We start from the raw sequence: 55572 nt of genomic DNA, 5'->3' as shown, positions 1-55572 counted from the left end.
CCAGCCGCGACAAAATCCACAGCAACTTTGACTCCGTACAAGAGCAGACCGGACTGTTTGCCGGTAAAGGCGGCTATGAAGTCAAAGTAGGTGAACACACCCAGCTTGACGGCGCAGTCATTGCCAGTACCGCAGACAAAGACAAAAACACCCTCGATACCGGCACTCTCGGCTTTGGCGATATCAAAAACAAAGCGGATTTTAAAACCGAACACCATAGCGTGAGTATCAGTACTGGCGGCTCAGTAGGCGGCATGTTACTCAGTAATATGGCGGCCAATACCCTGGGCGGCGCTAACCGGGAAGGCCACGCCCAAAGCACCACTCACGCCGCGGTCAGTGACGGCGCCCTGATTATCCGGGATAAAGACAGCCAGCAACAGGATATCACCACCCTCAGCCGGGATACCGACCATGCCAACAATGCTCTCAGTCCTATCTTTGACAAAGAGAAAGAGCAGCAACGGCTGAAACAGGCCCAACTGATTGGCGAAATCAGTGCGCAGGTGATTGACATCGCCAGTACTGAAGGAGCAATTATCGCCACCAAAGCGGCCCACGCCAAACTGGAAAACATCAGTGACCCGGATAGAGAAGCGGCCCAAAAGAAACTGGAAAACGCAGGCAAAACCAACATTACGCCTGAGCAAATTAAAGACCAGATTTACAAAACCGCCTATAACCAGGCATTGAATGAGTCTGGCCTTGGCACCGGAGGGAAATACCACACCGCTTTACAGGCGGCTACCGCAGCCATTCAGGGACTCGCGGGCGGAAATATTGGTCAGGCACTGGCAGGCGGCGCTTCCCCTTACCTGGCTGGGGTGATTAAAGACCTGACTACCGACCCGAAAACCCATCAAGTCGATGTCGTCACCAATACTCTGGCCCATGCCATTCTGGGGGCAGTGGCCGCCGAAGTCAGTGGTAACAATGCGCTGGCGGGCGCGGCCGGAGCAGCTTCCGGTGAACTGGCTGCGCGAGAACTGATGAAGCATATTCATGGTGAAAATGCTAAAGTCAGTGACTTAAGTGAAGAGGAAAAACAGACCATCAGCACCCTCTCCACCCTGGCGGCAGGGCTGGCAGGCGGCATTGCCGGTGACTCCACCGGAAGCGCCGTCACCGGGGCCCAGACCGGGAAGAATGCGGTGGAGAATAATTTCCTGACAGCCAAAGATGTCCACGAACTGAAAGAAGAACTGCTGGAAGCGGAGAAGACTGGCGCAAACAAGCAGGTGATTTACGACAAGTTTAAGGAGCGTAGCGAGAAAAACCGTCAGGAAGGTGTCTCGGATGACTGCTCCCATAACCCGGGCTGTGTGGTGTCCGTCTGGGAAATGATGAACTCGGGAACAGACGCCGCCAGTGGCCTGAACCGGACTTCGTTCTTCTCCAGCCTTAGCAATGAGGAGATGACACAGTTAAACCGCTTTGTGCAGGCGGAAAATGCGGAAAGCGCCCAGGCGATTTACCAGTCGCTGCCAGATGTGGTAAAGAAGGTTGTTGAAGGCAAGGAGTTCGCAGAACAGTTTGGTATAATACCAAAAGTGGGCAGCAGCGGGATGATTGGGCTGGGGATAGCCGGGAAAAAGCCTCAGTCACAAGGTACCCCAGAATCTGCTACTAAACCGGTGAATCATTCGGGCACTGAAACCGCGCAAACACCGCATAACCAGATTGGAAATGCAGAGGCAAAAAGGACTAACTCATCTGCAAATCAGCAAGGTAATGCAGGAAATAGCGAGTCAAAAACACCTAATACCCAAAATGTAAAACATGCGAATAAGACTTTTGAAATTAAGTCACTTCCTGATATGCACGGTAAAGAGCATATTACTGCCGTAAAAGGTGATGCCAGCATCCCTGTTAGCAAAATTGAATCATGGCTGCGAGGTAAAGCTGCTGGAGATTTAGAAGCTCTGAAAGCTCGTGAAATGGTCTTGATAAATGAGAAAAGAGATAACCAAAGAGCTTTTGCTAAAGACCCCACTAAGGCAGACGAATTGAAGAAAATTCAAAAGCATATAGAAGGCATTGGTCGTTCTCGTACGATGGCTAAAGATTTAGAGATAATAGGTATTCATGACACGAAAGAAAATAATACATTGATAATGAATAAATTGCTCGATTCAGCGAAAACGGCCACACCAGAAAATCGTTGGACTTCTATCGTATTGAAAAGCAGAAATGGCAATGATGAATCTGTTCGCATAAAAGCAGTATGGACAATTCTACCTGATGGATCAAAACGTCTTTCTACAGTGACAACCGGAAGATTTAAGGAACCAAAGTGATGAAAAAAGATGCAAATAAATTAAAAAAACAATTAGATAGCTATATAGAGAATGGTTATCTTGATATTCATTCTTTTGATAATCCTGAAGATGAGGCGTCTGAGGCACTTATCAATTTATTCGCTGTTGATGAGGCATTATGTGAACAATATTGTAAGCTTATTTTAGAATCTCCAGGGGTAGGTGATGCTTTCCTTGATTCGGGATGTCTTTTACATTTATTTGATTTAAACAAAGAATATGGCCTTAATTATGTTCGAAAAAATGTCTTAAGTATGGCTGCCCCTGTATTAGGAGCAGCCATGATTGGACTATTTGAATATAGCAATACACCATTCAGAGATCATTTTTCAGCGGAACTTATTACTAATGTTAAGAAACGCTATGATGAATTGGTATCTGAAGATGATTTTACTAAGGAATTATTGGATAGTCGTTATTCATTGTTTGAAAAGGAATTTTTAATATCGAAAGAACCGATTTGAAATTAATTCTAGTTCAAATATAAATGTTAATTACAGATCCCAGCCTGAATGAACTACCCCCGAAAGTTGGACACCCAACAAGTTAGGGGGGGAGTTCTGCATGAAGAATTACAGCAAGTGTTTGCTCACATTTAAGTGGGTACCGCTTCATCAGACCTAGTAGAACACAGCAAACAGACCAGTAAAGGCTTACTCTCCAAATCCTCCGTCGAAACCCACGATGAGGTGCATGAACGTCAGGCACAGAGCACCACGCTCAGCGGTAACAGCGTGCCCCTACAAACCGGGACATTGACAGTAACGTGGCGACACTCAAGATGTTAATCTGACCGCGGGCAATCAGCTCACCATTACCACTGCTGATAAAGCTCGTCATGAAACACACTTTAACACCCCAGCCAACGGCAATCACGCACAAGGAGGGTTGTCAGGTTAACACCGAGATAATACGGTTAAAAATCAGGGGAATATCATTATGAAGTGACGCACTCCCCAACAGACGATATACACGTTTTACTTTGTTTTTAACCTGAGTCCGCCCCGGCAAAAATCGCCCGCTCCTAGCCGATGTCAGTGATGCCCCTCTGGTCAACATGGATGTGGCTTGACGAACAGGCATAGCGGTTATCTCGCTGAAATTATTTGAGCTATCAGTAGATCACATCACGTTATGCCTGCCCCATTTTTTTCTGGGTATTCCTCAACGCACGGCGGCGGGGAGATTAAGTTTTATTTGTTTATTCTATGGAATGTATCCGTTCCTGAGTTTATTGATGCCCATTGGTCTTTAATATCATCAGGTCTACTGGTCATCATCCATAAGGTAGTAATTTTTTCTGGAAAACTATTTTTAGCCGTTGTTGGCTGCGTTGTTACAATGAAAGGTGAATTTATATCAATTTGACCTACCCATGAAGTTATCGCAGCATATTCATCCCAATTCACAAGAAAGACAATGAGGTTTCCACATATGTTCCCTGTGATACTTCCTGTCGTTGAACCTCCTCCGGCGCTTACAGCGCTAATATATTTACCTGTAAAAAATACGCTTTTATTTGGTTGTATAATTTCTATTGTAGAACCAAGTTCGTTAGCCCATTTTCCTGATATGTCCACATTGTTATTATCTATGTTATCTAAGCCGATCATTCCCTTTGTCGCGACAGATTTTCTAATTATTTCTTCAAGTAACATAGGTCCTCTCCACTAAGTATGATTGAACTTTTTTTGGTGTCTTAATGACAATTATAAGTATAATTCATATCTTTTATCTTTCGTGTTGTTTTGTTGAAGAAAATTAATTTGCTGATATATATGGTTTTATAATCTAATGACACGCTGATAAATATATATTATGTAGAGTAATTTATTATATAAATAATGGCGGAATGGTTTTATTTAATTAGAAAATTATTTTTTCCATAGTCGGAATGAAACATTGATTTTTTTAGCGATTAAATATGTTTCACCACATAAAAAATAATAAAAAATCACTCTTTTTAATCTAAAAATAGTTTTATGAATTTATTACCTTAGTTTATTTTTTTAATATTTTTGAATATAATGTGCGTTAATTGATTTTAATCCTAGATCACATTAAAGACATAAAAAGCAGCATAGTTTAAATCAAATCGTAGGCTAGACTGATTAAAACAATGTAAAGCCGTTTAATCCAGCGTATTTTACAGTTTTACATAATAAATGAAAAATAATAACACCGCAATTAACTAAACTTGTATTCTGTTAAATCATTCACTTGAACTTTTTTATTACCGATTATTTAACTGGTTTATGGCAAAGTTTATACCATTTAAAAACGTTATTAAAGTCGGTTCCTTTGGGAAAACAGATTGTTTGATTAAATTATTCATATGTTTATCTACCTTTTTTCCAGGAATATGAATATTAACAAAACCAATTTTTTTCATTTTTCACTGAAATATTTATAATCGGCAGGTTTTAAACTACTATTAAAAGTCATTTTTTAATCTCTGGTTTTAATCGGCATAAGGTTTTAACCGTTTTATCTCTTTTTTATTGCATTATTTTTATAGCTTAAGTCTTAAAATGACGGTGGAGAAAACATCTAATTTTCAGTTCATTAAAAACTTTCCCTATCGTGCTGATTTCTTTTTAACTTTCCGTTAATGGTTAATGGATTTCGATTAAATGTCATTAACCATTCTGCCAAAAAGTGGAATTTATCACTTTAAATCAATATGTTATATAATACCTCTAATCTATCCACATTCGTATTTTCAAATGGTTATGGCCGTAATCACTCTATGCCTTTTAAAAATCTGGCATTAATAGAGTACCTGTTTTTTTACCCCTTAGCTGATTAATCACCGATAAAAAGGATTTTACGATCGATTTAATGAATGGTATTTACGTTTTATAGCCCCTATTTACCCTCCTCGTTTTCATTAAATTGTCATTCAGTTTTCTCGTTTTTCCTTTTCCTGTATTTTATTTTTCAGGTTTAAAACCATAGAAGGTAACAGATCAAATGATGGTATTAAGATCAAAACCCATTTTTTAAATCATTTTTAAAATCCGGTTAATCCTGTTAAATGTTTTGAATCAGTTCAGGGATATGTAAACACTAAGGTTTTTCAAAGATTAGCTGATGATGTTAAAAATCCTTTTGAGAATAGTTCATTATGTTTTTTCCTTAATTAAATGAAAGTCACAGAAAACAGGAAAAACTTCATAAACTATGTGAATAAAACACGTTTCCGTTTAACTCGAAGGCCCTCTCCCGTTTATCTATGAGGTTGCTTGCCAATCTGTATTCATTTTATTATATTGAATGCATTGTATGCAAATATAGGAGATGAATTATGGCAATGATGACTGTCAGGAACATCCCTGATGAAGTACACCGTGCTTTACGAGTACGTGCTGCTATTCATGGCCGCAGTGCTGAAGCCGAAGTACGCGCCATTCTGGAAGAATCCGTAAAAGCCGAAGGTCGGATCAAGTTAGGATCGATGCTAGCTGAAATTGGCCGCCAATCCAAGTTAACCGATGAGGAGTTTACAGCCATTGAGCAAATACGTGACAAAATTCCTGCTAACCCGATGAATTTTGAATGATTATACTGGATACTAACGTGATTTCGGAACCACTGCGTCAGGCTCCTGAATCACGTGTCATTAAGTGGCTAGACGCACAACCGATTGAAACCCTATATCTGTCGGCAATAACCGTAGCCGAACTGCGCTTTGGTTTGGCTTCACTGCCCATAGGGAAACGCCGCGATAAATTGCAGGAGAACCTGGAAAAGCAGGTATTACCCTTGTTCACCGGACGTGTATTATCATTCGACATGTCAGCGTCACAATCTTATAGTGAACTTATGGCAAAAGCCCGGATCGCCGGTTTGGCAATCAGCGTGGCAGATGGATATATCGCTGCAACTGCCGCCGCAAATGGCATGATAGTTGCCACACGAGATGTTAGCCCGTTCGAGGCAGCTGGTGTGAACGTGATCAATCCCTGGGAGAATTAGCAGGCAACTTTATTTGGCACCGTGACTTTTAGCATAGCCTCGGTGCCGCCGGTGTAATCCTTCCGCTTTTTCGGAGAAAATCTTTTAATTTCCACTTAATTTTCAATGTATATCTTAGCTATTTTCTCAAATAAAGAACTTTTACTGACTTCCCTTAACCTTAATATATCGTTGGTAAAAGAACGTAGGAAAATAGATGTGATATTTTGTTCCATAGCATTTATCTGTTTACCCTCTTTATCCATAGTCAAAATATTGTAAATTAAGTTCTCTTTTGCAATCGTTTGATTAGGTGAATTACATGGTGATACAAAATACAATAAGTCATTTCCCCTCGGTTGAAGATAAATATGTTCATACTGACTATTCTGTTTAGGCGCTAAGTAATAGGGCAAAACTGTTTCAATCGGATTACATACTCTATTTACTAAATTTTCATCTTCCAAAGCATATTCAATATTATCTATTTTCTGATTACCGATGATCCTGGGAATTCTATCCGAGTGATATCGGCTAAGAATAATTTCTTCAACATTATCAAATAAATAAAAAGAATCATTATAAAGACTTGATATTTTCTTCATAAATTCACATTTTTCCTCAAGGGCCGTCTTACTCTTTACAAGTGAATGTTCATTGATGAAAAGCGTTTTATTATGAATATTAACATCAACTATTGAAGCCAGTATTTCCTTATTTTTCTTATATTCTTCTGGAATCCTAATATACACAAGAGTTATCTTTAAATCTGGAAGGTCAATATTTTCAATTTTTTTCTCTTTGAAAACTCTTTCTTTTAGCCAAAGTTCAATCTTGATTTTTTGGATTTTTGTACGTATTTTATTGCTTAGTTTTTCCAGGCCGGTCTCCCTATCGTTTTCCACAATATTATCATCTAAATTTATGCCCTGAATAACTGTTTCACCTTGCGCTTCAAACCTATGGTGTTTTAATTCCGAATAGTATCCAATTCAGCATCTTCTATTCCCTTTTCTCCAACATGCTTAAATGCATCCCATGTCGTGTTTTTAATTTCACCTTTGACCAATATACTGGTTTTAGCTCCACCATCCAATGAATTAAGAACCAAATAGTTTTTATTTTTATCCAATAAATTAAAATCTTGAACAGGAGAATCAGTTAATTCTTGTAGTTCAAATACTTCCTTAATCTCTTTTTCCAAGAACATTTTGGATTTACTATCAGCAGAATACTTTGGAATTCTGGCATCTATTAATACCAGAGGGTGTAATAAATTTTTATTAACCGTGATAAAGTCATGAAGGACATAATCAGCTTTAAAGTATCTTTCACTAAAAGAGATCTCAGCATGATTTAATAGTTCTTTTATTTTTTGTATAATCAAGTTTTGAACATAATTTTTACTATTTCGATATCCTTTCATAAATCGCATGAATTTTTTCTTAGAGTGTTCATTGGTATTGATATTATCTGTTACCTGAAAATTATTTTCTTTAGTTCTAAATAATAATTGAATTTCTTCTGTGTTGTATGAATCCACATTGTATGAGTCTACTTTTTTTTTCAATTCTAAAGACCTTTCTATGTAAATTTAAAACTAACTCCTTTTGAATAAAGAAATTAAAACGCGGATAAAAAGAATCAATTATATTACCACGTTTTTCTGCTGATAAATAAATTCGTGAATTATAAAATTCAGGTTCTATTTCATAATTCTCTTCAAGCTCTTTTAGAAAAATTCTTTTAATATGCAATCCCACAATCGCAGAAAAAACATTGCATAAAAATTTGCTATTTTCTTCAAATTTATCAATAAACCCTTTTATGTCATATTCCTGGTCGGAAAGATAAAAAAAGTGAACTGCTTTACAGACCGCTGACAAACTCCATTCAAAATAATGAGGTTTGTTTTTTTCATTATGAAAAATACTGTGCCTATTTTTTCTCACTAAGCTGGTCTGAGCACTCACCCAGATGCCATTTTGGACCCTGCTACACTAAATACTCCCCCATCCACAGATAAAAATCAGCAACTCTATCTGCTTGATATTTTGAACTGTTGCCACCAAAAAGCATTGTATTTTCACTTTCAGCAACCCACAAAAACGGGCCTAATGGTGCCCATGATACTGCTTTAATAGGCACAGGGAGGCACAGCTCGCTGTTCGTTCCTTGATTTGTGCAAATTGATACTGGTTTTCAAACGGGTGCTGTCAGTACAGAGTACCCATCCACCGACCAATCTTTTGGCGATCTCTTACTCAACAATGTTGTAAAAAATTTGCCGGAAGACCTCGCTGTGACTGAAACGACGACGACATTTCTGACTCAGGGTTGAGGAATCAGGGACCTTCTCTGTCAGTCCGAGGCGCAGAAACCAGCGGTAAACCATATTAACCTGAATTTCCTGTACCAGACGGAGTTCACTGGAAATACCAAATAAAAATAGTCCAGTAACATCATCTTGAGCAACATCACTGGATCGATAGCCGGTCAGCCATTATTGTGGCAATACAATGGGACTACTAATTCGCGGATAAATTCGAAATCAATGACGGCATCGACTTAACGGACCAAATGATTTTTAAGGACCAGCTCGTCAAACAAGTGCGTTTCTGGTGGGAAAGTCTGGAGAGGGTGGTGTTCTTAACATGGTGGCAAGCCCAGTTTAGTGAACGGAGCTTAATTAAAGTAAATTGCGAGGTGAAAAATCATAACTTTGTCAATAACCTGATCATAACATACTGTTAACATTTATTGTGATATAAATCACAATTAAAAATAAAATAAAAAGACACTGTGAATATTATAAATTATATAGTGAGGTGACTTTATAGAAAGTCATTTTTAAAATTAAATCGAGGATATAAACATGCAAAAGAAAACATCTGTTGAGGTTGAAGTTGAAGATAAAGAAATGACCTGCGGTTCATACAACAAATAAAGATATTGGCGTATGGCTAACCAATTTGGTTGGCCATGTTCTACATAAGGAGGCGGGCATGAGAATAGCATGTGGTTTTAATCCTAATTTTCTTAGCGGTGAAATACACATACCGAGTAAAGTATCGATGATAGAATTAGGGATTACTGCATACAATATTTTATCAGTTGCAGAAAAAAGAACTCCATTCGAAAGATACAATGGAAAATTCTCTCTTCACATTGCCAGAAGTGCAATAACAGAAGATATGCAATCAGGCTGTAACTATATTAATAACATTATACCACGAATAATCAATACGGAAAAAACAATTAGCATTGGTTTTCATTTGTGTGGAAGTAGAAAGGATAACATTGGTAAGTATGGTTTTACTCCCCATTATGAAAGAAGCAAGAGGAAAGAAAGAAATGCTATAAATTTCTTAAAAGAGGTTTCTCAAACATATCAGATAGATACATGGATAGAAAATTCAAACTTTTACTCTTGTGAACCAAGTGAGATCTCTAACGCGATAATAAGCGCAAATTACATAAGTAAAGAAAGTGACTCTAAACAAATAGTTGACCTAGCTCATCTAATCATCAATTCAGTAAATGCAAAAGTTGATCCTCTTATATTTATTGGAATGATAGATTGGGATAATGTAGTCGAGGTTCATCTATCAGGAATAATTGAGGGAAAGGATGGAACATTTCATGATGGACATTCAGAGAGAGTTCACCATATTGTTTGGGATTCTTTTGAGAAAATAGTTTCCAGCAAATTAATCAAAGAAAACTGCTATATAAATATTGAGCACACAGAAAACTCTTGGTTAAAGAATTTATCTGGTTATAATAATGACTTTGAAAAGTTGAACTCAATATTATTAAAAAATAAAGAAACAAGTAAACCCTCAAATGCCAACATGAGTAATTATGCGAAATCATACCTATCAAAAACTCTGCTAGCAGCCATAAAAAACAAGAAGGAAATTGAAATCGCTAAGTCGGAAAACATTGAGTCACTTATATCTAGTTGGATATTAAGTATAGAAGAAAGTGAAGTAAACCTATGCCTAACAAAAGAAGAGGAAGATGAAACTATAAATTCAGTTCATTATTTAAAATCATTCGAAAGTTTTCTGAATAGGTGAATCATGCAAATAGGAACCAATTGGTCTGGAAATAGAGAACTAAGCGTTCTAAAGGAGATAATATTACTGAGAAAGGTCGATTTCATAGAGATATTAATAGATAACTTTTTACAATGCTCCCCTGACTCAATACTTGACATAAGCAAAGGATTACCAGTAGCGTTTCATATCATGAACTCTAAATATATGCACAGAAGCAAACAAGATTTAGAGAGTATAGGGAAAAGAATAAGATTACTCCAAAAAGAACTAAACCCCATATATATATCTGATCATGTTGGTATTTTTTATCATAATAGCTATCCTTTACCAACAATGAGTGAAGTTGATTACTCTTCTGAAAAAGATAAATACTTCGATTCAGTAAGCCTTTGGCAAGATATAATTGGCGAAAAAATTTATTTAGAAAACTTCCCTTCAATACTTGATGAAAATGCTAGGCTACAACCAGATTTTTTTAAAGAAATGACAAAAAAATGCGGCAATGGACTTTTGTTTGACATATCAAATGCTGTGATTGCACAAGAAAACACGGGAACCCCATTTGAAGAATGGCTTGATATAGAAATGAACCATCTTCATATTGGTGGTTATGCAGAAACATCATTATGCCCTAGTTTCTTGGTTGACACTCATGCAGATAGAATATCTAATCTTTCATTAGAGTATTTTAGTAAATTGGGAACAGAAAGCAAGGGCAACCTTATATCACTATCTGTTGAAAGGGATGATAATTTTGTATTAGGAGACTGGATTCATGACATCGAAGTATGCAGACAATAGAAATTGTTACTCTTATGTTGTAACTGGAGAGTCCGCATCAGAACTACCAAAAAACAAATCAGACTCTCTATCTAAGCTCATGATCTATAACATAACTAATGTACTAAACAACCCTCTGAGCAGATCTAAAGCTGAAGTTTCTTTTGAAGAAGTAGAAGAATTTATACGTTGGGCAAACAAAAGGAAATATCATCTCGACTGGAGAATATTTGCATACTTTTTATCTTTCAGACATGAAAGTAAAAAGCACCTTACAGATGAGATGATTAATGATTTATTAATCTTCTCAGCCAGCCAATGGACTTATTTTGATAAAAGCGATAAAGAAGAAATAATAATATACTCCAAGATTAAAGAAGGATATAAATTTATAGCAAAGAAGTCAAAAAAAGCGTCAATTGCAAGAAAGTTATACATAGCTAAGATTGATATTATGGATGATGGATCTCATGATAGAAGAAAAGAAATTATATATATTTGACAAGGGTATTATATTGCCATCGATAACAATGTTTAAGAGTAGAATATTAAACATGGCAATGCAACTTATTATTACCGCACTAATATATCAATTGTCTACAGACGATGCCGGATTTTTTTTACTATCATCACAGTTGGTTCAGATATTTGTTGTTGCTTCATGTACCTTTTTCATTGGCATTAATATAAAATCAGACATTAAAAATAAAAACTACACTTACGAAAACTACACTTGGCTTTTAATAACAGGGACGATAACAGGCTTATTAATGACTCTAATATCTATGATATCAATACATTATTACAGTGACCATACAGTAACCAAAAAAATAGCATTGATACTATCAATCGGCATTATACCATTATGTATATATTCTGTTAACTGCGCAATTCTAGAGTCTACAAAACAAGAAAGGTACATGGTAAAAGTCAACTCATTCAGTATATTAACAAATGTATTCGCCATGATTGCATTATACTTATTTACTGGTGATTTAATATTTTCTATTGCTCTTGCTATCAGTATCTCAAGGGCATACATGGCCATCTCATCTTCAATCCCATTAATGAAATTTATAAAATGGAAAAAAATTGACTTACCTTACATTAAGGATATTGTGAATATAGGAATAAATGAGGCTTTAACATCTACATCATTAGTGGTATTGATGTCTATTTTAATAAGGTTTGTATCGACATTAATTTCAAACATAGAATTATCAAAATTATTTGTTTACATGGGGGTTATGAATTACCTATTTGTCACGGGATTTTCTGCTGTTATTTCATTGGCTGCAAATTACAGAAGTGATGAAAACAATTTTTTAAATATAGCGATAGGTACCAACTTATTTTACCTTATTATCTTTTCAACCGTCTCACCATTAATCAGTTTGATGGTATTCAATACGCTAACAGAAACAATAGATATAATAACTTGTGCATTAGTCATATTCTTTGACTTGATTGCCGTATCTATTATTAACAGAATAAGGAGCAAATCACCAAATTCAAAATCTGTATATCTTAAGGTGATTCCCATTATCACAGTACTTGTGGTCACCTCTACATTAATTAGCCCGACATCATTCGAAATCTTATTGACTTTTGTATGCAGTAATATACTGTATACGCTAATCTCATTAATATGGTATTCGCTATGGAAAAAGAAATCTTTGTCTTTAGAGAAGTTAACGTAAAAGACGCAAAAAATCTCATTGTTTTTTTTAATGATTTAGATAACACATCGGAATTTATGTTGCTTGAGCCAGAAGAAAGAAAAACAAGTATTGAAGAACAGACTGATATAATAAAAGGATTCGGCAAAGACAGGCAAATGTTAATATGCGAAGATAGCAAGAAAATTGTTGGATTCATTGTTATATCTAGAGGGATGTTCAACAGGAACAGGCACCTAGGTTCTATTGTTCTTGGAGTAAAAAAAGAATATAGAAATAAAGGCATAGCAAGAACCCTACTCGACAAAGCGCAAGATTGGTCACGGAAAAATGGAATTAGTAGACTTGAATTGACCGTTGCAATAAAAAACACATTGGCAATAAAGCTGTATTTGTCATCAGGTTTTATTTTTTCCGGCATCAGAACTAGCTCACTATTTATAAATGGTGAACTGACAGATGAATACTATATGACTAAAGGAATATCTGAAACAGTAATAGACAATGTGGCAAACAACCGGTGATTAAGCTAAGATTTTTTGTGGAAGGAACAACATATGGAGAGTATATGATGATTACGCTATTAATCATAAAGAAGAAATTAGTCAGAATACGCGTCTTGCCGTGTTATCAATAAGGGCTTTAGGTGAAGAATTTTCGTGTAAATAGCATTTTTCAGATCGTCGGGGTACTCCTACATTAGATGAGAGTTAACAGAGTCTTGAAGCTGATTTCTAATCAACTCAGACCGTTGGCAAACCTCATTGAAAATAACGGGGTTTGTCAACGGTCTGAAAAGTAAACTACTTTATTATTCCAAAAATCATCGTCTTTATTCTGATTAGCTCCTGATTGTAAATTAAATGGTTTCATTTACCTCACTCTTTAATAAATCGGGAAATCTAAACGTCTATACTTCTTAACATCTAAAATAAAACTAATATATTCCTTTTGGCTATATATGGTTGCTATTCATTCTTTCAAACAAATACATATACAGAGTTATCCTCCATAACTATCTGAATACAACGGATTATCTGGATATGATATGACCACATCACGCTCTGTTCTCAATATGATTGGCAATACCCCATTGCTGGAGTTAACGCATCTGAATACCGGTCCGTGTCAATTATTTATTAAGCTGGAGAATCAAAATCCCGGTGGCTCTATTAAAGATCGCGTCGCTCTTTCCATGATCGAGCAGGCGGAAGAACAGGGGTTACTTCAACCCGGTGGTACGATTATCGAAGCTACTGCCGGTAATACCGGAATTGGATTAGCGCTAGTCGCCGCTCTGAAAGGCTATAAATTGATTCTGGTCGTTCCAGATAAGATGAGCCGGGAGAAGGTGTTTCATCTGCGTGCACTGGGCACCGATGTACGTCTTACCCGTTCTGATGTCAGCAAAGGTCATCCAGAGTATTATCAAGATTATGCCCTGCGTCTGGCGCGAGAGATCCCCGGCGCTTATTACATCGATCAGTTCAATAATCCGGCTAACTCAGCAGCACACACGACCACTACCGGACCGGAAATCTGGCAGCAAATGAACCACAATGTCGATGCTGTGGTGATTGGCGTCGGGTCCGGCGGTACGCTTGGCGGCTTGAGTCACTATTTCGCTCAAGTTTCGCCGGAAACTGAGTTTGTTCTGGCAGACCCAAATGGTTCTATTCTGGTGGACTATATCGAACACGGTAAATATGGTGAAGCCGGAAGCTGGCAGGTAGAAGGCATCGGTGAAGATTTTGTCCCTCCTCTGGGCGATTTTAGTCGCGTGCGCCACGCATACCGTGTCAGTGATGCAGAAGCTTTTTCCAGCGCCCGTGATCTGTTGCTAAAGGAAGGTGTGCTGGCAGGCTCTTCCAGCGGTACCTTGCTCGCCGCCGCACTGCGCTACTGCCGTGCGCAAACCACTCCCAAACGTGTGGTTACGCTAGCATGTGACAGTGGAAATAAGTATCTGTCAAAAATGTTTAACGATTATTGGATGCTAGAGCAAGGATTCCAATCTCGTGCGCCGCAGCACGATCTCAGTGACTATATTACTTATCGCTATCAGGATGGCGCTACGGTTTTTATATCGCCAGAAGATACGTTAAGAACCGCTCATACCCGCATGCGCTTATATGAAATTTCACAATTGCCGGTGCTGAAAGGAGAGCAAGTGGTCGGTATTATCGACGAGTGGGATTTGATGCATACCGTTCAGGCTGATCCACTCAATTTCAGCCTGCCCGTTAGTCACGCTATGACCCATCAGGTGAAAACTCTAGATAAGAACGCTTCTCTGCAACAATTGATGACAACTTTCGACGCCGGACATGTGGCGCTGATCGTCGATAATGGCCGCTTTCTTGGGCTGGTAACGCGCACAGATGTGCTGAATGCATGGCGTCAGCAACTTAATTGATTTTTAGGAATGATTCTATGACCAAGTTTGATACTAAAACTGTTCATGCGGGCTATACACCGGATCACACTGGCGCAGTAATGCCGGCAATTTATGCCACTTCGACTTACGCCCAATCCGCCCCCGGCCAACACACGGGTTATGAATATTCCCGCAGCGGCAACCCAACACGTGATGCACTAGAAAACGCGATAGCCGAATTGGAAAACGGTAGCCGAGGCTACGCTTTTAGTTCAGGGCTGGCTGCCAGTTCCACGGTGCTAGAACTGTTGGATAAGGATAGCCATTTGGTGGCCGTCGATGATCTGTACGGCGGCACCTATCGGCTACTCGAAAAAGTACGTAGCCGCACTGCCGGTTTGCGTGTCACTTACGTGGAAGCCCATGATATTACCGGCCTTGAAGCAGCGATTCGTCCCGACACAAAAATGATTTGGGTAGAAACCCCCACCAATCCGTTATTGAAACTGGCTGATCTGGCGGCTATCGCACAAATAGCGCAACGGCACGGTATTATCAGCGTGGCAGATAACACTTTCGCCTCGCCGTATCTCCAGCGCCCACTTGATCTGGGATTTGATATCGTTGTGCACTCCGCCACGAAATATTTAAACGGCCACTCTGATGTGATCGCAGGACTGGCTGTCGTCGGAGAAAATGCAGAACTAGCAGAAAAACTTGGTTTCCTGCAAAACTCTGTCGGCGGCGTGCTCGATCCATTTAGTAGTTTCCTGGTACTACGCGGCATGCGGACTCTTGCGCTGCGTATGCAGCGTCACATCGACAGTGCATCAAAGATCGCACACTGGCTGGAACAACAGCCTCAAATCGAAACCGTCTTCTATCCCGGCCTCGTTTCTCATCCACAGCATGAATTGGCTAAACGTCAAATGAACGGCTTTGGCGGTATGATTTCTGTTCACTTAAAAGGTGATGATGATTATGCCCGCCGGTTAATTCAAGAGCTAAAGCTATTTACATTGGCAGAAAGTCTGGGTGGAGTGGAGAGTCTGATCGGCCAACCATTTAGTATGACCCACGCGTCTATTCCATTAGAAAAACGCCTTGCTTCCGGGATTACACCACAGTTGATACGTATTTCTGTAGGTATAGAGGATGCCGAGGATCTCATCGCCGATTTAGCTCAGGCGTTGGAAAAAGCCGCTCAATAAAAGAGCAATGCCAGCCAATTTTTTCAACTGGCTGGCATTTAAATAAAAAGCGGCTCTTTTTATGCAATCAAAAGCAAATGTAGAACCGGATTATTTATCACCCAACAGAACAGACTCCAGGGCGATTTCAATCATTTCATTGAAAGTTGTCTGGCGTTCCTCGGCGGTCAGTTTTTCATGAGTACGGATGTGGTCAGAAACGGTACAGATAGTCAGCGCTTTTGCGCCATATTCAGCCGCAACACCGTAAAAACCCGCGGCTTCCATTTCTACGCCCAGAATGCCATATTGTTCCATTACATCAAACAGTTGTGGATCAGGTGTATAGAACAGCTCCACTGAGAAGATGTTGCCTACACGCACATTGATGTTTTTTGCTTTAGCCGCATCAACCGCGTTACGGACCAGATCGAAATCAGCAATTGCCGCAAAATCGTGATCTTTAAAACGTATACGGTTAACTTTGGAATCAGTACATGCCCCCATGCCAATAATTACGTCACGCAATTGAACATCTTGACGTACCGAACCACAGGAACCGACACGGATAAGAACTTTAGCGCCGAAATCGGTGATCAGTTCTTTCGCATAGATAGAGCAGGATGGGATACCCATACCATGCCCCATCACAGAAATCGGGCGGCCTTTATAAGTACCGGTAAACCCCAACATGCCGCGTACGTCGTTTACCTGCCGTACATTTTCCAGAAAAGTTTCAGCAATATATTTCGCACGTAATGGATCGCCAGGCATCAGAACAACGTCTGCAAAATCACCCATCTCAGCATTAATATGAGGCGTGGCCATATCAAATTCCTTATTTTTTTATTTAATGGTTATTTTAGTAGTCATACATGGCTGCCCAAAAGCAGCCAGTAAGTAGGTTCAGAGCATTGATTTGCCATATTCCATTGGCGACAGTTCAAAGTATTCAGAAACTGTCTGTCCAATATCAGCAAAAGTTTCGCGGTGCCCCAATGAACCAGGTTGCACTTTTGGTCCATAAATCAGCACCGGAATGTGCTCACGAGTATGGTCAGTACCAGACCACGTTGGATCACAACCGTGGTCGGCAGTCAGGATTAAAATGTCATCATCTTTCACCAGTTTCAGCATTTCAGGCAGACGACGGTCAAACAGTTCCAATGCCGCCGCATAACCCGGAACATCACGACGATGACCATAAGAAGAGTCGAAATCGACAAAGTTAGTAAATACGATGGTGTTGTCACCCGCTTTTTCCATTTCCACCAGCGTTGCATCAAACAGTGCATCGATGCCGGTCGCTTTTACTTTTTGCGTAATGCCGACATTCGCATAGATGTCGGCAATTTTACCGATAGAAACGACTTCGCCATTTTTCTCATCGACCAATTTTTTCAGTATGGTAGGAGCAGGCGGCTCTACAGCTAAGTCATGACGATTACCGGTACGCTGGAAATTACCCGCCTTGTCTCCAATAAATGGACGCGCAATCACCCGACCAATATTGTAATCACCATTAGTCAACTCTTCACGGGCGATTTCGCACAGTTCGTACAGGCGATCTAAACCGAAAGTCTCTTCGTGACAAGCAATCTGGAATACCGAGTCAGCAGAGGTATAGAAAATCGGTTTACCCGTTTTCATATGCTCTTCACCCAATTTATCCAAAATAACCGTACCAGAAGAGTGGCAATTACCGAGATAACCTGGCAGATTTGCGCGTTCTACCAGTTTATCCAACAATGCCTGCGGAAAGCTGTTCTCTTCATCTTTGAAGTAACCCCAGTCAAACAGCACCGGGACTCCGGCAATTTCCCAGTGACCTGACGGTGTATCTTTACCGGAAGAGAGTTCACTGGCGTAAGCGTAAGCGCCAATAATGTCCGCGTCTTTATCCAAACCTACAGGGAAAGTTCCACAGGACTCCTCAGTCGCTTTACCCAAACCTAAACGGCTTAAGTTCGGCAAATACAGAGGCCCTTTGCGACCGACATCAGCATCACCACGGGCGCACGCTTCCGCGATGTGCCCCAAGGTGTTAGATCCTTTATCACCAAATTTTTCAGCATCTTCACTGGCGCCAATGCCAAAAGAATCCAATACCATGATGAATGTTCGTTTCATAAATTTTCTCCTGCGTCAAATCACGCTAACAATGCGAAAATGCCACCATTTTCTAATAATAAGTATGGTTATTATTCGCCAATTTGGCGATAAACCATTGGTGTGGCTGGTTTGGCTTCTGTACCCAGAATGATAGCTTTACGTACTGCCTCTGCCGCTTCCTGCCATTCACTCTCATTGTTGGCATGAATAATAGCTAAGGGTGTACCTACATTAACTTCTGAACCCAGAGCAACGATATTACTCAGCCCCACGCTGTAATTAATGGGATCTGCGGCCTTACGGCGCCCTCCACCAAGAGAAACTACTGACATCCCTAAAGCACGGGTATCCATATACGTAATAAATCCATGCTGTTCAGCCAATACGGGTTTAGTGAAAACAGCGGTTGGCAAGTAACTGTCATAACGCTCGACGAAATCCGTCGGACCTTGTTGTGCCGCGACCATGCGACCAAAGATTTCGGCTGCTTTACCGTTATCTAAGACAGACTGGAGTTTATTGCAAGCATCTTCACGGCCTGTTGCCAAATGACCGGATACCAACATTTCAACACCTAGCGCCATTGTCACTTCGAGTAAACGTGGATTACGATTTTCACCCGTCAGAAATCGAACAGCTTCACGAACTTCAAGCGCATTACCCGCACTGGATGCCAGAACCTGATTCATATCCGTCAACAGCGCGGTAGTTTTACAACCTGCGCCGTTAGCCACGCCAACAATTGATTCCCCCAGTTGCAGTGACGTTTCATACGTTGACATAAACGCACCAGAGCCCACTTTGACATCCATTACCAGTGCGTCCAGGCCCTCAGCCAATTTTTTGCCAAGGATAGAGGCGGTGATCAAGGGAATAGAATCCACCGTCGCGGTAATATCACGAGTTGCATAGAAGCGTTTATCTGCCGGGGCCAGCGAATCGGTCTGACCGATAATCGCCACGCCAACATCCTGAATAATGTCACGGAAACGCCGCTCATCAGGAAAAATATCAAACCCAGGAATCGCTTCCAGCTTGTCCAGCGTTCCCCCGGTATGGCCTAAACCTCGGCCGGAAATCATCGGAACATAACCGCCGCAGGCCGCCACCATCGGGCCAAGCATCAGGGAGGTCACATCACCAACACCGCCGGTCGAATGTTTATCTACAATCGGGCCGTTCAGATTCAGGCTTTGCCAGTTCAAAACGGTACCGGAGTCACGCATAGCCAACGTCAGGGCGACACGTTCTTCCATCACCATATCCTGAAAGTGGATAACCATCGCCAGCGCAGCAATTTGTCCTTCGGAAACGGTATTGTCACGCACGCCATTGATGAAGAAGCGGATCTCTTCTTCGCTCAGTGGATATCCATCACGCTTTTTACGGATAATTTCCTGTGCCAGAAACAAAGCATTCTCCTAATCATGATTAAAATCGGGAAAAACTCAGTGGTTACGCACTGATTGACGCGGTACTCGATTATCAATAATTGCTGCTTTGTTCTTGATTCTGATGCCCCAGAGTGGTTAGCAAACTGCCCAACAAGCTGGAAGCCCCAAACCGGAAATGACGGGCATCAGCCCATTTGTCACCCATGATATGATCAGCTAATGCCAGATATTGTGCAGCCTCTTCCGCGGTACGCACGCCACCAGCCGGTTTGAAACCAACTGTTTCACCCACGCCCATCTCATGAATCACCTTCATCATGATTTCAGCGCTTGCCAATGTCGCGTTAACCGGCACTTTCCCCGTAGAGGTTTTGATAAAATCCGCACCCGCGTTGATTGAAATTTCAGACGCCTTACGGATCAGGGATTCCTCTTTTAGTTCACCGGTTTCAATAATGACTTTTAACAGCACTCCCACTTCTGCGCAGGCGGCTTTACACGCTTTTACCATGTCAAAACCGACTTGTTCATTACCGGCCATCAATGCACGGTATGGGAAAACCACGTCGACCTCATCAGCGCCATAAGCGATAGCCGCTTGGGTTTCAGCTAAAGCGATATCAATATCGTCATTGCCGTGTGGGAAGTTTGTCACTGTTGCAATGCGGATTTCAGGAGTGCCCTGTTCACGTAATACTTTACGCGCCAGAGGAATAAAACGAGGGTAGATACAGATAGCCGCAGTATTACCCACCGGGCTTTTCGCCTGATGACAAAGCGCCGTCACTTTTTCATCGGTATCATTATCATTGAGTGTCGTTAAATCCATCAAACTCAGCGCACGCTGCGCTGCTGCGGTTAAATCGGTCATAAAACTCTCCAACGTTATTATCGCGGCTAGCTTTTGCTAGAGCCACACATGCTGTTAAACGATTGTTTGTTGGCGAGCGGACTTGGTTCCATAAAGATGTCGCGATGGTATGCCTACAGCGACGATTGAACTCCTTTTCACCGCACTATGCTCTCTTCGGCTTATGGTCCTTAATGCGAGCCTCGCCTTGACTCCTTGAAATTTGGCATATCTTATATTTGAACATTTCAACGTTCAAAAAATTGTGCCAAAAATCACACTAATTACATGTAATTTGCAAGATAATAATTTCAAATGTGATTTTTATCACATTAAACTATGTTTATCATGGGGTTTACCGGCAAATCCAACTTGCTTATCATCAAATAATACACGACAAAAAATATAACTCACGAATTAAGGATAAACCGGTAGGAAAATAGATTGCAGGCGGGATTATCCCACCTGCCTATTTCAACAACGTTACAGAGCCAGGAAGAAACCTGCAATCGTTGCACTCATTAAGTTGGAGAGTGTACCCGCTATAATGGCTTTCATCCCCAAACGAGCAACATCACCGCGACGGTTCGGCGCCATACCGCCCAGACCACCAAGCAGGATAGCAACGGAAGAAAGATTAGCGAAACCACACAATGCGAAGGAGATAATCGCTTTGGTGTGATCTGACAGCACCTGCAAGCCAGCAGCCGCAACCACATCATCCGGTTTCAAATATTCACCGAAATTCATAAAGGCAACAAATTCGTTCACAACCAGTTTTTGACCGATGAAAGAACCCGCAACTGTTGCTTCATTCCACGGAACACCAATCAGGTAAGCAATCGGCGCACAAATCCAACCCAACATCAGTTCAAGAGAAAGTTGTGGATATTTAAACAAACCACCGATACCACCGAGAATACCATTTAACAATGCAATCAGGGCCACAAACGCCAACAACATTGCACCGACGTTCAATGCCAATTGCATACCAGAAGCGGCGCCAGAGGCGGCAGCATCGATGATGTTAGCAGGGCGTTCCTCTTCCGAAACCAGTGACATTGCATCAACGGTATCAGATGTTTTTTCAGTTTCAGGCACCATCAATTTAGCGAACAACAGGCCGCCTGGCGCCGCCATAAAGGAAGCCGCAATCAGATATTCCAAAGGAACACCCATTGATGCATAACCCGCCAGTACCGAACCCGCAACGGATGCCAGACCACCACACATTACCGCAAACAGTTCAGATTGAGTCATGGTAGCAATATAAGGGCGAACAACCAGCGGCGCCTCAGTTTGGCCCACGAAAATATTGGCTGTCGCAGACAAAGATTCTGTACGTGAAGTGCCGAGAATTTTTTGCAGACCACCGCCCAATATTTTGATAACTAGCTGCATAACGCCAATGTAGTACAACACAGCGATCAATGAAGAGAAGAAAACAATAATAGGCAGCACACGCAGGGCGAAAACAAATCCCCCGCCACCAAACAGTTCAAACATTTTGGGGGAAACTAATCCACCAAAAATAAAATCCATTCCTTTCTGACCATACTGGATAACACTGGAAACTCCCTCAGACATCCCTATTAATATCTTCTTACCTGCGGGAACATAAAGTACGAAAGCACCGATAGCGACCTGAATCAAAAAGGCGCCAAGGACAGTACGAAGTTTAATAGCACGATAATTACTGGAAAAGAGTACTGCGATCAAGATCAGCACTGCCATCCCGACCAGGCTCATAAGGAGTTGCATTGGAAGAATCCCTGTTCACTTAATAATAAATTAAATATGCCAGTTGAACGTAAATCATTCACTGACGATGAGTCGGCGCTGATTATACTCAGTCATCGGAATGAACAAGCTATTGACATCACAAATATCTACTGAAAAAAGCGATAAAAAAAATGATAAATGTGATGTGAATCACACAAATTACAAAAATAATCTGCAATGAATAATCTAATCTCGGAATGGCAAAATAATCGACAATTAAGGAATAATTATCAGGTAAGCGCAATTAAAGTGTAGCGGTTATAATCCTCAGACAACAACTCTGACATAATATTCACATCCATAGATAAGCAAACGAAGCAATGTTCCAAAGATAACTCTAAGGAAATAAGCCCATATTTAAATTACGAGTGATTCCTCTATGGAGATAACAATTTATTTTTTTGAATAACAATCAAACGGTTGTATAAAAACAATTAATTCAATATCTTTAGGTAAGTGAAAATAATGAAAGCCAATATGCTAGAAGAACGCTTGAAAGAGTTTTTAAAACAACGGCTCGCAAATTCTAATGATAATGCTCATGATATTGGGCATCTGATCCGCGTTGCAAATAATGCGAAAAGAATCATGGAGAAAGAAGGAGGTGAGCCTTTAATCATCATTGCCTCAAGTTACTTACATGACATCGTGTCATTACCAAAGAATCATCCAGAGAAAAAACAATCTTCAAAACTGGCAGCACAGGAAGCCACCAGAATTCTGTCTACTGAATTTCCAGAGTTCCCAAAAGAGTTTTATAGTTCGGTAGAACACTCCATTATAACTCATAGCTACAGTGCAAACTTACCTCCAGAAACGACAGAAGCTAAGATACTCCAAGATGCAGACCGATTGGATGCGTTAGGAGCCATCGGACTCGCCAGAGTATTTTATATCGCAGGCATGCTCGGCCAAGGGCTTTTTCATCATGATGATCCTTTTGCACTTAATCGCCCGTTGGATGACAAATCCTATACAATCGATCACTTTCAGACCAAGCTATTGAAGCTCCCGGAAAAGATGAACACCACCGAAGGCAAGAAGATCGCACAATCGAACGCCCAATATTTGGTTGATTTTTTGAGCAAACTCTCAAGCGAAATTAAAGGCGATTTGATTAACACGGACGAATTTATAAAGGATTTTTTCGATGGGAACTAAAAAAAGAAGTTAAAATCTCGCTATACATCATACAACCAATCCAAATAGTTCAACACTGTTATGATAAAGTTGGTTGGCAATTTCATCCGAAGATTCATGACGAATCTCACATAACGAAGCAAAAACTCCGGCAACTCTTTCCGGTCGGTTAGGTTCTCCCTGAAAGCCGAAAAGTGGCATATCCGGGGCATCGGTTTCCAACACAAGAGACGTCAACGGGAGTTCAGCCATCACACGACGTGTTTTCTGCGCTCTTTCATAAGTAATGGTTCCCCCTACCCCAATGTAATATCCCAAACGGATAAAAGTTTCTGCCTGCGATAAACTACCGGCAAATCCGTGTACTACACCGGTACGGGGGAGGTCGATTTTTCTTAGGATCGCTGCCAGCTGATCATGGCTTTTTCGGGAATGAAGGATAACCGGTAATTCATACTGTTTTGCTAACCGCAATTGAGCGCATAACAACGCTTTCTGCTTTTCAAACTGGGGTTCAGCCATGTAGAGATCGAGCCCAATCTCCCCAACCGCGACCAACTTTTCGTGTTTCTGTTTCAGAAATTGTTCCAGATCCGCAAGATGCGCTTCCTGATGTTGATCGATATAAAGGGGATGCAAACCCAATGCGGCATAAATCGCTGGATAAGAATGAGCCAGTTCAGATACCCGTTGCAAATTGTCCCTACTAATAGCAGGGATAACAATTTTATCCACACCAACCTGTGCCGCCAGTCGCAGGCTTCGCTGCTCATCACCACAAAACGGCGGGAAATCAAAATGGCAGTGGGTATCAATAAACATCAAACTATCCGTTATCAATCTGTTCTGACAATACAGCTAAGTCAGTCGGCAACGCCAACGGGCTATTTTCTTCGTTCTGGCACAAAATATTATCGCTTAAGCAGTCGTTGTTATCCTTAGCAAGGCTAAACTTATTACCAATAAATAAGTGACCAACTGTCTCCAGGAAATAGCGCCCACAACGACGTCCAAGGTGATAATCCCTATTCAGCGCCGGCAAACGGCTACCTAATGCGCTGGTCGTTAAGGATGCTGGCGGATAGATCTCAAAAATCTGTACATCATCAGGTGGATTTTCAATAAATTTCTGGGTGCGGTAGTAGCTTGTCGCATGTTGTTGTAGCATCCGTACCATCTTTTGCAGACCACTATCCCCCAACCAACGTTCCATTCGTTGTACCCAATCAGGCGTGTAATAGAGCTGTGAAGGGACTGTGCGGATCACCACTATGGTATCAGCACCTCGCCGATACGCCTCTTCTACCGGAATCGCGTCACTGATGCCGCCATCATAATAAACAACACCATGTATCGTCACACCATTGCGATAAAACCCAGGAATGGCGCTTGATGCCTTAATCACTTCCAGCCAGTTGTGCTTATCAGGCTGGAAATAGGTAGGTTCAAAATTATCCGCACGACATGCACAAGTATAAAACTCACATCCGGCCTCAAATCTGCGCAAAGCTGTCGGGATATCCAATGGCAGGTCCTGAAAAGCGGTCTGCACAAACCAATCTAAATCAACTAAATGACCACCACGTACAAAACGCAAAGGGTTAAAGAAGGCTGGATTAGTTGTATAACGACTGATGGCTCGCCGGGCATATCCACGCTGTCCGCAAATATAAGCTGAAAGGTTCTGAGCGCCTGCCGAAGTGCCAAGCAGGAGATCAAACGGGTTAAACTCAACGCGCATAAATTCATCCAGCACACCCGCAGTAAAAATGCCGCGTTGCCCTCCACCTTCACAAACCAGTGCAATCTTTCCAGTTTTAATATGCGACTTATATTTATAGGATAATAGATCGATATTTCCCAACGTTATCGGTATACGTTTCCCCACACAGCCCCCAAGAAAATAAATGACGGATAGAGAGCATAACTTGGGAAGTTATTATCCGTCATTATATTATGGTGCTACATAGTCAATATTTTGATAAAAGTCCCCTGGTGAGGGCGCATATCCGGTTACTACAAATCCAGTTACTACAAATCTGGTTACTACAAAGCAAAATAATTTGAATGGAAAACAACCACTCAATTAATAAAATATATTATTTTTTTATGGTCAAACCGTTTTGAATAGATTTGACCCCTTCCACTTGAGAGATAATCTCTATAATTTTTCTAGATTGTTCCTCACTGTTCACGAAACCAGAAATATAAACGACCCTCTTCTCTGTTTTGATAGAGATATCACTACTGTTGATACCTTTTGCCGCCAACAGCTCACTTTTAATCTTTGCTGTGGTAGCACTATCACCCATATAACCATCAATGCTTTTCATTGAGCTATCGATTTTCTGACCAGCACTGTCGAGTGCTTGTGTCGCTTTATTTTTAAAAGACTCTTCCGCCAATACACTACTGCTAATCAAGGTGGTCCCCAAGGCAATAGCCATCAACAAGTGAGCCAATTTAACATTCTTCATCCTATACCTTCCTTAATTGCCGGTTAGATTTCTGAATCTATAAAGCCATTCAAACCGTTTTTACACTAATGCTTCTTTACACAAAGAATCGCAATCCACATTAGAATTAAAAACAGGTTATCGCTCCCAATAGCTGAAAGGCTAAATCGGGAAATAAGCACATCAACACAGTAAAGACTGAGGAAATAGTAACAGGAAAATAAAGCAAAGCGCTATAAAATAAGACCGATCTTACCCGACTAAATTATAAATTATTCTTGTGTTACATATATTTTTGTAAAGAAAAAGGCTAACTTATTGTTAGCCTTAAAAATATTAATGTTCCCGCGTTTTGCGGAAATTGACGTCAGGATAACGTTCACCCGTCAGATTTAGGTTAACCATTGTTGGAGCAATATAGGTCAGGTTGTCACCACCATCGAGCGCCAGATTTTGCTCATTCTTACGCTTAAACTCTTCCAACTTCTTAGCGTCATGACATTCAACCCAACGCGCCGTTGAGACGTTTACCGGTTCATATAAAGCTTCAACGTTGTATTCGCTTTTTAAACGGGCAACAACGACATCAAACTGGAGAATACCAACGGCTCCCACAATCAAATCGTTATTTGTCAGTGGACGGAATACCTGTACAGCGCCTTCCTCAGATAATTGAACCAATCCTTTCAAGAGCTGTTTCTGTTTCAGAGGATCACGCAAGCGAATACGACGGAACAATTCCGGAGCAAAGTTAGGAATACCGGTAAATTTCAGATCTTCCCCTTGTGTAAAGGTGTCACCAATCTGAATTGTCCCGTGGTTATGCAAACCGATAATATCTCCCGGGTAGGCATGATCCACATGAGAACGATCACCCGCCATAAATGTCAGCGCATCAGAAATCACCACATCTTTCTTAATTCTTACCTGATGCAGCTTCATGCCTTTTTCATATTTACCCGATACAACACGCAAGAAAGCCACGCGGTCACGGTGTTTAGGGTCCATATTGGCCTGGATCTTAAAGATAAACCCGGTAAATTTATCTTCCTGAGCGGAGACTTCGCGGACATCTGTCTGACGCGGCATCGGCGCAGGCGCCCATTTCACCAAACCGTCCAGCATGTGATTAACACCGAAGTTACCTAGCGCAGTACCAAAAAATACCGGTGTCAGTTCACCTTGCAAAAATGCATCATGATCAAACTCATGGGAAGCCCCCTGCACCAGTTCCAGTTCCTGACGCAGTTGTTCAGCCAAATCCTCACCAATCGCGGCATCCAGTTCAGGATTATTCAGCCCCTTAATTGCGCGGACTTCCTGAATCGTGTGCCCCTTTCCGGTCTGATACAGGTAAGTTTCATCAAAATAGAGGTGATAAACCCCTTTAAAAGACTTACCGCACCCAATCGGCCAGGTAATCGGAGAACAAGCGATATTCAACTCATTTTCCACTTCATCCATCAGTTCCATTGGATCACGGATATCGCGGTCCAGCTTGTTCATGAATGTTAGAATCGGGGTATCGCGCAGACGGGTCACTTCCATCAATTTACGTGTCCGATCTTCAACCCCTTTAGCGGCATCAATGACCATCAAGCAACAGTCAACCGCCGTCAATGTGCGATAAGTATCTTCGGAGAAATCTTCATGCCCTGGCGTATCCAACAGGTTAACCAGACAATCTTGATAAGGAAACTGCATCACAGAAGTGGTAATGGAAATACCACGCTGTTTCTCCATTTCCATCCAGTCAGACTTCGCGTGCTGGTTTGAACCACGACCTTTCACTGTACCGGCTTTCTGAATCGCCTGTCCAAACAGCAACACTTTTTCAGTAATCGTCGTTTTCCCTGCGTCAGGGTGAGAAATGATAGCAAAAGTTCGCCGTTTAGCGACTTCCTGCTGAAAAGGGGAATTTGACATCAATAACAATCTTCTGCTTTATATACGGGCTTGTATTCAACATCAGACGCTTCCCCGCAAGGAAAACAGTTGCCAAACCCGTGGGTGAATGAAAAATTGGCGCTCATTTTCGCTGAAATTGGTGTTATAAACAATCAATCAATTTTATAGCACTTATCAGGCAAACAGCGGCAACGCCATGATGATGGCATCTTCTTTACCTGTCGCGGTAGGATAGTAACGCTTACGCACAGAGACTTGGTTAAACCCTGATTGTTCATACAATCCAATAGCGGAATGATTCGATTGTCTGACTTCAAGCCATAAGGTATTCACCCCTTTACCCGGCAGAATTGATATTAAATACGCTAATAATCCTTTACCATAACCCTTACCTTGGTAGTCAGGATGAATAGCGATATTAAACAGGGTTGCTTCATCTAATATCACTTGGGTTATCGCAAAGCCAATAAGTTGTTCATTAATCGCTATTTTATAATTCAAATACCGCTCACCCTGATTACTGAAAAATGTTTTCTCACTCCACGGGAACGCGTGACTGGCTTTCTCAACCAGAAAAGCGGACGGGAGATCAGCGGGAGTTAATAGAGAAATGTTGTTCATGTTGAGAAATCTGTTGCCAGAGAGAACGTTTTGCCTGTCCATCACAATATAAATCATTTAATGCCGGGCTTCTCAAAGAAATTCCCGGCCATGATAGTGTAATATCCACACCTAACAACCAATATGGGCACTTAACCTGTTCCGGTAACATTGCAACATTATTTGCTGTAATGCAGTAAACAGAGGATTTATCCAACCCCATAGCGGTGAAAATATCTATTAATAATGAATTAGTTAAATCAATGTGGTCATTGGTAATAATCAGCAGACGGGTGGTATCAGGTAAGTGAACAGCTAATTCACCTTGTAAAACCGTCGGGTTACGTAAGGTCCATTGGGTAATTCCCAGTTGAGCTAATAACCTGTCGCGCCGGGTTACCATATCTATCCACCTGCTGTAAAAAATAATCGGTAATATGTTATCAGAGGCCACGATCTGCGCCAATATTGGGTGTTAGATTTATTATTTCCTGATATTTGGACACAGAACATAAAGGAGCTTATAGACAAATGTCTGCGTTAACCCCCGCCAGTGAAGTTATTTTGCGTCACCGTGAGCAACTTAGCTCTCATCACCTGCTCTTCGCCGGTGATATTCAGGACACACTGGCAACCCAAATTGATGCTGCCAGTGTGCGAGTGCACACTAACCAATATCATCACTGGCAATCACTGATCCGCACTCTCGGTGATCATGCCTGGTTTGGACTGGTAGCCGAAAAAGCATTTACCCAGGGTTGTGACACCCTGATCTACTACTGGCCTAAAAGTAAGCAGGAAGCTCGCTTTCAATTACGCAGCCTGTTCTCTATTTTGCCAAAAGGTATCAATATTTTTATTGTCGGAGAAAACCGTAGCGGAGTACGTAGTGTAGACAAACTGATGGAAGGCATGGCAACTTTTCGAAAAATCGACAGCGCCCGCCGTTGCAGCCTGTTCTACGGTCAGTTAGAACATGAAGTACAGTTCGAACAGGATAACTGGTGGAACAGTTATCAGGTGGAAAACGTCATAGTGAATACGTTGCCGGGTGTATTTAGCCAGGATGAACTGGATGTTGGCAGCCGTTTATTGCTTTCTACCTTTGACAAACCTCTCTCTGGCAATTTACTGGATATCGCCTGTGGTGCGGGTGTTCTGGCAGCCGTATTGGGTAAGAAAAATCCTGAGTTAGCACTTACTCTCAGTGATGTTAATGCAGCAGCCATTGCCTCCAGTAAAGCGACCTTAAAAGCGAATAAACTGGAAGGCCACGTTGTTGTCAGTAACGTTTATTCCAATATTGAAGGTAAATTCGACTGGATTATCTCTAATCCTCCTTTCCATGAAGGATTAAAAACCAGTTTACTGGCAGCCGATGATCTGATCCGCCAAGCTCCCAACCACCTAAAACCCGGAGGAAAATTGCGGATTGTCGCCAATGCCTTCCTGCCTTATCCCGATTTACTGGATAAAACTTTTGGCAGTCATGAAGTCATTGCTCAGACCGGGAAATTCAAGGTTTATCAGGCAACAAAAAAATTCTAATTGACTCAGCCTGTCCTTGATTCAAGGGCAGGTTATTTTTGATAACAACATAATAGAAGGGTGACGATTTTTACGGCAACCATGCAACGCTTATAAATAATGATTGACGCCGACTACAAAACCTCTAAAATGCGCCTCCATGCTATCAATCAACAGATTGATAGTGTCTGAATTTGCGAGGGTGGCGGAATTGGTAGACGCGCTAGCTTCAGGTGTTAGTGTCCTTACGGACGTGGGGGTTCAAGTCCCCCCCTTCGCACCAAATCAGACAACCGCTGATTGAATTCGGCAGTAGAAAATACAATGACAGTACCTGCGAGGGTGGCGGAATTGGTAGACGCGCTAGCTTCAGGTGTTAGTGTCCTTACGGACGTGAGGGTTCAAGTCCCTCCTTTCGCACCAATCTGTTCATTTTCTTTATTTCTATAATCGCGTTTCTCATCCATTCTTTCTTCAATAAAACGTCAAAAACAGCCAAATCGGTGCATTCCAGCCAATAAAGCACACAACACAGCAAACCCTGATGGTATCAACAAAAAATGGCGTGACTTCTGGTTTAGCAGCATAAATAGCGTCAACAGCATCGCTAATACCATCCCAATTTTGAACTGCTCAATTCCAGGATTGACGATGACGAATAGCATGCCAGCCAGGCTAGATAAACCGATTCCCCACAAGCTGGTAATACCCTGCCAGAAAAGCGATCTCTCTCTGTCTTTAATTCTGATCATAACTTGCACCCAGTCAAATGATAATGATTACCAATATCATATACAAAAAAGTGTGAAGTACAAGCCAGTTGCAGTTGCTTAATACTTTGAGATGACCTGCGACATTTCGTCCTGTTCGCCATATAAAACGATCCCGGACGTATCGATTTGATTTTCCAACTGACGCAGGTCATAAGCGCTCTGGAGACGCAACCAAAACTCAGGTGTACTTCCCAGCGCTGCGGCAATACGAATTGCCAGTGATGGAGTTAACGCAGTTTTACCGGCAAGAAAACGCGATATCGTAGCGGGTGTTACTCCAATATTGAGTGCAAAGCGACGACCACTAACACCCATATCCTTTAAATCTCTGGCTATAATCTCTCCAGGATGGGAAATTTTAAACTGTCTCATTAGTGATAATCCTCATAATTCAAAATGTAAGCATCACCGTTAATGAACTGAAAAGTAATGCGCCAGTTAGCCCGGACAGTGATAGACCAGTAACCTTCGCGATCTCCTTTCAACGGGTGAAGTTTATAGATTTGACGGTTTAACTCGCCTATTTCATTTGCCACATCAATAGCCTGTAAACGGTCGTTAATCCTCTCGGCATCCTGCGCCGGTACACCAGAAGTAATCCCTTTTTCAAAAAGTTGCTTCAACCCTTTGTGATTGAATGATTTAATCATCGTCCTATCCGTATTACATGGTGTGTAATAGCATACGACAATGTTACACGTCATGCAATAGTCACAATAAGTCGTCTGGCTGGGACGAACAGGAACACGGCACCGGAGAATTTTGGGGTATTCGCCGTGTCTCGGCGGCTGACAAGAGCGCACTTTCAGACTGGCTCCTCGACAGCCTCGCATTGGGCGAGGGTTTACGGCGGATTTCGCTAAAAAGAACAAAAAAATTAAGGCCGGGTGTGCTATCCGGCCTTAACTCTTTATTTCTCAACCACGCACAATAATTACTTTAACTGCATCGCATCACGTATCGTGAAGAACAGATCTGTCTGGTCAGTCAGCCCCACAACATTGGCTGCCTGAGGACCATAAGCGGCCACCCGGAGTTGAGTGCCAGTATGTTCCTGTTCCTTACCCTCGGAAGTACCGTAATTTACCGCCATCACCCCACCATCTTTAGTGATTAGTGCCTGAGTCAACCCCGGAGATTTTATATGCGCTTCAATAATCTGGCTGGAGTGAGCATGATCAGCGGTGACAATCACTAATGTATCACCGTGCTTACGCGCATATTTCAAGCCAACTTGTACCGCCTCATCCAATGCGACAGTTTCACCAATCTGCCCACAAGGATTAGCTTTGTGATCTTGCTTATCAATAGAAGCGCTCTCCACTTGTAAGAAGAAACCTTTCTTATGCTCTTTTAACAGATCAATGGCTTTCTCCGTCATCTGTGCCAACGTCGGCGCATCAGGATTCCGTTTCGAATTAACTTTACACGTCACTGGGGGGTTATCAATATTACCGTGATAAACTGCTTTAGGTCCTTCCCAAGAAATGTCCATATTGTCTTCATGGAACAGGCCCAACAGCGGTTTTTTCTGATTCGCTCCAGTAACGGATGCCAATGACTTAGCATCCCTAACCAACTGATAACCCTGTTCCTGTGCCTGCTGCTCCAGCGTTTTATCCTTACCAGCGCCGGCAACTGATTTCTGGGCGAAAAATTTGGCGCCTCCACCTAATGTGACATCAGCACGAGCCACTAATAATTGCTCTGTAATGGAACCACGCCCGCCATTTTCTAGCGCATTCGTTGGGCATTTTTCTATCGTCTCCTGCGGGCCATAGCAATCACGGTGAGTGACATGCGCATAAAGCGCTGCCGGCGTTGCATCCTGTATCCTAGCCGTCGTTACGTTACCCGTTGCTTTACCATTCGCTTTTGCCAGCTCAAGCAGAGTTTGATGATCTTTACCAAATACATCGATACCCAACGCGCCATTATAGGTTTTTACACCAGAAGCCCAGGCTGTGGCAGAAGCGGCTGAATCAGTCGCATAGTTGGGTTTACGACTCTTTTTATCCAGAGAATAGTGAGTGTATTGGCCGGTAAATGGCAAGGCATCAATTCCTTTGAAAAATCCACCCGCACCTTCCGCATAGTTACGGGCAATAGTAATCTCAGAATCCCCCATACCATCACCAATAAACAGAATAACGTTCTTAGCTTTATGGTTATTTATCGCTGCTTTTAATGCCTCAGTCTGGTTTTGAGTCATACGGCGAGCACCACCAAATTCCGTAATATTACCTTTTACCGACCGACCTTCCGCCATAATTTGATCGACATTCTGATCACCAGCCGCCAACACCGGTAAGCTGACACCTGAAATTAAAGCTGAGACCATAACCGCAACCAAACTTTTCGTATACTTGTTCGACATTAAGGTTTCCTTATTAAAACGTAATCGGAATAAAAATCATCGTTATCTGATAAAGGGATACTAAATAAGCTATGTGACAATTATGTGAAGAAAATAAATTAATTCACCATTTTGCTACCAACGACCGGGTTCCGTGGTACAAGGTTTCACACCACGAAATATAATTATGACCACTAGAAACTTCACTGGATTCAACTGGATAACCTTTCTGTAATAACATCTCTTTCAGGCGACGATTATTATATAAAATGCCCTCCAATTCCCCGCGATTAATTTCAAACAATCCCGCTTGCAAATAAAAACGCAGCGGTTTTCTCTCTGCTTTGGCAAATTCACGGATCAACCATTCAGGCTTTTCTCCCTGCGGCGCCCACCAATATGAACCAGACATACTGAGAACATTGCCAAACAATTCAGGATGATTAAATGCCACCCACGAAGATGCCAATCCACCATAGCTGGAACCTGAAATAATGGTACGTTCTGCCGGAGCTTTAATACCCTGACCGGCCAGCCACGGCATCAATTCTCTCGCCATAAATTCAGCAAAATTAGGATTGGGAGGCAGTTCCTGACCCCGACGTACACTATCCAAGCTATCAATAAACACCACATACATAGGTGGAATCTTGCCCTGTTCAATCAGGGAATCGAAAAATCTATCAATGTAGTACTGCTTACGGTAAATCTTCCCATCAAACAGCACCAACATAGCAGGCTGTTTAATCGGAGTAACCGGTTGATAAATCGCAATTTCTCGACTATTACCCAGAATCTTACTCGCAAGCTGATGAAGTTTAGTCGCTCCCTGAAAAGGCGATTGTTTGAATTGTGCGATATCACATAAGGTTGACCTTAATGCCAGCAATGAATCATGATTAAACACATCTTCGGATAAAGTCGGTACCACATTTTTATTTAATGGATCGGCCTGCGCCGTTACCAAAATCGACCTACGCTGTTCGTCAGCCGTGCCTTCAACCCGCGGCAAATCCGGCGCCAATTTATATTGCATCAAGGTATCTGACGGAACGATATAACTACGAAACCAAACATCAGTACCCGCCAAATGTGACATTGGATCATGATCACCACTCGGTGCACCAAAAATAAAGACATTCGCTTTTGCTCCACGCCACAAGAAAGTGACTCGCTTATGCTTATCATCATAATCTTCAATCAACGGCGCGCCCTTGCGGGTTATTTCCCTCCAGAAGGCATGAGTACCTTTTCCTTGTGCGATATCAGCCTGAAGTTGTTTCAGACGCTGGCTCTTTGGTAGCTGTCCATAATCATTATCCTTGGGAATATAAGGTGGAAATGACAACGTAAGCTGCCACGGCTCTCCCGCCTTACCCTTAGCTGCCAACCGATATTTTCCTGCCTGAGGAACAGTAAAGCCAATTGACTGACGAGCATCCACCGGACTATCAGTGAAAAGCGTGCGAATATGTTGTTGATTACCCTTCTGCACCACCAATTTTTGCATACCCAATGCCGATCCCTTTACATAATGTTCAGCCTGAATTTTAAATTCAATACACAATCTCCCCTGAGAATTAAAACTCCCGGTTATTGCTTGCTGATCTTGCTGAAATTTTATTTGGTGACACTGAGAAGCAAAGACATTAAAAGAAGCCATAAGAGCAAATATCATTATGTTTATTTTCATTTTTTTCTCTTTTTAGATGGTTGATTACTGATATTCAATTTTTTTGACACGGCAAATCATGCACTAAGTTCTTATTTAAGCATAAGAACAATTACTATTATTAATAGCATAAATTGTGTGTTAGCTTTCATTAAAATAATTCTTTAACAAGACGAAATAATTTATGGATGGATACATAAATAATTCAATATCTTGATATGATATTAGTCGAACCATTCTATCTTTCAAAAGATTAAGTAACAAATAATACGGGATATAATCTATCCCGCATCGTCAAATTTGATAAAAATAAAACGAGTTAGCTACATCTGAATTAAATACAGAATTTAACTCACATCCATAGAATCTAAAATCCCCTGGCTCATACTTTTAGCAAAATCCCAATCATATTTTTCATAAACACGAGACAGAGCAATAAAAGGCGCGCCTGAATAGAACATTTCATATTGAGTATGACGTGATGCAAATTCAGAACCGATCGCATCCCACACTAACTTCAATAATTTCACTCGTTCAATGGGGGCCAGTAAAGTTGAATATTGTGTTTTTTCTATTAAATCACGAATTTCTGGATTTGCTAAATCAATATAATTTGACGGTAACATAATCACACCACCACCTGAGAGTTTTCTGATGCTTTCTATCACCTTTGGATAAGTTGACTGCAATAAAACCTGGCAAGCATACAGTTGTGATCGATTGGGAATATAATATTCATTATGCCGATCAGGATTGTGGATCAAACCACGAAACAGCCCTTCAATATTAGTAGCATAACAAGCAAGCTCGGCTAACGATTCACGAACAGCCGGAAATTCATTAACGCCGGTAGCTTCGGTAAGTTGATGAGCCAAACCCGTTAAGAAATGTAATTTAACGGCATACCGAGCCATACCCTGAACATCCATTAAAACGTCAGCACCAGTTGCCAGAAATTGCTGGCGACACATCTCCGTATTTTTATAAACAAATACTCTTTCCCACGGAACAAAAACATCGTCGAAATAAATTACCGCATCATTTTCGTCAAATTGATGTGCTAAAGGGGAGTCAAATTTATTACTGCCTATTTCATAGGATTTTCTGGAAAGAATTTTTATTCCCTTAGTATTCAATGGTAATGCAAAAGACACCGCATATTTATCATCAACGCCCTCTTTGAGTGGATTAAACACGCCAACAACCACTTCCTCTGCAAGGACGGCCGCTGTTCCTAACATCTTTGCCCCGCGAACAATGATTCCTTGCGGTTTTTCTTCCAATACTCCAAGAGTATGAAATTCGTTTTTTATATGCTCACTAGGCGTTTTGGAACGATCACCTTGTGGATTGATTAATGTGAAAGCTAAATAAATATCTTTATCGCGGGCATATGAATAGTAATTTTTCAATGCCTCAGCCCTATCCTTGGAATATTCCTCAAATACTTCCAGATGAGTCATTATTCCGGTAAAAGCGGCAGAAACATGATCTGGACTTCTACCTAGCCAACCACAACTCTGCATTGCCCAAGCATACGCAGCCTCACCTCTGGCAATTAATTTCTCTCGGGTAGTAGGAAGTTCCCAACATAAACCAACACGCTTACCACCAGGTGTTTCGAACGTCATCCGATCAGCGTGTGCTGCCTGATAATCATAAAGTGAAGCTACAGTTCTAATTGCATTCCGAAAAGCAGGGTGATCCACGTGATTAGTGATCTTTTCTCCATTCAGAAAAATGGTTCTTCCATCACGCAAGCCTTCAATATATTCCTCACCGGTCTTAGACATTAGCAACTTCCTCCGAAATAGAATTAATTTTAGGTAAATCGATCTTCAAAGGCATAGCAATTCCCTACCCTATTGTCGGGCATTGCCATTTAAATTTTTCTATCTAATTATTTTCTACGTATCCAGTATAGATTGAATCACAATGATTCGATAAAATATTTCAGTAAATTTTCTTGAGTATCTGTGATCTCTCTCTTAATTTGATACATAAATACGATTTATCTTCCTACTCTATTTATCTTAACCATCAACTCATTTAAGGACCGGTTGCCAGTTCAGGTATCATAATCCCACGCTGCACTGCGCTGAGGTACCCCCACAAATTTAGCGCTAATAAATCAAAACCCTATTTCGATAGATTTTGGCATGGTGGTTTAATACGCAGCTACTTCGTGGACTTTCCTTACCTGTTCGCTGTGCTTTGATGTGAGTAAGTTTAATAAATATATTAAACAATCAATCACTAAACCAATGTTTAGTAAAGTTTAATATCTCATTGCTTTTTCGATTAATTTATTTTCAAAAAAATTTTCGGGGTGAGATTTTGGCTAGTTTGATGGGGAGCCCTCGAAAGAGAGCTAAGGTTAGTTATATTGAATGCTTTGCAAACTCAATTATTGATTTCTCATCATTATGGCTTAGATGAAATATCTCACTGAAATCCAAGGTTTTTCTTATCTCATCAATAGCTTTTTGCTCTGCCAGTCCCGGCTTTCTTCTGTGATCAATGGTGAACAAAACCGTCTTCATATTTAGTATGTTTTCAGTTGAAGCAGCTTATTGAAGGAGCGGCAAAAATGCAGGGGGTTGAATATGAAATACAGTTAATAGGAGCCGCTCAAAGTAACCAACCGAGTCCTGTGTAGGTCGATTTCATTTATCAACAGGCTCAACAATATATCCCAAAACTTTCATCTGTTGCCAAAAGACCAGCAAGCGGCTGGCTAAGAGGACGCAACCTACTTTATGGAGCGCGTCAAATCTAATGGTGGTCGAGCCACCTACCTCAATTTTCGGTACAGAACTCAGTGTGGGTCATCATTATAATGAACTGTTTGACTTTTATGAAAATGTGATGATAGCCGCAGTGGAAATATTAGCCACTGTCACCCTAACTTACTGATTTCGGAGTTCATACTATGAATAATTCATTGACTGAATTCATACATGAATATATTAACCAACGCCAAAGTGATTTTACTTACCTTAGCGATAAGATTTGGGAACACCCTGAGACCAATTTTAAAGAAAACTTTTCTGCTGAACTGCTCGCAAATGCGTTAGAGAATGAAGGGTTTGTAGTTCAAAGAGGGGTAGGCAATATTGAGACCGCGTTTATCGCCAGTTATGGTAGTGGACACCCTGTGATTGCTTTACTTGGTGAGTATGATGCACTGTCTGGTTTAAGCCAAAAAGCAGGCTGTTATGAACCTAGTCCTGTAATTGAAAACGGTAACGGCCACGGGTGTGGACATAATTTACTGGGGACGGCCGCCCTTGCTGCGGCATTTGCAGTGAAAGCCTGGCTGCAAAAAAATCAACGCCTTGGAACTGTGCAGTTTTACGGCTGCCCAGCCGAAGAAGGAGGTTCCGGCAAAACATTTATGGTCCGGGAGGGCCTTTTTGATGATGTTGATGCAGCAATTACATGGCATCCTGAATCATTCAGTAGTGTATTTAATGTTCAGTCTCTGGCAAATATCCAAACAGCATTTCATTTCAAAGGGATTGCTTCACACGCCGCCAATTCTCCCCACCTAGGCAGAAGTGCTTTAGATGCTGTCAGTCTGATGAATGTGGGTGTTCAATTTCTTCGTGAACATATCATTCAGGAAGCACGAATTCATTATGCAGTGACTAATACGGGCGGTATGTCACCTAACGTTGTACAGGCTGATGCCGAAGTTTTATACCTTGTTCGCGCTCCGCAACGGGATCAGGCTCAAGATATTTATCAACGAGTTATTGATATCGCTAAAGGTGCCGCCTTAATGACCGGTACGCAATTGAATATTCGCTTTGACACAGCGTGTTCAAATTATGTTCCTAACCGCACGATGGAAAGAGCGATGTATCAATATGTTCAAGCTTTTGGTATTCCTGAATACACTGATGAAGAACGCCAATTTGCCGAAAAAATCCATCAAACACTGACAAAAGATGATTTACGCAATGTCAAATTCAATGCAACTCAGATAGCGGGTGAAGAGGGTAAACGCTGGAGTGAGCGACAAGAGGAAAAAGCACTGACAGATGAAGTCTTGCCTTATATAGAATCGCAGGAGTTAATATATGCCTCTACCGATGTTGGAGATGTTAGCTGGGTAACACCAACCGCCCAATGTTTCAGCCCCTGCTTTGCCTTTGGCACACCACTGCATACTTGGCAACTAGTCGCACAAGGACGTTCATCCATTGCTCACAAAGGGATGTGTCTTGCAGGGAAAATTATGGCCGCTACCGCGCTTGAATTATTAACAGACCCGGCTCTGCTATCAGAAGTTCAATCAGAGTTCAAACACCAGAGGGATAAAAATCCCTATCAGAGCCCCATTCCACCCGATGTTAAACCATCACCTTTGAAGTAACTTTGCTCCGATAAATACTGGCTTGCCTATAACAGGCAGACCAGTATTCAGTCATTTACATAATTAAAAAATAATAACGACAGCAAACACAAAGGAAAAAACATGAGTGAAACAACTCCCCCTGTAAATAAGAGCCCGGGACGCATTTTCGGTTTGATCGAAAGAGTTGGAAATAAAATTCCAAACCCTTTTATTTTGGTAGAGTTTGCAATATGGCAGGCGAAAATATTAGATCTTTCCCATGAGTTGACTAAACATCAGCAAAGTACTGAGCAACAAATGGCGCTGTTCAGCAGTCAAACGCAAATAACGACGACTAGCCGGTAATCGACTGACAACCTCAGAAGCGGCAAAATGTTCCACCTCAAATTGCCACCGCCCCTGATGAATATTCAATATCAGATCCCGGAAATCCAACTCTGCCAACGTTTCACCAATTAATGGATGCTGATTGAGTAAATCAATAATCGGCTGTCCATATTCCGTACCATGACAACAGTAATAAATCACACTCTTTCGCCGAAATATTCCCTTTACTTTGGCTCTAATAATGATTTTTTCCTTGAGTGAAGTGATCCCCTGCAAACGAAAACAACAACTGACAATATAGGCCAGAAACAACGCTTTCGGCTTTTCACAAACTTCAATCTGCAATCCATCAGGTAACGTCACTTGCAAACTTTCTGCTGATAAACGCTCACAACAGTAAGGCGATAAATTCTGTTCCAACCGGTTTAGCGTTATACCTGCCTGATAACCAGTAGGATAGCGGGGTTTATTCAACCGCCGCCAAATACTGTCAATCAAGGGAACGAAGTGGCTCAAGTTGCACCTCCGGCAATTCACCCTTAGTGAAAGTATGCGAAAGTACCTGTTCAACGGGGACAGGCTTAAACGGATTCACTCGTTGCACACAGAGCGTCCAAAACAGGGCATAGCTGGCGGTCAGACCCAATATGATGGCAAATGGAATATACACATCACTAGGATTCATTCCCGGAGGCGTGATGTTAATGATCGCCAAAATAATTCCTACACTAGAGACAATTTGAGGTAATGGGAAAAAGGGTGATTTATAGGCACGATGTAAATCAGGTCTGCGGATACGCAGCAATATCACAGAACATGTCACCAGTAAATAAGCGACACACCAGGCACATACAGCCGCTAATACCAAAGGCATAATCCGGTTCAAATCACCTTGAATAATAAAGGTATGTAAACAGGGGATCATTACTGCAACCAAAATCCCAAAGATTGGCGTTTTAAAACGTGGATGTAGATAAGCAAAAATACGCGGTAATGCGCCATCCAATGCCATACCATAGAGAATACGCGGTACCGCCGCCATCAGGGTATTAATCGTTGCCGCTCCCGCCAGTAATAGCCCAATACCAATCCAATATTTACCAAAATCCCCTATCACCTGACCGGCAAAAGCAGGAATTGCCATTGGCGTTTCTAGCAAGCGAACGTTATTTTCTACATCCACCAGCACATTTTCTACCTGATGGCTGATTGACGCGCCATATAGCCCCATGCAGAAAGCCACCCCACACAGGCCGGTTATCATTGCTCGCGGAAGAACTTTGGCAGAATTTTTAATTTCAGGCGCCATTGGCGTCACCAGCTCACAGCCGACAAACATAAACATCGCCATACCTACCAAGCTCAGTACCGCCAAGGGATCGCTCAGATTAAGCCCTTCACCAAACCAACTCTCCAGCGGCACAGCAAACGGCATTAATAATCCGCAAATACTGAAAATAACCAAAGTACTCCACATGCAGAATGTCAGCACAATTTCGACTTTACCAAACGCTTCAATACCCAACGCATTAAGTAAGCCGAACATAATCACTAACCCAACGCCTACCATCCATGAAGCGTTATGACTTTCCACCATCGTATTTAGGCTGTCAAAATTCACTAATGCCATGATACCGGAGAGGATCGTTTCTGCTGTACCCGCAAAAATATGGACAATTAAATAAGCCGAAAGCGCACCGGTAATCGCCCAGAATCGCCCCATACCACAAGAGATATAATCATAGACAGAGCCGGAGGTAGGTAAAATAGCCGCCGCCTCGGCAAATGTCGTCACTTGGGCCTGCATCATGATAAAACTGATCAGCATTGCCAGTACGAAAGTATCACCACCAATCCCAAAACCACTGGTCACAGTCAGAATAACCGGGCTTGCCATAATCACCCCGACAGAACTTGCCAGTGCGGTAGGAAACCCCACCACTCCCTTTTCAATATGCGAAGTCAGTCGTGTTGACATATTCATTTATCTTCCCTCTTAACTTCTAGTCGTAAAAATAATGCTCACGGCGATTCATTTGTGAATTTTTTGTAAACTTTATTGAGGATAAATACACTATAGAAAGTGAAGAGGAATACCGACCATCGTCCTAAAGAACGATACCTAAAGAGGGATTAATCACTGAAAAGATGTAACGAAAAATACCAGAAAACAGAAAAAAGCAAAAATAATCACTTAAATATCAACTAATAAAAACAAAATCGCTTAGTTAATACATTAAGAAATTATTTCGGATATATACCAAAACACCTGTTCTTAGCCGGTGATCATCACGTTGAGAAATTTCATTTATTGCAATCCATATCACGTTATTAATATGTTTGTTTTGTGTTAATTTTGCATTTTAATTAGTATTTGATTAATTTTCAGTATTGATTTATCCAATTAGATATTATTCTAAAGGGAGAACCTTCTTGTCTACTGTACTACCGAATAGCCGTGAAAATGCTTTAATCTACAGTTGTTTAAATACTATTTCCCATCTGGTTCCCATCTCAGCCGCGGCATTCTATCTGGTGAATAATGAATTACGCCCCGAAAACTACATCCTGTACGGTATTTCAGACGAAACTCACCAAAATTATCTGGCTCATTTTCAACATTTAGATCCATTAAAACCGGCTAATTATCAACAAAATAATATTAATATGGTTGGCATGGATCAGAAAACACTGACTAAACATAATAAGTATTACCATGAATTTATGCAGCCAAATAATATACAGGACATCGCCGAAATATTTATCCGTCAACACAACAGAATTATTGCCGGTGTCTCTTTATTACGAGATACCCCATTTATACCAAAAGACTTTAATCGTCTCAGTGCTATTCTGCCATTAATCGAATTAGCTGTCAGAGATTTACTTCCTGAAACCCCGACTACTTTGACAGCTAAAGAGCAAGAAATTATTAATTTGATAAGAGAAGGATCAAGTAACAAACGTATTGCACAGATACTTAATATTTCCCTATCTACCGTCAAAACCCACCTGCGCAATATCTTTGCCAAAACCAAAGTGACTAACCGCACTGAATTAGTTTCTAACGGGTTTATTACTCGGCATTTGTGATTGGTAGGATTTGATAAATTATACCCGTCATCTTTCAAGTTGCCTCTTTGTTGGCTGCACTCGTTCACCCCGGTCACATAGTTTGCTATGCTCCCGGGGATTCACTCCCTTGCCGTTGCGATGCATCTTGAAATCCATAGGGTATATACGTTGTCGATCTACAAGTCATCTGGCTGATTAAAAATACCGACTATATCCCGAGAACCGTGCAGTATCCGTTCTATACGGACTTCTGTATCAATAATCTGAAAGAAAACGACATAGCGACCATAAGCGCTGCTTCTGAACCCTTTCCCGAGCTCAGGCCTTTCCCTATAAATTGCGGGAGCTTCCGCTAATAACAAGCATTGCTGGTATAACTCTTTGGTAAAGCTGAGCGCTCTTACAGGATTATCTTGTGCAATCCAATCGCCGATTTCTTCAAGGTCGTGTTCTGCCAGAGGCGAAATACTCAGTTTCATTTACCCTGACTACCTTCGGCCATGTTCTTGTATTTTTGCGTGAGGCGGTCAAAAACATCTCCCGCATCTCTACTTTCACCGCTTTGGATGCCAGCCATTATAGCGCTTTTGAGTGATTCAACTTTTACTTGCTGCTCTCGCTCTTCTAACGCACGAAGACCGGCGCGAATGACTTCGCTTGTATTGTTATAACGACCGCTATCAATCTGATTACGGATAAATGCTTCAAAATAAGGGCTTAGTGCTACACTTGTTGGCATAGTCTATTCCTCCAGTGTTTTTAATATCTATTAATAACTATTAGTATAATTTAGAGGCATCATTTCGGCAATATTTTGACAGGCAATTGGACTAGTGGGAGTATTTTTTGGCTGCACTCGTTCACCTCGGTCACATAGTTTGCTATGCTCCCGGGGATTCACTCCCTTGCCGTCGCGATGCATCTTGAAATCCATAGGGTATAAAACAAATTAAATAGTTATATCGTCATTAACCATTAACGGTCATCTTTAATTAAGCAATTCTCACGCTTGACGCTTATTCTGATCGCTAAAGAACAAGCACACAGAGACTTAATTATTTCCCGATATTGGTGATTTCACTCCACGCTAACAAAATACAAGGCGAAAAACCCAGAATGAGTCAAATAAAATCACTATTCGCCTCATTTTGTGAGTAGAATAGAGCCTTATTTGATTCACAGGTGACGCCAATATGGAACCATTGACATAATTCAGTATTTAACACGGTTTATAAAATCTGTAATTTACGGCAATTATTGCCGTGTATTTTTATAAGCCGTTGTATTGCTTTTGAAGGGACGGGCTTTCTTTGTACTTGGTAAACAATGAATACGACTATTCGCCTTACCAAAAGCATTTCCCTTACCAATATAGTCATAATGCTTTCATATTTGGCACGAAAACGATTTAGCATTAACCAACGGCCCCTCTTCAGGGGCAATCCTTTTCTGATAAAACAGTTTTCGTAATTTGATACAACACCGCTCCACCAGTAGACATGGGTTTTGCATGCCGTTGAGGTAACCTTCAACTATAGTGTTACCACAATCTAATCTACGCCAAGTACATGACGCAAATTTTGATACGCTTTAGTATGTTTATCCGTCCCCATCTTCGCCAAATTCCTCTGTTTCCAGAGGATGGCAGGCAGTTGCTCAACACTTTCTAGTCCCAGCAATGTCCTTGAAAATGGGCCTAAGCAATTCGGTGATAGGACGGTTATGGCTCATCATATAGACGATCAGAGCCTTGCGAAGATCATCAGTAAGGCCCTCGTTATCCAGCAACCATTTCATATCGAACAAATCTCTAGGATGTTGCCTATCCAGTGCAGCGCAGATTTTCCCGGCATAGAGATCAGCATGAGAAACGATTTGGATTTCGGCGTAGCCAAACTCATCTTCCACAACCTCGCAGACTGTCATTACCTTCGGTTCAAACACAGTACCACGCAAGACCGGTGACAACTCAATTTTTATTTGAACGCCTGATCTTCCTACAATCAACCACAAGGCATCGTCTTTATCCCGGAAAGATTCGATAATTTCCGCGTCTGTCATAGCAGCTCGAATGGCAACCGATATCTTACTCAGAGCAGTTTTGATCGTCGTTAAGGCTTCTGCACGTTGCAGCATTGGTAAAAATACTAGATCAATATCAACCGACAACCGAGGCAAGTTGCGAACGAACAAATTGATAGCCGTACCTCCTTTCAAAGCAAAACACTCCTGTTCAGCAACAAAAGGCAGCAGTTGTAGTAACAACTGAACTTGTCGGTAATAAATACTGTTACGATCCATAGTCTCTCCCTACATATCCTTGGGCACCGTGATGAGCCAGGTATTATCCAATCGCCCTTCGGTAGCAATGACGCGTTTGCCAGACCCTAGGTTGTACTTTTGAGGCTCCAACTTCTTAAACCAAGCGTGCTGATGCCTTTCTGCTAACCAAAGAAAGAGCCGCTTTACCTTAATACTGGAACAGGCCAGAAGCAAAGCATCAAGTTTGCGCGGTGACAAATTGTATAATCCCTGCATCAGTTGTTCGGCATGTTCAAAGCTGACAGCTTTGGGTACATCCACCAAAACTTCGAAGATAGACCTTTCCGGGCAGGAGAATTGGAATGCAGGCATTCCCTCCCGCCATTGCTCCTGCCTAAGCCAAGTTGAGTCAGCTATCAGATTTTCCGGCCATAACGCTTGGGTCCGGTGCCCTTTAAAATACACATCTAAAGGTACTCTGGTCAGCCAGCGAGGTAACGGCTCACTAGAATACAAGTGAACTGTTCGGATATGAGAGCGGGTGACGTAGTGAGCTAACCCGGCTATCTCCAGAGCAGTCAGCCCACCGAGGTGAATAGGTGTTTCAGACATACGCTGCAATGAAGCAACAACACCTTGCCAGTTTAGGTGGCAACTGAATTGACTAAACACTCCAGTAGCAAGAGGGATAAGTGTTTTACTACGCACAGTATTGTCTACAAAATGAAGTTTAAGCCCTTGAGCAATGAGCCATTGTTTGGTAGCCAACATACCAACAGGAAGTAATTCTTTAAGTCGTTGACGTGCTTCAGAATTTAACATAGTTTATGAAATCCATAATTTGCGGCGGTTATTGCCGGATATTCAATAGATCATAAACTAGCAGATTTTTTTGTGGTTTATAATATCTATTTTTCACGGCAGTTATTGCCGTGTATTTTCATTTTTATAAACCATTGCATTGCTTTTGAAGGGATAAGCTTTCTTTATATTTGGTAAGCAATGAATATAACCATTCGCTTTACTAAACTAATCACCAAGTATCAAAACTGTACAGTGACTTTCTCTCACCACTCAATCACAAGTGATTATGATTGGTAAAAACTCACCCAATGTTGGCAAAGATACCAGGCGAAAAACCCAGAATGAGTCAAATAAAATCACTATTCGCCTCATTTTGTGAGTAGAATAGAGCAGTTATTTGACTCATGGGTGACGCAAATGTGGATATGGGAACAACCGAACTGGCCGAAATTCCATTGGAATGCCGATACTATTGCACTATTACTGCGAGATGCGCACTTCAACCAAGGATTGCTATTAGGCAAATCTGATTATGAAGACACCAAGCAGGCAACGCTTGATAGCCTTCTATCTAGCATACTCTATTCAAGTGAAATTGAAGGGGAAAGACTGAATGCAGCTTCGATACGTTCATCATTGGCAAACAGATTAGGTATTACGGAAGAAAAACCTTATCCAATCATAGAGAAGAGTGACGGCATTACAGAGGTTGCTCTTGATGTGATAGAAAATAGCCACTCCGATTTAACCCTTGAACGTATACTCAAGTGGCATCAGTTGATATTCCCCGAAGGCTATACCATGTTCAATCCAATACAAGGAGGCAAACTACGCGAAGGGATGATAGAAGTGGTATCTGGTCGTTTGGATAAGCCAACTGTTCACCTTGAGGCGCCACCACCAGAAAAAATGGTCGACGAAATACCCCAATTTATAACGTGGTTCAATCAATCCCGAACAGATACTTGTCTCGATCCCATTATTAGGGCAGCAATTGTCCATTTATGGTTTGTAACAATCCATCCTTTAGAAGACGGAAACGGGCGCATTACTCGATTTTTAACAGACCTTGCACTTGCTCAAGCCGAAAACCGTTCAATTCGTTTCTATGCAATGTCGGTAAGTATTTGTCATCATCGCAAAGCGTATTATGAAATCCTTGAAAGTACTCAACGTGGCGGCTTGGATATTACTGATTGGTTGGTTTGGTTTCTGAAAATATTGAATGAGACCTTAACAAATAAGTTGAAAGAAATTAATCAGGTTGTGCAAAAAGCTAAATTTTGGCGCCGGATAGACCAGACTCAACTTACCGCAGAGCAAACGAAGGTGCTAAACCGTATGCTGGACGGTAATTTTGAGCAAGGCATTAGTAGCAGCCAATATCAAAAAGTGGCGAAGGTAAGTCGTGCGACTGCAACCAGACACCTGGCACATTTGGTTGAGCTAGGCTGCTTAGAAAGTACTGGCGCGGGTGGTCGTAGCACTCGTTACCTTATTAATCACGAGTATTGAATTATAGTGGTGAGTAGTACACAACCAACCTGCTGCCCTGAGAAGCCCTCTCCTGGATAAAATGCCAGTGATGACCTTAGGTTTGACAATGGCCCCTTTCAATCAAGGGGCCTTCCTTATTTTGATCCAAATATCAAATCAATAGCGAACCATCACAGATTTCAATTCAGTATAGTGCTCAATAAAGGCGCTACCGAATTCACGACCTATACCTGAGGATTTGGTGCCGCCAAATGGTAATGCCGGATCGAGGAATGTATGCATATTGACCCAAACGGTCCCCGCTTCAATACGCGGGATCATGCGCATGGCTTTGCTGAGATCATTGGTCCACAAACTCGCCGCCAAACCAAATGGAGTGCTGTTCATCAAGCCAATCAGCTCTTCTTCATCGTTATAGCTGAGGAACGTTCCAACAGGACCAAATGTCTCTTCCTTCATCAATGAATCTTCCGGGCTGTTAGCACGAATCACGGTTGGCGCCACAAAGAAACCCGGCCCGGACAGAGCATGACCACCATAAACAATCTCACTGCCTTCTTGACGAGCTTGCTCAAACAGGGACAAGATCTTGTTATAGTGCGCTTTGTTTGCCAACGGCCCCATTTCTGTTGATTCATCCAGAGGAGAGCCAATTTTCATTGCCGCGAGTCTTTCTGACAACAATTTCAGCACGTCATCCATATGGCTTGCAGGAATATAAAAACGTTCCGCCGTCGTGCCAATGATATCAATCCGCATTATTACTTCCGGCATATCTTTACGGAATTACCCAAACGTGCTCCTGAAGAAAATGTTGATGATCTGATGCCGTGGAATGTTGTGATCTCCACTAAGGAGTTATAAGAGTTCACTACTTTATAAGCGCTTACGCTGGATCAAAGCACTAGCTTCTCACTTCTGGTTTTTGAATGAAATGTTGATCATTTTCACTTCCATAGCCCAATTCAGTATATTATCCACCCTAAATTTTAAAATGAGAATTGCTGGAAAAAGGTTAATTTACTTGACCTTAAGGAGTCGAGCGTCTAATCTCGCCGCCTCTTAACAGAAATTGGTGGAGTTTTGGTTTTTGTTATGATGATAAATTTATTATGAATCATAAAGATAGAAAAAATAATGACTAATTATGGGCACTCTGGGAGCCGCAACCTAGTGCGGTAGCTTTAATTAAATACTGCCTAAATATATTCGATAAAACTTCCTTTCTAAATTTCAGTATCAAATCAATCCAAGAACTCACTGAAAAATCAAAAATGAAAATATTAGTTACTGGTGGAACAGGTTTCACTGGCTTTACATTAATTCAGCACATTATCAAAAATACTAGCGATAGCGTCATTAACGTCGATAAATTCACTTACGTAAGCAACTTAGAATCACTTATCGAGGTTAGCAATCACACTCGTTACTCTTTTGAAAACGCAGATATCTGTCATCATGATACGATTGATAGTATCTTAGCAAAGTATCAACCTGATGCGATTATGCATTTAGCTGCTGAAAGCCATATAGATCGCTCAATCAATAGCCAAAGTGATTTCATTCAAACCAATATTATTAGTACGTATACTCTGCTAGAAGCCGCTAAAAATTATTGGCGACAACTTGTAGAAGATAAAAAAAGCGGCTTTATTTTTCACCATATTTCGACTGATGAAGTATATGGTGATTTAACTCACCCAGATCAATTCCCAAAGAATTATCCCCTTCCTTTATTTACCGAAAAAACACTTATGCTCCAAGTAGCCTATATTCGGCATCAAAAGCATCCAGCGACCATGTAGATTAGAGCATGGCATAGGACTTATAGATTACCAACGATAATCACTAATCGTTCTAACAATTATGAACCTTATCATTTTCCAGAACAATTAGGAGATGTTGACGTTTTGTGCAGGAAATTTGAGTAGCATGATAATTTGGTATAATCACTTTCTTCAAACACTGTAGAAGCATAGTTATTTCGGACATCTCTAGTAACCATTTACCAATCATCTATTGACTAGCCAGAAGTCAGATTAAATACATCCGGGTACGATTGTTTTTGTGTCACAGCCGTGACGATATCAATAATAACATGCAGGGCAGATAATCTCCGTTTCCTACAAGTTTCCACAACCAACAGCAGCTGGGAGCAGTATCGCTCTCCACGATGAGAACTCATTCCAAAGCAAATTTTCCGCATGATCACACTGCCACATAAACAACGCTCAGCCTCATTTGTTGGTCAACGGTACATCGTGATGATTAAGAAATACCCATAAGCCGGTTTCGTGTTTGAGAAGATAGGTACACCTGCCTGAATATCGTGATGTCGGTCCCTATTCACTTTTTTCAGCCACACCACCAAACTTTTCCTCAGCCTTGCCATCCGGCTGTACCAGTGGAATCCGTCGCCACTGTAATCAGCCATCTGTTGCAGATTGCGGGTGACATAGGCCCAGCAGAACTGATGCAAGGAAGGCTCCAACCAGTCATAGATAGCACACTGAGCGGTGATGATAACACACAGACTTGCTTCTCCCGGCAGGGACTTAGCGGTTTCTGCATTACAGTAGGCGCGGATTTTCTGATAAACCGTATTACTTCCATTAAGCAACCAAACCCAACAGGTCGCCGCTTCTCCGTTACGTTGGTGGAGTATTTCATCAATATGGATAACTGCGGATTGTTTTACGTGATCCCCCAATACCTGATGTAATGGCCTCAGCATCGTACTGACCCTCCCTTGTGCTTCGGAGATAGGCTCCGTTGAGAAGTATGAGCTATAACTCTCCCGGAGTAAGCGATGTATCTTACTGATGCTCAGATGATACTGCCCCGATAAGACAGCAATGTGGCTCATCAAACGTGCCTCCATTGCCCTGAAGGGGCATCGGTTGGAAGCGCTGCCAGTGTACAGTGATGACGACGCTGGCACTGGCCGTGGAACAGCTGATATTCCGTGATAACCAGCGCAATTTTAGGCAGTTCGAAAACCTGAAGCTGGTGAATTGTTACCGAAATGTCGGCTATATTATTATTTAACTTAAATTGGCTAAAAGATTATAAAATGCACACTGGAAAAATTATCAAAATATTATTATATTCAACTTTGATCTTTTCTCAGAAAACCTTGGCAATATCTGGGAATATTAGTCCCTTAGAACAAAATATTATTAATCAAAAACAAAAGGATATATTACAAGAAATACAAAAACAAGAAAATTTAGGAAATAATATAGATATTATTCATAATGATGAATTTCCATCTGAATCTAATCATAATATTGATCCATCTTGTCACTTTGTTAATAATATTCAGTTTAAAGATTCTTTCTACCTATCTAAATCAGAAAAAATTTCCTTAGTAAAATCTTACATGCCTAAATGCCTATCAATTAAAGATATTAACTTGTTAACTAAGAAGATATCTAATTATTACATAGAAAAAGGGTATATTACCTCTAGAGCATTGATAAAACCACAAGATTTATCTCAAGGCATTTTAGTTATTGATATTCTTAAAGGAAAAATAAATTCAATAACAATAGAAGGTGAAGGTTACCCAAATACTCTAAAATTAGCTTTTCCTAATATGATAGGAAAATCTTTAAACCTTCGAGATATTGAGCAAGGTTTAGAGCAATTAAATCGTTTATCTTCTCAAAAGGTTACAATTGATATTAAACCTTCTGAAAAACCAGAATATTCAGATGTTATCCTGAAAAAAATCTCCAAGAATAAACTGAATATAGATGCAGAGCTTGAAATAGAGCTTGATAATAGTGGTCAGAAAAATACAGGAGAAAATCAATTTAATACTACTTTAAAGTTAGATAATCTTTTACATTTAGCTGATTTATGGACAACATCTATTAATAAAGATACTGATTTTAGTAATAATCATAAGAATTGGCATGTAAATTCTGAATTAAATATACCGTATGGATATTGGTTATTTAGTTATCAATATTCGAAAAATAAATCGTTTCAGAATATTAATTTAGGTTATTCTACTTTTCCTTATGAAGGTACGGGAGAAACTCATACTCTAAAAGTAAATAGAACTCTATATCGTGATGGAAAGCAAAAAGTATCTTTAAATACGAGTTTTACTCAACGTAAAACAGAAAATAGTATAGCAGATTTCAAATTTTCAGTTAGTAGCCCAACTTTGAGTACTCTAAATGTAGGTTTTAACTATAGCTCATTAGTAACGAGTGGATATTTTAGCTTTAGTCCTTCAATAACAAAAGGTTTATCTATTCTAGATGCTACAAAAGATAATTCAAATTTAAAAAACGAACCTAAAAGTCAATTTTATAAATTTAATGTTGGTACTAGTTATTATAAATTTTTAACTAATAACGTTTATTATTTAACATCTGCATATGGTCAGTATAGTCCAAGTAATCTTTATTCTATAGAAAGAATTTCACTAGGAGGACAGTATTCCATTAGAGGTTTCAAAGAGAAGAATATTGCTGGAAATATAGGAGGATACTGGCGTAATGAGATTAACTGGCAAGTAACTAAATTACCAGTATTAGGTGATATTTCTTTGAAAAGCTCACTAGATACTGGTTGGATTAAGAACCAAAAAAATAGAATTTCAGAAGGAGGTAATTTAACTGGAATATCTTTAGGCGTATCTTTAAATAATACAGTCGGTGATCATTCATTGATTGTAGGAAAACCGTTAAACTATCCAGAACATCTTAAACCAGATAATTTTGTTGTTTATTGGTCAACTTCTTTTAATTTCTAAGTAATTTATGTTTTATATTGTTTAATTAAAAAAACAAGATTAAATTTATGCAAGGAAAATTGAAATGAACAGGTTTGATAATTCAGATAAACCATTCACACTTAGTCCTATAACAAAAGGCATAACCTATTCTCTTATTTATCTAACAGCTATATATCCAGTACATTCGGCAATTGCAACCCCTATTACTAATATAGTTGCTCCAAATGCTTCTGGTATATCTCATAACACCTATGATAATTTTGATATATATGCTGAAGGCAGAGTATTAAACAACTCAACAAAAGATATAGTTTCTCAATTAGCTGGTCAGATAGGTAAAAATCCTAATTTAAGGGATAAGTCTGCAAAACTTATTATTAATGAAGTAACTGGTGGTAATCGATCTAACCTTTCAGGACAATTAGAAATAGCTGGCGATAAAGCGAGTGTTTTAATAGCTAACCCAAATGGTATTACCTGTGATGGTTGTGGTTTTATTAACACAGCTTCAGCTATGTTAACTACGGGTAAACCAAAATTCGATGAAAAAGGGGCACTAGAATTCTTAAGTTTAACAAAAGGTCAAATCATAATAGGAAATAATGGATTAAATGCTCAAGGAACAGACTCTATTGATATTATCAGTAGAGCTCTTGAATTAAATGGAAAGATTCAGGCTAATAACCTCAACATAACACAAGGTACTAATAGAATTAATTACAAAGAGGGTACTATAACTAGTAACATAGCAGGAGAAGGACAAGCACCCCAAGTATCTATTGACACTAAAGCTCTTGGAGGTATGTATGCTAATAAAATTCACTTAGTGTCAACAGAAAACGGTGTAGGTGTTAATTTAGCAAATCTAGAAAGTACGCAAGAAGATATTACTTTGAGTTCTAATGGAAAAATAGCACTTGCTAGTGTTAAAGCTAAAACTGATTTAAATGTAACAGCTCAAGAAATTAATATTAAACCTAATAATCAAGTTCAAGCTCAACGAGATATTCTTTTAACAGGAGATAAAATAACTAATGCCGGTGGTATAATTACTGGTCAGGATATGAGAATATATGGAAATAAGATTAGCAATATTGGTACCAAAGCTATTTTGCAAGCTAACAATAATATGTGGATTCAAAAAAATGATCAAGGAGATAAAAGTAATCTTGTTGAAAATAAATCAGGAACTATAAAAACTAATAATGGAGACTTAGTTGTTAGAACTAAGCAGTTAAATAATATACCTAATTATTATTTTACTAAGAGAAAATTAACACAGAAAGAGTTAGATAGGAAAAAGCAATTAGAGGAAGAAGAACAGCGAAAAGTAGATTACTGTAAAACAAATCCTTATGATATCAGTACTTGTATGTTTGCTGGTTCTAATGCATTTAACTCAATTTTTGATCATTGGGAAGAGCGACCAATAGAATCGGGTAGGGTACTGATAGATTTAAAACCTTCAGATATCGCGTCTGGAAATAATATCTACATTAATAGCGATAATTTAATTAATGATAGTAGTAATATATCTGCAGAAAAAGATATATTTCTAACTGGTAAAGAACTTAAAACTGTCAGATATCTTAATTCTATAGCGACTGACAATAGTGGTCTTAATGCATTAAGAACAAATCCTCCATTTTATTCCACATCGACATCAGCTACAATACCTGCATCAACCTATATATATTATACTAAAGGCATTGATTCTCATGATCAGAGAAATCATAAAACTATAGATTGGTATAACTGGAATAATAATGATATTATTTTAATAGAGGAAGCAGACGATCATAGTAATTATTTAGAAATAGTTAGAAATAGTTAGAAATATTGGTAAAGAAAGTTCAGGTATACATGCAAAAGGAAATATTGTTGCTGATTTTTCCGATAAAATATATTTAAATAAAAATACAGTTGATAATTATCATAAAACATTTAACCAAGAATTTCCAGCAGTATTATCAGCTAAAAATATAGTATTAACTAGTAAGGGAAATATCAATGTTAAAGATAAAATAAAATCGATTGAAGATACCACTATTATTTCAGAAAATAATATTAACATTTTAGATACTAGTATTTATGCATTAAAAGATATTTCTATAATGGCAGTTAATAATATTAGAGGTCTATCAAGTAAGTTAATAGGAAAGAATATTAATTTGAACTCTTATAAAGGTGATATCACCTTTATAAATTCTCCAAACACTACTGACAAGTCAGTGGACTATGAAATTGATAGTTCAATGTGGGGAGATTCTTATTATTCTCCTTATGGTCAATCAGCTGAATTAAGTTCTTCAGATAACCTTAATATTAACAGCGGGTATAATTTAAAATTAAAAGATGTCATTTTTTCTAAAAATAAACATATAAATTTAACTGCGAATAATGACATTAGCATATCAGATAATATATTAAATTCAACTTGCACTGAAGAATGCAACCATTTTTCGATCAATGGTAAAATCAAATATTTCCTTTCTCCAGAAAGATCTATGAAGTCTACTGACTCTATTAATATTGCTTCCGGGGGAAATATTACATTAAAAGGGTTAACTTTATCAACCGATGGAGATATTTTCTTAAACTCTATTAAGGATATTAGTTTAATTCCTAAAAATAAGATAGGAAATAGTTATACTTACAATACTAGACTTATAAATCATGAAGGACGTCCATCAGATGTCGAATATAGCCCAACTGGATTTGCAGCAGAAGATTTTGGAACAAGAATATTTACAAAAAACGGTATAATATCTAGCGGAGGAAATATTTTCGGAAATACTGTTCAGATCAATACTAAAAATAATTTACTAATTCGATCAGGAAATAATATTAAATTAGCAGCATCTGATTATGAAAATAGAACCGGTTCAAATGCTACTAATAAATTCGAAACTACCGAAAATATTTCAATTTCTAATATTCATACAAGTGGAAATTTAACATTATTAGCTAATAATGTTATTTCTATGGTTGCTTCTAAATTATCTACTGGTGGGGATATGAATCTATCTGCTGGTGGGAGTATAGGTTTTGAAGCGGCTAATGCACACACTAAGAATTTTCATATAAGTGAAAGTGGTGGTTTTTATGAAACAATTAGTGATCTTAGTAAAATAACACCAAGAACTGTTGAATTAAATAGCAGTAAGAATTTATCTATTTTAACCGAAGGTAATATTTTATTTCAAGCTACTAAACTAATGGCTAAGGGAGCTATGAACATAGCTGCTAAAGGCGGATATTTATATGCTCAAGCTCAAGAAGATATCAGCCATTACACAACGAAAAGTAGTAGCCGCAGGGCAAGATCACGAATGTTTTTTAGCCAAAAATAAAATAGGTTGCTTCAAATAAAGCACTGTGATCTTATACTCTCTTTTGAGAGTGAAAACCTATATCATGTGCCTTGAGAACTTTACCCTTCATTTTTCGGCAATCCAAGACCCTCGCCAGAGTGCGAAAGTCACCTATCCTTTATTTGACATCCTGTTTTCGTCACTGTGTGCCGTGATTGCGGGCGCAGAAGGCTGGAGTGATA

50 protein-coding genes, 2 tRNA genes and 5 pseudogenes are annotated in these 55572 nt (G+C 40.3%); 26 read left to right on the top strand and 31 right to left on the bottom strand.

Annotated elements, in window-relative coordinates:
• From C6H66_RS27325 to C6H66_RS27720, 3 genes and pseudogenes are all read left to right on the top strand, one after another.
• A partial coding sequence (locus C6H66_RS27325) for a VENN motif pre-toxin domain-containing protein (RefSeq protein WP_282183124.1) occupies positions 1 to 2297 on the top strand: 2297 nt, incomplete at its 5' end.
• Positions 2297 to 2782: a hypothetical protein gene (locus tag C6H66_RS19105; RefSeq protein ID WP_105396405.1), complete on the top strand. Its 486-nt coding sequence runs from the start codon at positions 2297 to 2299 to the stop codon at positions 2780 to 2782. The genes C6H66_RS27325 and C6H66_RS19105, both read left to right, overlap by 1 nt.
• 138 nt (positions 2783 to 2920) lie before the next feature.
• Positions 2921 to 3167 (top strand): annotated as a pseudogene (locus tag C6H66_RS27720) (hypothetical protein); the annotation flags it as partial.
• A gap of 42 nt (positions 3168 to 3209) precedes the next feature.
• On the opposite strand, the gene C6H66_RS19100 reads toward C6H66_RS27720, so the two are convergent.
• A complete protein-coding gene (locus C6H66_RS19100) occupies positions 3210 to 3401 on the bottom strand; it encodes a hypothetical protein (protein ID WP_146111074.1) in 192 nt (63 codons plus the stop codon).
• Positions 3402 to 3511: 110 nt separating this feature from the next.
• The gene (locus C6H66_RS19095; RefSeq protein WP_052105826.1) at positions 3512 to 3976 is read right to left on the bottom strand and encodes an avidin/streptavidin family protein; all 465 of its coding nucleotides are present in this window, start codon (positions 3974 to 3976) and stop codon (positions 3512 to 3514) included.
• A 1649-nt stretch (positions 3977 to 5625) separates the two neighbouring features.
• Between C6H66_RS19095 and C6H66_RS19090 the strand changes: the two genes are divergently transcribed.
• A complete protein-coding gene (locus C6H66_RS19090) occupies positions 5626 to 5880 on the top strand; it encodes a FitA-like ribbon-helix-helix domain-containing protein (RefSeq protein ID WP_040150445.1) in 255 nt (84 codons plus the stop codon).
• A complete protein-coding gene (locus tag C6H66_RS19085) occupies positions 5877 to 6296 on the top strand; it encodes a type II toxin-antitoxin system VapC family toxin (RefSeq protein ID WP_040150443.1) in 420 nt (139 codons plus the stop codon). The genes C6H66_RS19090 and C6H66_RS19085 overlap by 4 nt, the downstream gene beginning before the upstream one ends.
• Positions 6297 to 6391: 95 nt before the next feature.
• Here the strand turns inward: C6H66_RS19085 and C6H66_RS19080 are convergent, their stop codons facing one another.
• From C6H66_RS19080 to C6H66_RS19065, 4 genes and pseudogenes are all read right to left on the bottom strand, one after another.
• Entirely contained in the window at positions 6392 to 7180 is a 789-nt protein-coding gene (locus C6H66_RS19080) for a hypothetical protein (RefSeq protein WP_105396404.1), read from the bottom strand.
• A 65-nt stretch (positions 7181 to 7245) separates the two neighbouring features.
• Positions 7246 to 7845 (bottom strand): hypothetical protein, encoded by a 600-nt coding sequence (locus C6H66_RS19075; protein ID WP_146111073.1) that lies wholly within the window; start codon positions 7843 to 7845, stop codon positions 7246 to 7248.
• Entirely contained in the window at positions 7778 to 8248 is a 471-nt protein-coding gene (locus C6H66_RS19070) for a hypothetical protein (protein ID WP_105396402.1), read from the bottom strand. Before C6H66_RS19070 ends, C6H66_RS19075 begins: the two co-directional genes overlap by 68 nt.
• Positions 8249 to 8415: 167 nt before the next feature.
• A pseudogene (locus C6H66_RS19065) lies at positions 8416 to 8931 on the bottom strand (transposase); the annotation flags it as partial.
• Between the two features lie 219 nt (positions 8932 to 9150).
• Here C6H66_RS19065 and movA point away from each other — a divergent pair.
• From movA to C6H66_RS19030, 8 genes are all read left to right on the top strand, one after another.
• The gene (movA, locus tag C6H66_RS27885; RefSeq protein ID WP_449301333.1) at positions 9151 to 9222 is read left to right on the top strand and encodes a methanobactin-like peptide MovA; all 72 of its coding nucleotides are present in this window, start codon (positions 9151 to 9153) and stop codon (positions 9220 to 9222) included.
• Positions 9223 to 9280: 58 nt separating this feature from the next.
• Positions 9281 to 10357 (top strand): multinuclear nonheme iron-dependent oxidase, encoded by a 1077-nt coding sequence (locus C6H66_RS19060; RefSeq protein ID WP_105396401.1) that lies wholly within the window; start codon positions 9281 to 9283, stop codon positions 10355 to 10357.
• A 3-nt stretch (positions 10358 to 10360) separates the two neighbouring features.
• Positions 10361 to 11140, top strand: a complete 780-nt coding sequence (locus C6H66_RS19055; protein WP_105396400.1) for a multinuclear nonheme iron-dependent oxidase — start codon at positions 10361 to 10363, stop codon at positions 11138 to 11140.
• Entirely contained in the window at positions 11115 to 11621 is a 507-nt protein-coding gene (locus tag C6H66_RS19050) for a hypothetical protein (RefSeq protein ID WP_105396399.1), read from the top strand. The genes C6H66_RS19055 and C6H66_RS19050 overlap by 26 nt, the downstream gene beginning before the upstream one ends.
• Complete coding sequence (locus C6H66_RS19045) at positions 11590 to 12819, top strand: MATE family efflux transporter (protein ID WP_105396398.1); 1230 nt, start codon at positions 11590 to 11592, stop codon at positions 12817 to 12819. The genes C6H66_RS19050 and C6H66_RS19045 overlap by 32 nt, the downstream gene beginning before the upstream one ends.
• The gene (locus tag C6H66_RS19040; protein WP_181150244.1) at positions 12780 to 13322 is read left to right on the top strand and encodes a GNAT family N-acetyltransferase; all 543 of its coding nucleotides are present in this window, start codon (positions 12780 to 12782) and stop codon (positions 13320 to 13322) included. The genes C6H66_RS19045 and C6H66_RS19040 overlap by 40 nt, the downstream gene beginning before the upstream one ends.
• A gap of 524 nt (positions 13323 to 13846) precedes the next feature.
• Positions 13847 to 15214, top strand: a complete 1368-nt coding sequence (locus C6H66_RS19035; protein ID WP_105396396.1) for a pyridoxal-phosphate dependent enzyme — start codon at positions 13847 to 13849, stop codon at positions 15212 to 15214.
• A 17-nt stretch (positions 15215 to 15231) separates the two neighbouring features.
• The gene (locus tag C6H66_RS19030; protein ID WP_105396395.1) at positions 15232 to 16386 is read left to right on the top strand and encodes a trans-sulfuration enzyme family protein; all 1155 of its coding nucleotides are present in this window, start codon (positions 15232 to 15234) and stop codon (positions 16384 to 16386) included.
• A 90-nt stretch (positions 16387 to 16476) separates the two neighbouring features.
• Here C6H66_RS19030 and deoD read toward each other — a convergent pair whose 3' ends face one another.
• The 5 genes from deoD to C6H66_RS19005 form a co-directional block, all read right to left on the bottom strand.
• Entirely contained in the window at positions 16477 to 17193 is a 717-nt protein-coding gene (gene deoD / locus C6H66_RS19025) for a purine-nucleoside phosphorylase (protein WP_036811781.1), read from the bottom strand.
• Between the two features lie 78 nt (positions 17194 to 17271).
• A complete protein-coding gene (deoB, locus tag C6H66_RS19020) occupies positions 17272 to 18495 on the bottom strand; it encodes a phosphopentomutase (RefSeq protein WP_105396394.1) in 1224 nt (407 codons plus the stop codon).
• A gap of 71 nt (positions 18496 to 18566) precedes the next feature.
• Positions 18567 to 19889, bottom strand: coding sequence for a thymidine phosphorylase (deoA, locus tag C6H66_RS19015; protein ID WP_046396799.1), 1323 nt, complete (start codon positions 19887 to 19889; stop codon positions 18567 to 18569).
• Positions 19890 to 19962: 73 nt separating this feature from the next.
• Complete coding sequence (deoC, locus tag C6H66_RS19010) at positions 19963 to 20742, bottom strand: deoxyribose-phosphate aldolase (protein WP_046396800.1); 780 nt, start codon at positions 20740 to 20742, stop codon at positions 19963 to 19965.
• Between the two features lie 462 nt (positions 20743 to 21204).
• Positions 21205 to 22470 carry a NupC/NupG family nucleoside CNT transporter gene (locus C6H66_RS19005; protein WP_181150245.1) on the bottom strand — a complete coding sequence of 422 codons (1266 nt, stop codon included), beginning with the start codon at positions 22468 to 22470 and terminating at the stop codon, positions 21205 to 21207.
• 498 nt (positions 22471 to 22968) lie between these two features.
• Here C6H66_RS19005 and C6H66_RS19000 point away from each other — a divergent pair, with 498 nt between their 5' ends.
• Complete coding sequence (locus C6H66_RS19000; RefSeq protein WP_105396393.1) at positions 22969 to 23664, top strand: phosphohydrolase; 696 nt, start codon at positions 22969 to 22971, stop codon at positions 23662 to 23664.
• Between the two features lie 27 nt (positions 23665 to 23691).
• Here the strand turns inward: C6H66_RS19000 and C6H66_RS18995 are convergent, their stop codons facing one another.
• The 6 genes from C6H66_RS18995 to C6H66_RS18970 form a co-directional block, all read right to left on the bottom strand.
• Positions 23692 to 24465 (bottom strand): TatD family hydrolase, encoded by a 774-nt coding sequence (locus C6H66_RS18995; RefSeq protein ID WP_105396392.1) that lies wholly within the window; start codon positions 24463 to 24465, stop codon positions 23692 to 23694.
• A 4-nt stretch (positions 24466 to 24469) separates the two neighbouring features.
• Entirely contained in the window at positions 24470 to 25531 is a 1062-nt protein-coding gene (locus C6H66_RS18990; RefSeq protein ID WP_105396391.1) for a patatin-like phospholipase family protein, read from the bottom strand.
• A 211-nt stretch (positions 25532 to 25742) separates the two neighbouring features.
• Entirely contained in the window at positions 25743 to 26120 is a 378-nt protein-coding gene (locus tag C6H66_RS18985) for a BON domain-containing protein (protein ID WP_036811743.1), read from the bottom strand.
• A 315-nt stretch (positions 26121 to 26435) separates the two neighbouring features.
• Complete coding sequence (gene prfC, locus C6H66_RS18980; RefSeq protein WP_046396806.1) at positions 26436 to 28025, bottom strand: peptide chain release factor 3; 1590 nt, start codon at positions 28023 to 28025, stop codon at positions 26436 to 26438.
• A 156-nt stretch (positions 28026 to 28181) separates the two neighbouring features.
• Positions 28182 to 28628 carry a ribosomal protein S18-alanine N-acetyltransferase gene (rimI, locus tag C6H66_RS18975; RefSeq protein ID WP_036811738.1) on the bottom strand — a complete coding sequence of 149 codons (447 nt, stop codon included), beginning with the start codon at positions 28626 to 28628 and terminating at the stop codon, positions 28182 to 28184.
• A complete protein-coding gene (locus tag C6H66_RS18970; protein ID WP_046396807.1) occupies positions 28597 to 29010 on the bottom strand; it encodes a DNA polymerase III subunit psi in 414 nt (137 codons plus the stop codon). Before C6H66_RS18970 ends, rimI begins: the two co-directional genes overlap by 32 nt.
• Before the next feature lie 128 nt (positions 29011 to 29138).
• Here C6H66_RS18970 and rsmC point away from each other — a divergent pair, with 128 nt between their 5' ends.
• From rsmC to C6H66_RS18955, 3 genes are all read left to right on the top strand, one after another.
• Positions 29139 to 30155, top strand: coding sequence for a 16S rRNA (guanine(1207)-N(2))-methyltransferase RsmC (gene rsmC / locus C6H66_RS18965; RefSeq protein ID WP_105396390.1), 1017 nt, complete (start codon positions 29139 to 29141; stop codon positions 30153 to 30155).
• Between the two features lie 175 nt (positions 30156 to 30330).
• Positions 30331 to 30417: transfer RNA gene (locus C6H66_RS18960), tRNA-Leu, on the top strand.
• A gap of 53 nt (positions 30418 to 30470) precedes the next feature.
• Positions 30471 to 30557: transfer RNA gene (locus C6H66_RS18955), tRNA-Leu, on the top strand.
• 62 nt (positions 30558 to 30619) lie between these two features.
• On the opposite strand, the gene C6H66_RS18950 is transcribed toward C6H66_RS18955, so the two are convergent.
• From C6H66_RS18950 to C6H66_RS18925, 6 genes are all read right to left on the bottom strand, one after another.
• A complete protein-coding gene (locus tag C6H66_RS18950) occupies positions 30620 to 30886 on the bottom strand; it encodes a DUF1435 family protein (protein ID WP_036811729.1) in 267 nt (88 codons plus the stop codon).
• A gap of 78 nt (positions 30887 to 30964) precedes the next feature.
• Entirely contained in the window at positions 30965 to 31279 is a 315-nt protein-coding gene (locus tag C6H66_RS18945) for a HigA family addiction module antitoxin (protein ID WP_046397579.1), read from the bottom strand.
• Positions 31279 to 31557 (bottom strand): type II toxin-antitoxin system RelE/ParE family toxin, encoded by a 279-nt coding sequence (locus C6H66_RS18940; RefSeq protein ID WP_046397578.1) that lies wholly within the window; start codon positions 31555 to 31557, stop codon positions 31279 to 31281. The genes C6H66_RS18945 and C6H66_RS18940 overlap by 1 nt, the downstream gene beginning before the upstream one ends.
• A 284-nt stretch (positions 31558 to 31841) precedes the next feature.
• The gene (gene phoA / locus C6H66_RS18935; RefSeq protein WP_046397577.1) at positions 31842 to 33284 is read right to left on the bottom strand and encodes an alkaline phosphatase; all 1443 of its coding nucleotides are present in this window, start codon (positions 33282 to 33284) and stop codon (positions 31842 to 31844) included.
• Positions 33285 to 33387: 103 nt separating this feature from the next.
• Complete coding sequence (locus C6H66_RS18930; RefSeq protein WP_248000735.1) at positions 33388 to 34956, bottom strand: alpha/beta hydrolase-fold protein; 1569 nt, start codon at positions 34954 to 34956, stop codon at positions 33388 to 33390.
• A 326-nt stretch (positions 34957 to 35282) separates the two neighbouring features.
• A complete protein-coding gene (locus C6H66_RS18925; RefSeq protein WP_036811714.1) occupies positions 35283 to 36728 on the bottom strand; it encodes a 4-hydroxyphenylacetate 3-hydroxylase family protein in 1446 nt (481 codons plus the stop codon).
• A 1139-nt stretch (positions 36729 to 37867) separates the two neighbouring features.
• On the opposite strand from C6H66_RS18925, the gene C6H66_RS18915 reads away from it, so the two are divergent.
• Complete coding sequence (locus C6H66_RS18915; RefSeq protein WP_046397574.1) at positions 37868 to 39316, top strand: M20 family metallopeptidase; 1449 nt, start codon at positions 37868 to 37870, stop codon at positions 39314 to 39316.
• 228 nt (positions 39317 to 39544) lie between these two features.
• Here C6H66_RS18915 and C6H66_RS18905 read toward each other — a convergent pair whose 3' ends face one another.
• Positions 39545 to 40141, bottom strand: coding sequence for a DUF3156 family protein (locus C6H66_RS18905; protein ID WP_046397573.1), 597 nt, complete (start codon positions 40139 to 40141; stop codon positions 39545 to 39547).
• A complete protein-coding gene (locus tag C6H66_RS18900) occupies positions 40116 to 41609 on the bottom strand; it encodes an APC family permease (RefSeq protein ID WP_105396389.1) in 1494 nt (497 codons plus the stop codon). The genes C6H66_RS18905 and C6H66_RS18900 overlap by 26 nt, the downstream gene beginning before the upstream one ends.
• 449 nt (positions 41610 to 42058) lie before the next feature.
• On the opposite strand from C6H66_RS18900, the gene C6H66_RS18895 reads away from it, so the two are divergent.
• The gene (locus C6H66_RS18895) at positions 42059 to 42718 is read left to right on the top strand and encodes a response regulator transcription factor (RefSeq protein ID WP_105396388.1); all 660 of its coding nucleotides are present in this window, start codon (positions 42059 to 42061) and stop codon (positions 42716 to 42718) included.
• A 158-nt stretch (positions 42719 to 42876) separates the two neighbouring features.
• Here the strand turns inward: C6H66_RS18895 and C6H66_RS18890 are convergent, their stop codons facing one another.
• From C6H66_RS18890 to C6H66_RS18875, 4 genes are all read right to left on the bottom strand, one after another.
• A complete protein-coding gene (locus tag C6H66_RS18890; RefSeq protein ID WP_105396387.1) occupies positions 42877 to 43179 on the bottom strand; it encodes a type II toxin-antitoxin system RelE/ParE family toxin in 303 nt (100 codons plus the stop codon).
• Positions 43176 to 43439, bottom strand: coding sequence for a type II toxin-antitoxin system ParD family antitoxin (locus tag C6H66_RS18885; RefSeq protein ID WP_040148927.1), 264 nt, complete (start codon positions 43437 to 43439; stop codon positions 43176 to 43178). The genes C6H66_RS18890 and C6H66_RS18885 overlap by 4 nt, the downstream gene beginning before the upstream one ends.
• Positions 43440 to 44356: 917 nt before the next feature.
• The gene (locus C6H66_RS18880) at positions 44357 to 45001 is read right to left on the bottom strand and encodes a nucleotidyl transferase AbiEii/AbiGii toxin family protein (RefSeq protein ID WP_248000734.1); all 645 of its coding nucleotides are present in this window, start codon (positions 44999 to 45001) and stop codon (positions 44357 to 44359) included.
• A 9-nt stretch (positions 45002 to 45010) separates the two neighbouring features.
• Positions 45011 to 45784, bottom strand: coding sequence for a type IV toxin-antitoxin system AbiEi family antitoxin (locus C6H66_RS18875; protein ID WP_105396386.1), 774 nt, complete (start codon positions 45782 to 45784; stop codon positions 45011 to 45013).
• Between the two features lie 399 nt (positions 45785 to 46183).
• On the opposite strand from C6H66_RS18875, the gene C6H66_RS18870 reads away from it, so the two are divergent.
• Entirely contained in the window at positions 46184 to 47281 is a 1098-nt protein-coding gene (locus C6H66_RS18870) for a Fic family protein (protein WP_105396385.1), read from the top strand.
• Between the two features lie 138 nt (positions 47282 to 47419).
• Here C6H66_RS18870 and C6H66_RS18865 read toward each other — a convergent pair.
• Positions 47420 to 48007 (bottom strand): annotated as a pseudogene (locus C6H66_RS18865) (aldehyde dehydrogenase family protein); the annotation flags it as partial.
• On the opposite strand from C6H66_RS18865, the pseudogene C6H66_RS18860 reads away from it, so the two are divergent.
• Both C6H66_RS18860 and C6H66_RS18855 read left to right on the top strand, forming a co-directional pair.
• A pseudogene (locus tag C6H66_RS18860) lies at positions 47999 to 48127 on the top strand (transposase domain-containing protein); the annotation flags it as partial. The pseudogenes C6H66_RS18865 and C6H66_RS18860 sit on opposite strands and share 9 nt — an antisense overlap.
• A 410-nt stretch (positions 48128 to 48537) precedes the next feature.
• Positions 48538 to 49158: pseudogene (locus C6H66_RS18855) on the top strand (GDP-mannose 4,6-dehydratase); the annotation flags it as partial.
• 353 nt (positions 49159 to 49511) lie between these two features.
• Here the strand turns inward: C6H66_RS18855 and C6H66_RS18850 are convergent.
• Positions 49512 to 50129 carry an IS66 family transposase gene (locus C6H66_RS18850; protein WP_181150243.1) on the bottom strand — a complete coding sequence of 206 codons (618 nt, stop codon included), beginning with the start codon at positions 50127 to 50129 and terminating at the stop codon, positions 49512 to 49514.
• A 159-nt stretch (positions 50130 to 50288) separates the two neighbouring features.
• Between C6H66_RS18850 and C6H66_RS18845 the strand changes: the two genes are divergently transcribed.
• The 4 genes from C6H66_RS18845 to C6H66_RS18830 all read left to right on the top strand — a co-directional run.
• Complete coding sequence (locus C6H66_RS18845) at positions 50289 to 52034, top strand: ShlB/FhaC/HecB family hemolysin secretion/activation protein (protein WP_248000733.1); 1746 nt, start codon at positions 50289 to 50291, stop codon at positions 52032 to 52034.
• 64 nt (positions 52035 to 52098) lie between these two features.
• Positions 52099 to 53850, top strand: a complete 1752-nt coding sequence (locus tag C6H66_RS18840; RefSeq protein ID WP_105396383.1) for a filamentous hemagglutinin N-terminal domain-containing protein — start codon at positions 52099 to 52101, stop codon at positions 53848 to 53850.
• 280 nt (positions 53851 to 54130) lie between these two features.
• Entirely contained in the window at positions 54131 to 55369 is a 1239-nt protein-coding gene (locus C6H66_RS18835; RefSeq protein ID WP_105396382.1) for a hemagglutinin repeat-containing protein, read from the top strand.
• Between the two features lie 64 nt (positions 55370 to 55433).
• Positions 55434 to 55572: transposase family protein (locus C6H66_RS18830; RefSeq protein ID WP_146111071.1), on the top strand; the 139-nt coding region annotated here is incomplete at its 3' end.

Source organism: Photorhabdus hindustanensis, from assembly GCF_002968995.1.
Classification (GTDB): domain Bacteria; phylum Pseudomonadota; class Gammaproteobacteria; order Enterobacterales; family Enterobacteriaceae; genus Photorhabdus; species Photorhabdus akhurstii.
The sequence above is the reverse complement of the archived record's forward strand: the minus strand, read 5'-3'. Positions and strand labels throughout refer to the sequence as shown.

Bases quoted from the DNA above. Each gene is read 5' to 3' on its own strand.
- C6H66_RS19030 (WP_105396395.1), top strand. From the start codon at position 15,232: ATGACCAAGTTTGATACTAAAACTGTTCATGCGGGCTATACACCGGAT.
- C6H66_RS19100 (WP_146111074.1), bottom strand. From the start codon at position 3,401: ATGCCTGTTCGTCAAGCCACATCCATGTTGACCAGAGGGGCATCACTG.
- C6H66_RS19060 (WP_105396401.1), top strand. From the start codon at position 9,281: ATGAGAATAGCATGTGGTTTTAATCCTAATTTTCTTAGCGGTGAAATA.
- C6H66_RS19105 (WP_105396405.1), top strand. From the start codon at position 2,297: ATGAAAAAAGATGCAAATAAATTAAAAAAACAATTAGATAGCTATATA.
- C6H66_RS18880 (WP_248000734.1), bottom strand. From the start codon at position 45,001: ATGGATCGTAACAGTATTTATTACCGACAAGTTCAGTTGTTACTACAA.
- C6H66_RS19050 (WP_105396399.1), top strand. From the start codon at position 11,115: ATGACATCGAAGTATGCAGACAATAGAAATTGTTACTCTTATGTTGTA.
- C6H66_RS18995 (WP_105396392.1), bottom strand. From the start codon at position 24,465: ATGTTTATTGATACCCACTGCCATTTTGATTTCCCGCCGTTTTGTGGT.
- C6H66_RS19055 (WP_105396400.1), top strand. From the start codon at position 10,361: ATGCAAATAGGAACCAATTGGTCTGGAAATAGAGAACTAAGCGTTCTA.
- C6H66_RS18845 (WP_248000733.1), top strand. From the start codon at position 50,289: ATGTCGGCTATATTATTATTTAACTTAAATTGGCTAAAAGATTATAAA.
- prfC (WP_046396806.1), bottom strand. From the start codon at position 28,025: ATGTCAAATTCCCCTTTTCAGCAGGAAGTCGCTAAACGGCGAACTTTT.
- C6H66_RS19090 (WP_040150445.1), top strand. From the start codon at position 5,626: ATGGCAATGATGACTGTCAGGAACATCCCTGATGAAGTACACCGTGCT.
- C6H66_RS19000 (WP_105396393.1), top strand. From the start codon at position 22,969: ATGAAAGCCAATATGCTAGAAGAACGCTTGAAAGAGTTTTTAAAACAA.
- C6H66_RS19040 (WP_181150244.1), top strand. From the start codon at position 12,780: ATGGAAAAAGAAATCTTTGTCTTTAGAGAAGTTAACGTAAAAGACGCA.
- C6H66_RS18985 (WP_036811743.1), bottom strand. From the start codon at position 26,120: ATGAAGAATGTTAAATTGGCTCACTTGTTGATGGCTATTGCCTTGGGG.
- rsmC (WP_105396390.1), top strand. From the start codon at position 29,139: ATGTCTGCGTTAACCCCCGCCAGTGAAGTTATTTTGCGTCACCGTGAG.
- phoA (WP_046397577.1), bottom strand. From the start codon at position 33,284: ATGTCGAACAAGTATACGAAAAGTTTGGTTGCGGTTATGGTCTCAGCT.
- C6H66_RS18885 (WP_040148927.1), bottom strand. From the start codon at position 43,439: ATGCCAACAAGTGTAGCACTAAGCCCTTATTTTGAAGCATTTATCCGT.
- rimI (WP_036811738.1), bottom strand. From the start codon at position 28,628: ATGAACAACATTTCTCTATTAACTCCCGCTGATCTCCCGTCCGCTTTT.
- C6H66_RS18950 (WP_036811729.1), bottom strand. From the start codon at position 30,886: ATGATCAGAATTAAAGACAGAGAGAGATCGCTTTTCTGGCAGGGTATT.
- C6H66_RS18870 (WP_105396385.1), top strand. From the start codon at position 46,184: ATGTGGATATGGGAACAACCGAACTGGCCGAAATTCCATTGGAATGCC.
- deoD (WP_036811781.1), bottom strand. From the start codon at position 17,193: ATGGCCACGCCTCATATTAATGCTGAGATGGGTGATTTTGCAGACGTT.
- deoC (WP_046396800.1), bottom strand. From the start codon at position 20,742: ATGACCGATTTAACCGCAGCAGCGCAGCGTGCGCTGAGTTTGATGGAT.
- C6H66_RS18835 (WP_105396382.1), top strand. From the start codon at position 54,131: ATGGCAGTTAATAATATTAGAGGTCTATCAAGTAAGTTAATAGGAAAG.
- C6H66_RS18945 (WP_046397579.1), bottom strand. From the start codon at position 31,279: ATGAGACAGTTTAAAATTTCCCATCCTGGAGAGATTATAGCCAGAGAT.
- C6H66_RS18890 (WP_105396387.1), bottom strand. From the start codon at position 43,179: ATGAAACTGAGTATTTCGCCTCTGGCAGAACACGACCTTGAAGAAATC.
- C6H66_RS18850 (WP_181150243.1), bottom strand. From the start codon at position 50,129: ATGAGCCACATTGCTGTCTTATCGGGGCAGTATCATCTGAGCATCAGT.
- C6H66_RS18840 (WP_105396383.1), top strand. From the start codon at position 52,099: ATGAACAGGTTTGATAATTCAGATAAACCATTCACACTTAGTCCTATA.
- C6H66_RS18900 (WP_105396389.1), bottom strand. From the start codon at position 41,609: ATGAATATGTCAACACGACTGACTTCGCATATTGAAAAGGGAGTGGTG.
- C6H66_RS19005 (WP_181150245.1), bottom strand. From the start codon at position 22,470: ATGAGCCTGGTCGGGATGGCAGTGCTGATCTTGATCGCAGTACTCTTT.
- C6H66_RS18930 (WP_248000735.1), bottom strand. From the start codon at position 34,956: ATGAAAATAAACATAATGATATTTGCTCTTATGGCTTCTTTTAATGTC.
- C6H66_RS19035 (WP_105396396.1), top strand. From the start codon at position 13,847: ATGACCACATCACGCTCTGTTCTCAATATGATTGGCAATACCCCATTG.
- C6H66_RS18925 (WP_036811714.1), bottom strand. From the start codon at position 36,728: ATGTCTAAGACCGGTGAGGAATATATTGAAGGCTTGCGTGATGGAAGA.
- C6H66_RS19095 (WP_052105826.1), bottom strand. From the start codon at position 3,976: ATGTTACTTGAAGAAATAATTAGAAAATCTGTCGCGACAAAGGGAATG.
- deoB (WP_105396394.1), bottom strand. From the start codon at position 18,495: ATGAAACGAACATTCATCATGGTATTGGATTCTTTTGGCATTGGCGCC.
- C6H66_RS18940 (WP_046397578.1), bottom strand. From the start codon at position 31,557: ATGATTAAATCATTCAATCACAAAGGGTTGAAGCAACTTTTTGAAAAA.
- C6H66_RS19045 (WP_105396398.1), top strand. From the start codon at position 11,590: ATGATAGAAGAAAAGAAATTATATATATTTGACAAGGGTATTATATTG.
- C6H66_RS18915 (WP_046397574.1), top strand. From the start codon at position 37,868: ATGAATAATTCATTGACTGAATTCATACATGAATATATTAACCAACGC.
- C6H66_RS19085 (WP_040150443.1), top strand. From the start codon at position 5,877: ATGATTATACTGGATACTAACGTGATTTCGGAACCACTGCGTCAGGCT.
- C6H66_RS18970 (WP_046396807.1), bottom strand. From the start codon at position 29,010: ATGGTAACCCGGCGCGACAGGTTATTAGCTCAACTGGGAATTACCCAA.
- C6H66_RS18875 (WP_105396386.1), bottom strand. From the start codon at position 45,784: ATGTTAAATTCTGAAGCACGTCAACGACTTAAAGAATTACTTCCTGTT.